The organism is Maribellus mangrovi, assembly GCF_037646455.1.
Classification (GTDB): Bacteria; Bacteroidota; Bacteroidia; order Bacteroidales; family Prolixibacteraceae; genus Draconibacterium; species Draconibacterium mangrovi_A.
The window spans coordinates 519,045-576,715 of sequence record NZ_JBBIXN010000001.1 but is presented as its reverse complement, the minus strand read 5'-3'; the positions used below and the strand labels follow the sequence as shown (position 1 = coordinate 576,715).

The 57,671-nt window shown below is 41.7% G+C and carries 42 protein-coding genes, 1 tRNA gene and 1 pseudogene (1 of these 44 only partly in view); 14 read left to right on the top strand and 30 right to left on the bottom strand.

Annotated features, from left to right (window positions below; genetic code table 11):
• From rpoB to WFY05_RS02070, 7 genes are all read left to right on the top strand, one after another.
• Positions 1 to 2,234: the 3' portion of a DNA-directed RNA polymerase subunit beta gene (rpoB, locus tag WFY05_RS02100; RefSeq protein ID WP_340111066.1), read on the top strand. The gene continues 1,576 nt to the left of window position 1, outside the view; only the last 2,234 of its 3,810 coding nucleotides appear in the window; its start codon lies beyond the left edge, outside the window; it ends in the stop codon at positions 2,232 to 2,234.
• 40 nt (positions 2,235 to 2,274) lie between these two features.
• On the top strand, positions 2,275 to 6,540 hold the full coding sequence (gene rpoC, locus WFY05_RS02095) for a DNA-directed RNA polymerase subunit beta' (protein WP_340111065.1): 4,266 nt from the start codon (positions 2,275 to 2,277) through the stop codon (positions 6,538 to 6,540).
• Between the two features lie 12 nt (positions 6,541 to 6,552).
• Positions 6,553 to 6,879: a DUF3467 domain-containing protein gene (locus WFY05_RS02090; protein WP_340111064.1), complete on the top strand. Its 327-nt coding sequence runs from the start codon at positions 6,553 to 6,555 to the stop codon at positions 6,877 to 6,879.
• A gap of 271 nt (positions 6,880 to 7,150) precedes the next feature.
• Entirely contained in the window at positions 7,151 to 8,878 is a 1,728-nt protein-coding gene (locus WFY05_RS02085; RefSeq protein ID WP_340111063.1) for a carbon starvation CstA family protein, read from the top strand.
• Positions 8,879 to 9,239: 361 nt separating this feature from the next.
• Positions 9,240 to 10,115: an electron transfer flavoprotein subunit beta/FixA family protein gene (locus tag WFY05_RS02080; RefSeq protein ID WP_340111062.1), complete on the top strand. Its 876-nt coding sequence runs from the start codon at positions 9,240 to 9,242 to the stop codon at positions 10,113 to 10,115.
• A gap of 23 nt (positions 10,116 to 10,138) precedes the next feature.
• Positions 10,139 to 11,158, top strand: coding sequence for an electron transfer flavoprotein subunit alpha/FixB family protein (locus tag WFY05_RS02075; RefSeq protein ID WP_340111061.1), 1,020 nt, complete (start codon positions 10,139 to 10,141; stop codon positions 11,156 to 11,158).
• Positions 11,159 to 11,176: 18 nt separating this feature from the next.
• Positions 11,177 to 12,889 (top strand): acyl-CoA dehydrogenase family protein, encoded by a 1,713-nt coding sequence (locus tag WFY05_RS02070; RefSeq protein ID WP_340111060.1) that lies wholly within the window; start codon positions 11,177 to 11,179, stop codon positions 12,887 to 12,889.
• A gap of 63 nt (positions 12,890 to 12,952) precedes the next feature.
• Here WFY05_RS02070 and WFY05_RS02065 read toward each other — a convergent pair whose 3' ends face one another.
• Positions 12,953 to 13,945, bottom strand: a complete 993-nt coding sequence (locus WFY05_RS02065) for an SMP-30/gluconolactonase/LRE family protein (protein WP_340111059.1) — start codon at positions 13,943 to 13,945, stop codon at positions 12,953 to 12,955.
• A 116-nt stretch (positions 13,946 to 14,061) separates the two neighbouring features.
• Complete coding sequence (locus tag WFY05_RS02060; RefSeq protein WP_340111058.1) at positions 14,062 to 15,693, bottom strand: hybrid sensor histidine kinase/response regulator transcription factor; 1,632 nt, start codon at positions 15,691 to 15,693, stop codon at positions 14,062 to 14,064.
• Between the two features lie 181 nt (positions 15,694 to 15,874).
• On the opposite strand from WFY05_RS02060, the gene WFY05_RS02055 reads away from it, so the two are divergent.
• Together WFY05_RS02055 and WFY05_RS02050 are read left to right on the top strand one after the other, a co-directional pair.
• Positions 15,875 to 16,246 (top strand): hypothetical protein, encoded by a 372-nt coding sequence (locus WFY05_RS02055; protein ID WP_340111057.1) that lies wholly within the window; start codon positions 15,875 to 15,877, stop codon positions 16,244 to 16,246.
• Positions 16,247 to 16,479: 233 nt separating this feature from the next.
• Complete coding sequence (locus tag WFY05_RS02050) at positions 16,480 to 17,010, top strand: hypothetical protein (protein WP_340111056.1); 531 nt, start codon at positions 16,480 to 16,482, stop codon at positions 17,008 to 17,010.
• Positions 17,011 to 17,052: 42 nt separating this feature from the next.
• Here the strand turns inward: WFY05_RS02050 and WFY05_RS02045 are convergent, their stop codons facing one another.
• Both WFY05_RS02045 and WFY05_RS02040 read right to left on the bottom strand, forming a co-directional pair.
• Entirely contained in the window at positions 17,053 to 17,799 is a 747-nt protein-coding gene (locus WFY05_RS02045) for an SDR family oxidoreductase (RefSeq protein ID WP_340111055.1), read from the bottom strand.
• 2 nt (positions 17,800 to 17,801) lie between these two features.
• Complete coding sequence (locus WFY05_RS02040) at positions 17,802 to 18,221, bottom strand: DUF3788 family protein (protein ID WP_340111054.1); 420 nt, start codon at positions 18,219 to 18,221, stop codon at positions 17,802 to 17,804.
• Between the two features lie 447 nt (positions 18,222 to 18,668).
• Between WFY05_RS02040 and asnB the strand changes: the two genes are divergently transcribed.
• Positions 18,669 to 20,348 carry an asparagine synthase B gene (asnB, locus tag WFY05_RS02035; RefSeq protein WP_340111053.1) on the top strand — a complete coding sequence of 560 codons (1,680 nt, stop codon included), beginning with the start codon at positions 18,669 to 18,671 and terminating at the stop codon, positions 20,346 to 20,348.
• A gap of 57 nt (positions 20,349 to 20,405) precedes the next feature.
• On the opposite strand, the gene WFY05_RS02030 is transcribed toward asnB, so the two are convergent.
• Entirely contained in the window at positions 20,406 to 20,996 is a 591-nt protein-coding gene (locus tag WFY05_RS02030) for a type 1 glutamine amidotransferase (RefSeq protein ID WP_340111052.1), read from the bottom strand.
• 4 nt (positions 20,997 to 21,000) lie between these two features.
• On the bottom strand, positions 21,001 to 21,867 hold the full coding sequence (locus WFY05_RS02025; RefSeq protein WP_340111051.1) for a patatin-like phospholipase family protein: 867 nt from the start codon (positions 21,865 to 21,867) through the stop codon (positions 21,001 to 21,003).
• A 246-nt stretch (positions 21,868 to 22,113) separates the two neighbouring features.
• On the opposite strand from WFY05_RS02025, the gene WFY05_RS02020 reads away from it, so the two are divergent.
• Positions 22,114 to 23,208, top strand: a complete 1,095-nt coding sequence (locus WFY05_RS02020) for a redoxin domain-containing protein (RefSeq protein WP_340111050.1) — start codon at positions 22,114 to 22,116, stop codon at positions 23,206 to 23,208.
• A gap of 85 nt (positions 23,209 to 23,293) precedes the next feature.
• Positions 23,294 to 24,205: a DMT family transporter gene (locus WFY05_RS02015; RefSeq protein ID WP_340111049.1), complete on the top strand. Its 912-nt coding sequence runs from the start codon at positions 23,294 to 23,296 to the stop codon at positions 24,203 to 24,205.
• A 53-nt stretch (positions 24,206 to 24,258) separates the two neighbouring features.
• Here the strand turns inward: WFY05_RS02015 and WFY05_RS02010 are convergent, their stop codons facing one another.
• Positions 24,259 to 25,572, bottom strand: a complete 1,314-nt coding sequence (locus tag WFY05_RS02010) for a S28 family serine protease (protein ID WP_340111048.1) — start codon at positions 25,570 to 25,572, stop codon at positions 24,259 to 24,261.
• A 171-nt stretch (positions 25,573 to 25,743) separates the two neighbouring features.
• On the opposite strand from WFY05_RS02010, the gene WFY05_RS02005 reads away from it, so the two are divergent.
• Positions 25,744 to 26,325 carry a peptidylprolyl isomerase gene (locus WFY05_RS02005; RefSeq protein WP_340111047.1) on the top strand — a complete coding sequence of 194 codons (582 nt, stop codon included), beginning with the start codon at positions 25,744 to 25,746 and terminating at the stop codon, positions 26,323 to 26,325.
• 75 nt (positions 26,326 to 26,400) lie between these two features.
• Here WFY05_RS02005 and WFY05_RS02000 read toward each other — a convergent pair whose 3' ends face one another.
• The 16 genes from WFY05_RS02000 to WFY05_RS01925 form a co-directional block, all read right to left on the bottom strand.
• Entirely contained in the window at positions 26,401 to 27,876 is a 1,476-nt protein-coding gene (locus WFY05_RS02000) for a RagB/SusD family nutrient uptake outer membrane protein (protein ID WP_340111046.1), read from the bottom strand.
• A 116-nt stretch (positions 27,877 to 27,992) separates the two neighbouring features.
• On the bottom strand, positions 27,993 to 31,013 hold the full coding sequence (locus WFY05_RS01995) for a SusC/RagA family TonB-linked outer membrane protein (RefSeq protein ID WP_340111045.1): 3,021 nt from the start codon (positions 31,011 to 31,013) through the stop codon (positions 27,993 to 27,995).
• Between the two features lie 442 nt (positions 31,014 to 31,455).
• Entirely contained in the window at positions 31,456 to 31,647 is a 192-nt protein-coding gene (locus WFY05_RS01990; protein ID WP_340111044.1) for a hypothetical protein, read from the bottom strand.
• A 203-nt stretch (positions 31,648 to 31,850) separates the two neighbouring features.
• A complete protein-coding gene (gene trpA / locus WFY05_RS01985; protein WP_340111043.1) occupies positions 31,851 to 32,633 on the bottom strand; it encodes a tryptophan synthase subunit alpha in 783 nt (260 codons plus the stop codon).
• A gap of 12 nt (positions 32,634 to 32,645) precedes the next feature.
• On the bottom strand, positions 32,646 to 33,827 hold the full coding sequence (gene trpB / locus WFY05_RS01980; RefSeq protein ID WP_340111042.1) for a tryptophan synthase subunit beta: 1,182 nt from the start codon (positions 33,825 to 33,827) through the stop codon (positions 32,646 to 32,648).
• A 105-nt stretch (positions 33,828 to 33,932) separates the two neighbouring features.
• Positions 33,933 to 34,559, bottom strand: coding sequence for a phosphoribosylanthranilate isomerase (locus WFY05_RS01975; protein ID WP_340111041.1), 627 nt, complete (start codon positions 34,557 to 34,559; stop codon positions 33,933 to 33,935).
• Between the two features lie 62 nt (positions 34,560 to 34,621).
• Positions 34,622 to 35,410, bottom strand: a complete 789-nt coding sequence (gene trpC / locus WFY05_RS01970) for an indole-3-glycerol phosphate synthase TrpC (protein ID WP_340111040.1) — start codon at positions 35,408 to 35,410, stop codon at positions 34,622 to 34,624.
• A 4-nt stretch (positions 35,411 to 35,414) separates the two neighbouring features.
• Positions 35,415 to 36,401 carry an anthranilate phosphoribosyltransferase gene (gene trpD / locus WFY05_RS01965; RefSeq protein ID WP_340111039.1) on the bottom strand — a complete coding sequence of 329 codons (987 nt, stop codon included), beginning with the start codon at positions 36,399 to 36,401 and terminating at the stop codon, positions 35,415 to 35,417.
• Positions 36,402 to 36,477: 76 nt separating this feature from the next.
• Entirely contained in the window at positions 36,478 to 37,062 is a 585-nt protein-coding gene (locus WFY05_RS01960; protein ID WP_340111038.1) for an anthranilate synthase component II, read from the bottom strand.
• Positions 37,063 to 37,076: 14 nt separating this feature from the next.
• A complete protein-coding gene (locus tag WFY05_RS01955) occupies positions 37,077 to 38,486 on the bottom strand; it encodes an anthranilate synthase component I family protein (RefSeq protein WP_340111037.1) in 1,410 nt (469 codons plus the stop codon).
• A gap of 395 nt (positions 38,487 to 38,881) precedes the next feature.
• Entirely contained in the window at positions 38,882 to 46,345 is a 7,464-nt protein-coding gene (gene sov, locus WFY05_RS01950) for a T9SS outer membrane translocon Sov/SprA (RefSeq protein WP_340111036.1), read from the bottom strand.
• Positions 46,346 to 46,433: 88 nt separating this feature from the next.
• Entirely contained in the window at positions 46,434 to 47,015 is a 582-nt protein-coding gene (gene ruvA / locus WFY05_RS01945) for a Holliday junction branch migration protein RuvA (protein ID WP_340111035.1), read from the bottom strand.
• Between the two features lie 11 nt (positions 47,016 to 47,026).
• On the bottom strand, positions 47,027 to 48,142 hold the full coding sequence (gene pdxA / locus WFY05_RS01940; protein ID WP_340111034.1) for a 4-hydroxythreonine-4-phosphate dehydrogenase PdxA: 1,116 nt from the start codon (positions 48,140 to 48,142) through the stop codon (positions 47,027 to 47,029).
• A 210-nt stretch (positions 48,143 to 48,352) separates the two neighbouring features.
• On the bottom strand, positions 48,353 to 49,777 hold the full coding sequence (locus WFY05_RS01935) for a leucyl aminopeptidase family protein (protein WP_340111033.1): 1,425 nt from the start codon (positions 49,775 to 49,777) through the stop codon (positions 48,353 to 48,355).
• Between the two features lie 109 nt (positions 49,778 to 49,886).
• Positions 49,887 to 50,801: a hypothetical protein gene (locus tag WFY05_RS01930; protein ID WP_340111032.1), complete on the bottom strand. Its 915-nt coding sequence runs from the start codon at positions 50,799 to 50,801 to the stop codon at positions 49,887 to 49,889.
• 141 nt (positions 50,802 to 50,942) lie between these two features.
• Complete coding sequence (locus tag WFY05_RS01925; RefSeq protein WP_340111031.1) at positions 50,943 to 51,419, bottom strand: superoxide dismutase [Ni]; 477 nt, start codon at positions 51,417 to 51,419, stop codon at positions 50,943 to 50,945.
• Positions 51,420 to 51,661: 242 nt separating this feature from the next.
• On the opposite strand from WFY05_RS01925, the gene WFY05_RS01920 reads away from it, so the two are divergent.
• Positions 51,662 to 51,738: transfer RNA gene (locus tag WFY05_RS01920), tRNA-Asn, on the top strand.
• 736 nt (positions 51,739 to 52,474) lie between these two features.
• Here the strand turns inward: WFY05_RS01920 and WFY05_RS22250 are convergent.
• The 7 genes and pseudogenes from WFY05_RS22250 to WFY05_RS22350 form a co-directional block, all read right to left on the bottom strand.
• Positions 52,475 to 53,251 (bottom strand): annotated as a pseudogene (locus tag WFY05_RS22250) (recombinase family protein); the annotation flags it as partial.
• The gene (locus WFY05_RS01915; protein ID WP_340111030.1) at positions 53,223 to 53,405 is read right to left on the bottom strand and encodes a hypothetical protein; all 183 of its coding nucleotides are present in this window, start codon (positions 53,403 to 53,405) and stop codon (positions 53,223 to 53,225) included. The gene WFY05_RS01915 and the pseudogene WFY05_RS22250, both read right to left, overlap by 29 nt.
• 145 nt (positions 53,406 to 53,550) lie before the next feature.
• Positions 53,551 to 53,976 (bottom strand): hypothetical protein, encoded by a 426-nt coding sequence (locus WFY05_RS01910; RefSeq protein ID WP_340111029.1) that lies wholly within the window; start codon positions 53,974 to 53,976, stop codon positions 53,551 to 53,553.
• 11 nt (positions 53,977 to 53,987) lie between these two features.
• Positions 53,988 to 54,644, bottom strand: coding sequence for a hypothetical protein (locus tag WFY05_RS01905; RefSeq protein WP_340111028.1), 657 nt, complete (start codon positions 54,642 to 54,644; stop codon positions 53,988 to 53,990).
• 106 nt (positions 54,645 to 54,750) lie between these two features.
• Positions 54,751 to 55,083: a hypothetical protein gene (locus WFY05_RS01900; protein ID WP_340111027.1), complete on the bottom strand. Its 333-nt coding sequence runs from the start codon at positions 55,081 to 55,083 to the stop codon at positions 54,751 to 54,753.
• Positions 55,084 to 55,086: 3 nt separating this feature from the next.
• A complete protein-coding gene (locus tag WFY05_RS01895) occupies positions 55,087 to 55,836 on the bottom strand; it encodes a hypothetical protein (RefSeq protein WP_340111026.1) in 750 nt (249 codons plus the stop codon).
• 49 nt (positions 55,837 to 55,885) lie between these two features.
• Positions 55,886 to 57,637, bottom strand: coding sequence for a DNA methyltransferase (locus WFY05_RS22350; protein ID WP_340111025.1), 1,752 nt, complete (start codon positions 57,635 to 57,637; stop codon positions 55,886 to 55,888).
• Positions 57,638 to 57,671 lie beyond the last annotated feature (34 nt).

Genomic DNA, 57,671 nt, shown 5'->3' with positions numbered 1-57,671 from the left:
AGGGACCAAACATCGGTTTGATTTCTTCGCTATGTGTGTTTGCAAAAATTAATGATCTTGGTTTTATCTCAACTCCTTATCGTAAGGTTGAAAACGGGCAGGTTGATCTTTCGGAAGCCGGTGCTGTATACTTAACAGCCGAAGAAGAAGAAGGAAAGATCATTGCTCAGGCCAACGCGCCGATCGACGAAAATGGTAGTTTCATCAACGACCGTGTTAAGGCACGTTTGGATGGTGATTACCCGGTAGTTGAACGCGAAGAGGTTGAGTTGATGGACGTAGGTCCTAACCAGATTGCTTCTGTTGCTGCATCACTTATATCTTTCCTTGAGCACGATGATGCCAACCGTGCTTTGATGGGATCGAACATGATGCGCCAGGCAGTGCCGCTTTTACGTCCTGAAGCACCTATTGTAGGTACAGGACTGGAGGGTAGAGCTGCTGCCGATTCAAACATTATGGTGAAAGCCGAGTTTGATGGCGTTATCGAGTTTGTTGATGCAAAACAAATCATTGTACGCTACGACGTTTCAGAAGATGATAGATTTGTAAGTTTCGATCCTGAAGTGGTGACTTACAATCTTCAAAAATATACAAAAACAAACCAGGGATCAACGGTTGACTTAAAACCAATCGTTGTGAAAGGTCAGCGCATCAGTAAAGGTGAGATCCTTACCGAAGGATACGCGACCGAAAAAGGCGAACTTGCATTAGGACGTAACCTGATGGTGGCATTTATGCCATGGCAGGGATACAACTACGAGGATGCGATCGTGATTTCAGAACGTATCGTTCGTGAAGATGTATTTACATCAGTTCATGTTGATGAATACAGCCTTGAGGTTCGCGATACCAAGCGTGGTGTTGAAGAATTTACTTCAGATATACCAAACGTAAGCGAGGAAGCTACCCGCAACCTTGACGAAAACGGTTTGATCCGTATTGGTGCCAACGTTAAACCTGGTGATATTCTTATTGGTAAGATTACTCCGAAAGGAGAGTCGGATCCTTCACCGGAAGAAAAACTGCTTCGTGCGATCTTCGGTGATAAAGCCGGCGATGTAAAAGACGCTTCATTAAAAGCTTCTCCATCATTGTCGGGTGTGGTTATCGATAAGAAATTGTTCTCGCGTGTAACCAAAGACAAAAAAGGTAAAGCGACTAAAACATTGCTTGATCAGATCGATGAAAAACTCGAACGCGATATTGCAGCGTTAAGGTCGAAACTCGAAGATAAATTATTCACCCTTGTAAGCGGTAAAACCTCGCAGGGCGTGAAAGATTATTATGGTACCGAGATTGTACCAAAAGGAGTGAAATTTACCTTGAAACAACTTCAGGAGATTGATTACATTTCGGTTAATCCGTCAAAATGGACAACCGATAAAGATAAGAATACACTTATCTTCCGTGTGATCAACAACTACATCATGAAGACCAAGGAAGCCGAGGCGGTTTCACGTCGTGAAAGATATAACGTAACGATCGGTGACGAACTTCCTGCAGGTATCATACAGTTGGCAAAAATTTACGTAGCTAAAAAACGTAAACTGCAAATTGGTGATAAGATGGCGGGACGTCACGGAAACAAAGGTATTGTTTCGCGTGTGGTTCGTTCAGAAGATATGCCGTTCCTGAAAGACGGTACACCGGTTGACATCGTACTTAACCCGCTTGGGGTGCCATCGAGGATGAACCTCGGACAGATTTACGAAACTGTTCTTGGTTGGGCCGGTAAAGAACTGGGGCTTAAATTTGCAACACCGATTTTCGACGGTGCAAGCCTTGATGAAATATCAGAATATACCGATAAAGCTGGTGTTCCACGATTTGGTGAAACACGCCTGATCAACGGAGAAACAGGTGAACCATTTGACCAGCCTGCAACCGTTGGTATTATTTATATGATGAAACTGGGCCACATGGTGGAAGACAAAATGCATGCCCGTTCAATTGGTCCTTACTCACTTATTACACAGCAGCCATTGGGTGGTAAAGCTCAGTTTGGTGGTCAGCGTTTTGGTGAGATGGAAGTTTGGGCACTTGAGGCATTTGGTGCTTCGCATATACTTCAGGAAATCCTTACCGTTAAGTCGGATGACGTAATGGGACGTGCAAAAGCTTACGAAACCATTGTGAAAGGTGAGCCGATGCCACAACCCGGAATTCCGGAGTCGTTGAACGTGCTGCTTCACGAATTACGCGGTCTTGGACTTAGCGTTCGTATGGAGTAGGATATTTTTAGGTTCAGTTTAACAGATTTTAATTTGAATTATGGCATTCAGAAAAGATAATAAAGCAAAAACGAGTTTCTCAAAAGTATCTATCAGCCTTTCGTCTCCTGAAGAAATTCTGGAAAGGTCGTTTGGTGAAGTACTGAAACCGGAAACCATTAACTACAGAACGTATAAACCTGAACGTGACGGTTTGTTCTGTGAGCGTATTTTCGGACCTGTAAAAGATTACGAATGTCATTGTGGTAAATACAAACGAATCCGTTATAAAGGAATCGTTTGCGACCGCTGTGGTGTTGAGGTAACCGAAAAGAAAGTTCGTCGCGAAAGAATGGGCCACATTTCGTTGGTCGTTCCTGTAGCGCACATCTGGTATTTCCGCTCGTTACCAAACAAAATTGGTTACCTGCTTGGTTTGCCAACCAAAAAACTCGACTCGATTATTTACTACGAACGTTACGTAGTAATTCAGCCGGGTGTTAAAGCCGAAGATGGTGTAAAACAACTCGATTTCCTTACCGAGGAAGAATACCTGGATATTTTGGATTCGCTTCCAAAAGAAAACCAGTTCCTCGATGATGATGATCCAAACAAGTTTATCGCGAAGATGGGTGCTGAAGCACTCTTTGAAATTCTTTCCAAACTTGAACTGGATGAATTGTCTTACACCTTAAGGCATAAAGCAAATACAGAAACTTCGCAACAACGTAAAAACGAGGCGTTAAAACGTCTTCAGGTTGTTGAAGCGTTCAGGGCAAGTAAAAACCTGAACCGTCCGGAGTGGATGATCGTTCGCGTGGTTCCTGTAATTCCTCCCGATCTGCGTCCGTTAGTGCCGCTTGATGGTGGACGTTTTGCAACTTCCGACCTGAACGACCTTTACCGCAGAGTAATCATTCGTAACAATCGTTTGAAACGACTGATTGAAATTAAAGCTCCTGAGGTAATCCTTAGAAATGAGAAACGAATGTTGCAGGAAGCTGTGGATTCGTTATTCGATAATTCGCGTAAAGCAAACGCGGTTAAAACTGAAAACAACCGTGCTTTAAAATCACTGTCGGACAGTTTGAAAGGAAAACAAGGACGTTTCCGTCAAAACCTGTTGGGTAAACGTGTCGACTATTCAGCGCGTTCGGTGATTGTGGTTGGACCAAAACTTCAGATTCATGAATGTGGTCTGCCAAAAGATATGGCTGCCGAACTGTACAAGCCTTTTATTATCCGTAAGCTGATTGAAAGAGGTATTGTAAAAACAGTAAAGTCGGCCAAGAAGATTGTTGACAGAAAAGATCCGGTTGTTTGGGAAATCCTCGAAAACGTGTTGAAAGGACACCCGGTTCTGTTGAACAGGGCGCCCACGCTGCACCGTTTGTCTATTCAGGCTTTCCAGCCGGTATTGATCGAAGGAAAAGCAATTCAGTTGCACCCGCTTGTATGTACCGGTTTTAACGCTGACTTCGACGGTGACCAGATGGCGGTTCACCTTCCTTTAGGAAATGCTGCAATTCTGGAAGCTCAGCTTTTGATGCTGGCATCGCACAACCTGCTTAACCCTGCTAACGGAGCACCTATTCAGGTACCATCGCAGGATATGGTTCTTGGTCTGTACTACATGACCAAACCACGTAAAGGAGGTCGCGGCGAAGGAATGACCTTCTATTCGGCAGAAGAGGTAGCAATTGCATATGCAGAAAAAGCGATTGACCTGCACGCCATCATAAAAGTTAAAGTTGAAGACGTTGACGAAAATGGTGAATATTTCAATCACATCATTGAAACTACTGTTGGACGGGTACTGTTCAACGAGTTTGTTCCACGTCAGGCCGGATACGTTAACCAGTTGCTGACCAAGAAATCGCTGAGAACCATTATTACCGATGTATTCAATAAGAGTGGTAATGCGGTTACAGTGAAATTCCTCGACGACATTAAGAACCTAGGTTACAATATGGCGTATCGCGGTGGATTGTCTTTCAATCTTGGCGACGTTATTATTCCTGAAGATAAAGAGGGAATTGTTACCGATGGTTATTCTGAGGTTGAAGAGGTGATCAACAACTATAACATGGGATTCATTACCAACAATGAACGTTACAACCAGGTTATTGATATCTGGACACATGCTAACGCTAAGTTGACACAATCGGTAATGAAAACTCTGAGTACCGACCGCCAGGGATTCAACTCAATTTATATGATGCTTGACTCCGGAGCTCGTGGATCTAAAGAACAGATTCGTCAGCTTTGCGGTATGAGGGGATTGATGGCAAAACCACAAAAATCAGGATCGACAGGTTCACAGATTATTGAGAACCCGATTTTGGCCAACTTTAAAGAGGGACTGTCGGTACTCGAGTACTTTATCTCGACCCACGGTGCTCGTAAAGGTTTGGCGGATACCGCGCTGAAAACTGCGGATGCTGGTTACCTGACCCGTCGTTTGGTAGACGTTGCACAGGATGTTATCATTTCTGAGGACGACTGCGGAACACTGCGTGGATTGGTTGCCGCCGATGTTAAAAACAACGAAGAAGTAGTGGCTACCTTATTTGAAAGAATTATTGGTAGAACTACAGTTCACGATATTTACCACCCGCTGAATGGTAATCTGATTATTAAATCGGGTGATGAAATTAGCGAGGAGATTGCGAAAGTCATCGAAGATTCACCAATTGAAACCGTTGAGATTCGTTCGGTATTGACCTGCGAATCGAAAGTTGGTGTTTGTGCCAAATGTTACGGTAGAAACCTTGCCACCGGTAAGAAAGTTCAGAAAGGAGAAGCTGTTGGTGTTATCGCTGCTCAGTCTATTGGTGAGCCGGGTACACAGCTTACACTTCGTACCTTCCACGTAGGTGGTATTGCAGGTAACATCTCGGCACAGTCAACTGTTGAATCGAAATACGATGGTTACTGCGAAATTGAAGAACTACGCTCAGTAGAATATAAGGATAAAGAAGGAGAAGATCGTGAAGTCGTAGTAAGTCGATTGGCTGAATTAAAGATCATCGATAAAAACACCAATATTCCACTGTCGACACACCCACTGCCATACGGTTCAAAACTGTATGTTAAGAATGGTCAGGAAATTCGCAAAGGAACTTTGATTTGTGAATGGGACCCATTTAATGGTGTAATTATTACCGAATTTGATGGTAAGATCGAGTTTGAAAACCTGATTGACGGTATTACCTACCGGGAAGAATCGGATGAACAAACCGGTTATAGCGAGAAGGTAATTATTGAAACCAAGGATAAGACCAAGAACCCGACCTTGAAGATTATGGATAAGAAGGGAGAAATGATCCGTTCTTATAACCTTCCGGTGGGTGGTCATATCGCTGTTTCAGAAGGCGATCAGGTGAAAGCCGGTACCATTCTGGTTAAAATCCCTCGTGCTGCCGGTAAAGCAGGCGATATCACGGGTGGTCTTCCGCGTGTTACCGAGTTATTCGAAGCTCGTAACCCATCTAACCCGGCTGTTGTATCTGAGGTGGATGGTGAAGTTTCACTGGGTAAAATTAAACGTGGTAACCGCGAGATTATCGTTACAACGAAAACTGACGATGTTAAGAAATACCTCGTACCCCTTTCAAAACAGATATTGGTACAGGAGAACGATTACATCAGAGCCGGTACAGGACTATCTGACGGTGCTACTACACCTTCTGATATTCTGGCCATTAAAGGACCTACTGCCGTTCAGGAATATATTTTGAACGAGGTGCAGGATGTTTACCGCATGCAGGGTGTAAAAATTAACGATAAACACTTCGAAGTTATCATCCGTCAAATGATGCGTAAAGTGGAAATCGTAGATCCGGGTGATACCCGTTTCCTTGAAAAGCAAGTGGTGGACAAAAACGAGTTCTCTTCAGAAAACGATTGGATTTACGGTAAGAAAGTAGTTGTAGACCCGGGTGACGCCGAAGGGCTGAAATCAGGTCAGATCATTTCTGCAAGACGAATGAGAGATGAAAACTCACAGTTGAGAAGAAAGGATAAGAAACTGGTAGAATCGCGTGAGGCAATTCCAGCAACATCGAGCCAGATTCTTCAGGGAATTACAAAGGCTGCGCTGCAAACACGAAGCTGGTTGTCGGCTGCATCTTTCCAGGAAACCACTAAAGTTCTTAACGAAGCCGCTATCAATGGTAAGATGGATTACCTCGACGGTTTGAAAGAGAATGTAATTTGTGGACACCTGATCCCGGCCGGTACAGGATTGAAAGAATACAAAAACCTGGTTGTAGGTTCGAAAGAAGAATACGACAGGTTGGTTGATATGAGATCATCGAATAGTTAAAGATAGAACGCAATGGAAGATAAAAAGCAAAAGTCGCAACAGATAAATATTGAATTGAACGAGGAAGTAGCCCAGGGAGTTTATTCCAATCTGGCCGTTATCACTCACTCCAGTTCTGAGTTTGTAGTGGATTTTGTCCGGATAATGCCCGGTGTTCCAAAGGCGAATGTAAAATCCAGAATTATTCTTACACCGGAACATGCGAAACGTTTGTTGATGGCTTTGCAGGATAATATTTCGAAATATGAAGCACTGCATGGTTCTATTAAAAACGTAAAACCGGGTTCCGATCCAAATTTGCCTCCAATGAATTTTGGCGGGCCAACTGCTCAGGCGTAATATCAAAACGATAATATGCAAAAGGGAATCAATAAATTGGTTCCCTTTTTGTTTGCTGATTTTTTAGCCAAAAAGAAAGCCGATTTCATAAATAAACCGGCTTATCTTTAATTTGGTTAGATTTGGTTAAAAAACCACTTCGAAGATAGCAAATATATTTCAACACACAATTCACTGTTGAAACGTGCAGCTCTCAGGTTTCTCATTAAATTTTATATCTCTATATTTATAAGAAGTTTAGAAACTGATTGTATAACTGACTATCCGGCTTATGAATAGTCTGGCGCTCGTCATATTTGCTTTTATTGGTTATTTAGTTGCCTATCACACTTACGGCAGGTTTCTTGGAAGTAAGCTTTTCAAACTTTCGGATAAACGAAAAATGCCTGCCAATGAATTCAATGACGGCGTGGATTTTGTTCCTTCAAAAAAGAACATCATATTCGGTCATCATTTTACTACTATTGCCGGTTTAGGTCCAATTGTCGGACCGGCAATCGGAATTATCTGGGGTTGGTTACCGGCGTTTTTATGGGTGTTCTTTGGTGCTATTTTTATGGGTGGCGTCCACGATTTCTCAACCATGATCATTTCCGGAAGAAACAAAGGGAAAACCATTGGAGACCTTACAGGTGACCTTATTAGTCCGGGAACTCGTTATGTATTTCAGTTTATCATGCAACTGTTGCTTCTTATAGTTCTGGCGGTGTTTGCCATGATCGTTGGGGTACTGTTCGAAAAATACCCCGAATCGATTTTTCCGGTTTGGATAGAAGTGCCCATTGCAATCTGGCTGGGCTACAACGTACGAAAGGGGAGAAGCGACCTTTTGTATTCGATAATTGCAGTGATCCTCCTTTATTTATCCATTCACATCAGTGTATATTATTTACCGCCCATTAAAGTGCCTCCCATCATGGGATCGGGTGTGGTGACCTGGGCACTGATACTTTACGTTTATGCTTTCTTTGCATCGACTATCCCAGTGCAAAAATTATTGCAGCCACGAGATTACATCAATTCGCACCAACTTTTAATAGCGATTGCTTTGCTGCTTTTGGGATTGATCGTCGCTCATCCCGAGATCAGCGCTCCGTCGGTGAATCATAAAGCTTTTCATAGTGAGAACGTACCTGCATTGATGCCGCTCTTATTTATTACGATTGCCTGCGGTGCCATTTCCGGCTTTCACTCGCTGGCCAGCACGGGTACTACCATTAAACAAGTCGATAAAGAGAGCCACACTTTGTTTATCGGCTACGGAAGTATGCTCACCGAGGGTTTCCTGGCGGTATTGGTCATTATGGCAGTGGCTGGCGGTTTAGGGATGGGAATGGAAAACGAAGGTATTTTGCTTACCGGCTCAGATGCCTTTTATACCCATTACTCGTCGTGGGCCAGTGCCTCGGGACTGGCAGCCAAATTGGACGCTTTTATTATTGGAAGTGCCAATCTGCTCGACAGTTATGGAATACCCAAAGATTTCGGTGCGGCAGTAATTGCAGTATTTATTGTAAGTTTTGCCAATACAACACTCGATTCATCCGCGCGTATTCAACGCCTGTCACTGCAAGAGATTTTTAAAGACAGATCGGGGAAAGTAATGAAGCCTTTTGATAACCGCTACTTCGCAACTTCTGTGGTTATTCTCATGGCCATTGTGCTTACTTTTCTTCAACCCGGAGCTCAGGGAGCACTTTTATTATGGCCATTATTCGGAGCCTTGAACCAGCTGGTGGCTGCATTGGCACTTGGTATTGTTGTGCTTTATTTGTTGATGAAGAAACAAAATCCGCTCTTTGCACTTATTCCAATGCTTTTTGTTTTGATCATGACGGTGTGGGCGATGTTTAACAATCTCATCATTTTTATACAGGACAAAAATTACACGCTGATAGTACTTTCTGTATTGATAATTGTTCTTACGCTGTGGTTGCTGGTGAGTGGTTTAAGTGTAGTTATTTCGCGGCAAAAACAGAAAATAAGAAGTCTGGCCTGATATCTCCGCAAGCGAGACTTCTAAACATAAAATACATCCTTAGTGTGTGTATTCAATATTTGTTACTTAAATCAAGTATAAATTAGCTTTTAAACAGATCTCCTTGAGAATTTTGGAATTTATAGTTAGATTGTTTTAAAGCCTTGGTATTAGTGCGGTTGCCGACGTTGTTATTGTTATTTTAAAGCTGGTCACAATGAAATTAACAAACATTAATTATTGGCTTCTTTGTCGGGGCTTGGTTTCTTTTTGATCGATTTTTATATTTGCTTTTCCTTCAAAAAAATTGCCGGGAAAACCTTCTGTTTTCGTGGCTATAAGTTAGAAAGAGAATAAGAAATTAAACCAAAAAATATTGTCAATGAAGACTTATAACATTATTATTTTGGCCAAGCAGGTTCCCGATACCCGAAACGTTGGTAAAGACGCCATGAAGGCAGACGGGACAATCAACAGGGCAGCGTTGCCGGCCATTTTTAATCCTGAAGACCTGAATGCGCTTGAACAGGCTTTGCGCATTAAAGATAAATTTCCCGGGACAAGCGTTCGAATCCTGACCATGGGACCAGGACGTGCTGCTGATATTATCCGCGAAGGACTTTTCCGCGGAGCCGACGGCGGAATCCTATTAACTGACCGCGCTTTTGCCGGTTCGGATACACTGGCCACTTCGTACGCACTGGCACAAACTTTGAAAAAAATTGGTGATGTGGATATGATCATTGCTGGACGTCAGGCAATTGATGGCGATACTGCACAGGTAGGACCTCAGGTGGCTGATAAACTGGGATTACCCCAAATAACATACGTAGAAGAGGTGAAGGAGTTGAAAGACAGAACCATCACTGTTAAACGTCGTCTGGAAAATGGTGTGGAAACCGTAAAATGTAAGCTTCCGTTGGTTGTGACGATAAACGGATCGGCCCCCGATTGCAGGGCACGGAACGCTAAACGTTTGATGAAATACAAACACGCCAAAACCATTACCGAACTTCAGAAAGAGAATGTGGATTACACTCACATGTACAACGAACGTCCTGATCTGAATATCCCGGAATGGACAGTGAATGATATTGAAACCGATGCATCGCAGCTCGGACTAACCGGCTCGCCAACAAAAGTAAAAACCATTGAAAACGTTGTACTGAGTGCAAAAGATTCAAAGGTGATTACAGCTCAAGATGCCGATATCGAAGCCATGATGCTTGAATTAATTGAAAGTCACACTATTGGTTAATAACTCCTAAAAATCAGAAGAATATGAACAACGTAAGTGTTTATTGCGAAATAGAAGAAGGCCATGTGGTCGACGTAAGCCTGGAGTTGCTAACCAAAGGACGAACTCTGGCAGATGAATTAGGTTGTAAACTGGAGGCCATTGTAATTGGTCACGATCTGCAGGGAATTGAAAAGCAGATCTTCCGCTATGGTGTGGATTCAGTTTTTATTGCGGATGATAAAAGGCTTTATCCGTATCAAACCTTGCCGCATACTTCGGTCATCGTTAATTTGTTCAAAGAAGAAAAGCCGCAGGTAGCCCTGATGGGAGCCTCGTCAATCGGTCGCGATCTTGGCCCGCGTGTTTCTTCAGCATTGCATAGCGGATTAACTGCCGATTGCACCAGCCTGGTAATTGGCGATCATTACGATAAAAAACAGGATAAAAAGTACGATAAACTTCTTTATCAGATCCGACCTGCTTTTGGTGGAAACATCATTGCAACCATCATTAATCCTGATTGCCGTCCGCAGATGGCAACAGTTCGCGAAGGTGTGATGAGAAGGGAAGTACTCGATCCGAAATACAAAGGAAAAGTAGTCAATCTCGATGTAGCAAAATATGTGAGCGATGAGGATTTTGTGGTTGAGATCATCGAACGTCATGTTGAAAAAAGCAAGGTGAACATTAAGGGTGCACCAATCGTGGTTGCCGGTGGTTATGGCGTCGGTTCAAAAGAGAATTTCAACCTGCTTTACGAACTGGCTGAAGTACTTGGTGGAGAAGTTGGAGCATCACGTGCGGCAGTGGATGCCGGATATGCGATTCACGACCGCCAGATCGGACAAACCGGAGTTACCGTTCGCCCAAAACTGTACATTGCCTGCGGAATTTCCGGTCAGATTCAGCACCGTGCAGGAATGGAAGAATCGGCACAGATCATTGCGATCAATACCGATCCGGATGCTCCGATCAATACCATTGCCGATTATGTGATTACCGGCGATGTGGCAGAGGTAATCCCAAAAATGATCAAGTACTATAAAAAGAACACCAAGTAGAAATTAAACACCAATAAAATGGCAAATTATTATACCGACAATAGCGAACTTAAATTTCATTTGACGCACCCGTTAATGGAGAAAATTGTTCGCCTCAAAGAACGCGAATATTCATTTACAAAAGATTTCGATTTTGCCCCGATGGATTTTGAAGATGCGGTTGACAATTACGATCGCGTGTTGGAAGTGGTGGGTGATATATGTGGCAATATTGTTGCCGAAAATGCTGAAAGTATTGATGCCGAGGGACCACAGGTTGTTGATGGACATGTAATCTATGCCAGGGGAACTCAGGAAAACATTGATGCGCTGAATAAGGCCGGATTGATGGGAATGTCGCTTCCGTATAAATACGATGGATTGAATTTCCCGATCGTTCCTTACATCATGGCAGCTGATATTGTATCGCGCGCCGATGCAGGATTTGTAAACATTTGGGGTCTGCAGGATTGTGCCGAAACCATTAACGAGTTTGCTTCGGAAGAGCAGAAAGAAAAATATTTACCACGTGTATCGGGCGGTGATACCATGGCCATGGACCTTACCGAGCCGGATGCGGGTTCCGATTTACAGGCAGTACAGCTGAAAGCCACCTGGAACGAAGAGAAACAAACCTGGTACCTGAATGGCGTTAAACGTTTTATTACCAACGGCGATGGCGAAATTTCACTGGTACTCGCACGTTCCGAGCCAGGAACAAAAGACGGACGCGGACTGTCGATGTTTATTTACGACAAGCTTAGCGGCGGTGTAACCGTTCGTCGTATCGAACACAAAATGGGAATCATCGGTTCGCCAACCTGCGAACTGGTATTCAAGGATGCTCCGGCTGAGTTGGTAGGATCGCGAAAAATGGGACTGATTAAATATGTAATGGCGCTTATGAATGGCGCCCGTTTGGGAATCGCTGCGCAATCAGTGGGTGTTAGCGAAGCAGCTTACCGCGAAGCTATGGCTTATGCCAAGGAGCGTATGCAGTTCGGGAAAGCAATCGTGCGTTTCCCTGCCGTTTACGAAATGCTGTCAATGATGAAAGCCAAACTCGATGCCTCGAGAACTTTGCTGTACGAAACATCCCGTTTTGTAGATATGTACAAAACGTACATGCACATTTCAGAAGAGCGCAAACTGGAAAGGGAAGAGCGGGATGAGATGAAAAAATACCAGCGTTTGGCCGATATTTTTACGCCGCTGGTAAAAGGTATGGCGAGCGAATACAGTAACCAGTTAGCTTACGATGCAGTTCAGATTCACGGCGGTTCAGGATTTATGAAAGACTACCCGGTTGAACGAATTTATCGCGACGCGCGAATTACTTCTATTTACGAAGGTACAACGCAGCTGCAGGTAGTTGCCGCCATCCGTGGAGTAACTACCAACGCCTACCTGAACCAGATTCGTACTTACGAAGCCGAACGTGTGTCGCCAAAACTGGAATACATGAAACGTTCACTTATTATTCTTACCGACGATTACGAAAGGGCAGTTAAAAAAGTGGTTTCAACCGACGATAATGAGTTTATCGATTTCCATGCCCGCCGTTTGGTAGAAATGGCCGGTCATATTATTATGAGTTACCTGTTGCTGTTGGATACCAACCGCGATGAACGATTTCTGAAATCGGCACAGAATTACCTGACTTTTGCAAAAGGACAGATAAAAGCGCACGCCGAATTTATTCGTTCTTCTGATTTGGCAGATTTAAGCAATTACAAGTTCGAAGTTTCTTAGTATACACAAATGAAACAAGCATTAGCTGATAAGATATGAAAGCCACCTAAATAGGTGGCTTTTTTATTTACTGACACCCACTACTTCGAACTGTACTTCAGGATAAATGCCTCCAGGAGGAGCCAGGTCGAAATGGGCATTCACGGCATAGATCCGATTCCCAAATTCTGCAATGGTAGTTGGAATACCGAAATCAGAACAGGTTATCGTTTTAATTTGTGAGCCGGTTTCAAGATCATCATCCAATTCAATTACAGCCACCTGATTTGGAAGATTCTGAACAACGTACAAGGTTTTTCCATCTAATAAAATACCATCGGCAAAAGGAAGAAGTAATCCGCCCAAATCAATGAGTACAGTTTCGCCCGTTACCGGATCAACACGATATATCTCGCCGCGATCGGTGCTGGCCAGAATTAGATATTTTCCATTAGGAGTTGCATCAATTCCGTTAGATAAAACTCCCAGATGCGGGATCATTGGATTTGGAATCATACTAAAATCACCCGTCAGATTTAATTCAGTAAACTGTGCCGGCAAACAGAGTTCTCCGTTTTTCTGCAGGGGGACTTTATAAATCACGGGGGCAAGAGAACTGGTAAAGTATGCAGCTTCTGAAGTTACTACAACATCATTTATGAAGGCCGTACCGGGAACCGCAAAATTGAATCTTTCGAGTAGCTCACCTGTTTGCGAATTGTAAACAGAACCTGCTCCCATCATTCCGTTTGCAACAAACAAATATCCTTTTCTAATGTCGAAAGACAATCCACCGGCTTGCGTTGGATAGGATGGCAGAATAAAGACATCACCTTCACCTGTTTGGACATTTCCCTTGTAAATTTGTCCGGATACAGTGGATCCAACATAAAATTCATGTGAATTCCCGATAGCAATCCCTTCGGGTTGAAATCCATCAGGTAATTGAAGTATATCAGGGAAAACATTCAAGGAAGCTGATTTTAGATCGTCAGAATTCCTTTCAGCAGGAATTAGGTTTTCTTTGCCGCAACCCAAAAGGAAGACCATGGCTAAAAGCAATACTAAATTTTTCATTTTATATAATTTTTGGAGTTTAATTACTGGAATTTAGCACCATTAGATCTGAATGGCTTGGACGATTGTTTCAAAAACTTGTATTAAAGAATACACTGTGCAGTGGAGGTAAATAATTAAGACAGGTCCTTCCGGAATCGTGCCGGTGAGACGCCAAATTCTTTAGAAAATAACCTCGTGAAGTAAGCCGGATCTTTAAAGCCAACTTCATAAGCAATTTCGGAAATATTCAGGCTGGTATTTTGAATTTTTTGTTTAGCAACCGACAACCGATAATAATTGATAAAGCGCGAGGCAGACAAACCGGTTACAGCTTTAAGTTTTCTGAAAAGTTGCGAACGCGAAACGCCAAGTTGTTCCGATAATTTGGTAGGAGTGAAATTATCCTCGGCATAATATTGTTCCATTATCCTTTTTGTTTTTAACAGAAACATCTCTTCCGGGTCTGTCGTTTTTGCAATTTTAATTTTAGAAACAAGTGCCAGTGTTTTATACTTTGCTTTTAGCGTTTCACGTATTTCAATTAGTTTCTGTAAGCGTACTAAAAGTTCGCGGGACTCAAATGGTTTAGCCATGTATGCATCAGCACCTTTTTCATAGCCGGCGATCTGTGAAGCTTTATCCGTCTTTGCAGTAAGAAGTACAATGGGGATATGACTTGTTCTAAAATCTTTTTTAATGGTAGCACATACTTCATAACCATCCTTTCCGGGCATTAGAATATCTGAAATTATAATATCCGGTATATTTTCCAATGCCATTTCAATTCCCCGGTTGCCATTTTCAGCCCTAAATGTGAGGTAGTTTTTTTCGGTAATTGTTTTAATGTATGTAGCTACATCATCATTGTCTTCAATAATCAATAAATGAGGTATTTCCTTGGTTTCTTTGTCTTCATTTGCGTCCATGACAAACTCCTGTTGGTATTCAATATCCGAATTGTCCGTCGATATTGATTCTGAATAGTCAGTAATTTGTGCATTATTTGAGATCGGTAATAGCACTGTCAACTCAGTACCTTCTCCCGGGGTGCTGGAAATAAATATATTACCATCGAGCAGTTTAACTAATTCCTTTACCACAAGCAATCCAATTCCGGAACCTTCGTGTTGATTCATCGAACCTGATTGAACCTGATAAAAACGATTAAAGATGAGCGGCAGTTCTTCGTGATCAATTCCCGGACCATTGTCTCTTACCTTTATTTTTAAGAATTGCTGATTGTTGTTTTTGAGCTCAGACAAAGGAGAGTATCCGTAACTGGTCATCGACTCCTTCGTCGACAGATTTGATAAAGAGAAAATAATCAATCCGTCTTTTGGCGTGTATTTTAACGCATTTGATATTAGATTGCTAAGTATGGATTCCATTTTTTCAGGATCAAAATCCATATTCATTTCTTTTAATTTGTTTACAAATTGAAAACGAATATTTTTTTCGTTTGCCAGGTGAATGAACGGTTCAATTACGTTGTGAATAAATGGTATTACATCGTTTTGCACATAGTTAATTGTCATTGAGTTGGCTTCCAGTTTCGATAGATCAAGCATCTGGTTAACAAGTTGAAGCAAGCGATTCCCGTTCCGCCTGATTAGTGTTATATTCTTTTTTAATCTTGCTGGGTGTATTTTTAATGAGGGATTTGTTAATCCGAGAATTACTGTCAACGGTGTTCTGAATTCGTGGGTAATGTTAGTATAAAATTTAGTTTTGATATCATCAAGCTCTTTTAAATGATCAGCTTCCATTTTTTTTGCCCGAATATTTTGCTCCAGATAATTACTTAGGGTCAGGTATAATGTGACGGATATAACCAAAAAGTGAAGCATAAAAAGTATATGATTCAGCCTCGGGGTTAACTCAGGGTGTGGTACCAGAAATGGTTGTAGAAAAGCCTCGGTAATAACTGTAATTATATAAACAATAAAGATGTATTTAATTTGGTTAGGTGTAAGAACTGATAAAGAAATAAGGGCTCCGGCAAGGCCAACAAATACTATTCCTCCTGAATACAGGATTCCACCAAAAAATAAAGTTGCAGAAAATGAGAAAATGACGAAGAAATATTGGTTAATCAGAACAAAAATTTTGAATCGATTTGGATATATAAAAACGACGATCGCGATAAATATTTCGAACACAGTGAAAATCCAAAAGGCGCTTGCAAGGACGGACTTATTGGTCAACCAGAAAAGCAATCCAAATACGAACAAGCCAGGGATGCTGGTAATAAGTGCACGAAAAAAATTTGTTTTAGCTGCAAGCTTGTCCGCTGAATCTCCGGGAAGAGAAAACTTTTGATCAATCAGACGTTCAAATTCTGCTATTTTGTTTTTGAAGTGCAAGGTATTACTGAATTGTACTGGATGTAATTGTTTTTTCAATACAATTTACAAATTTAAAAGCCCGCATTCAATATAATGAGGTGATTATCAGTAGTCATCAGTCAGATCGATAATGATTTAAGGGGAGAGGATTTATGAAGTATCTTGAAATTTTTATTTTTGTATACTACTAATAATAACATAACAAACATGAAACTAAAACTTGAGAATTTATTTATTGCCCTGTTACTTTTTGGAAATCTTACTGTGACAGCGCAAGAGGATCTGGTGGAAAATGTGTACCGATTCGATACTGGTAAAGGGAACAGGTTAAAACTCGAATTTGCGATCGCAATAATCAATCTTATTGAACAAAATAATCCAGAAGAAGTGCAAAAATATTTTACTGAAGATTATAAATATAACGAAGCTGATCTAAAGAAGAATTGTAAAATGATTTCCGATTTTTCTCCATATCAGGAATTTCTTTATCCTGCAAGTATAGTAAAAGAGAGTAAAAATGAATTGTGGTATGAACGCTCATATTATAAAATGGTGGCAAACAAGCGGAAATATTATTTTCAGATACATGTTGAATTGTCAAAGGACGATGAACAAAAAATAACTTCATTGAAGTTCAGGAAAGACAAAGATATTGTTAACAGGGAACAGGAATTCAAAGATGATCGGAAACCTGGGATGCCACCTCCTCCGCCAGCAATACCCGGTAAATTGAAGTAGAAGAAAAACCACTATTCATGCTTTAAAGTCAAAAGTTGCTTTTTACACATAAATCATCTTAGTAGTCATCCCTCCGTCGATCACAAAATTCTGTCCGGTAATAAAGTCGTTTTCATCGGCCAGTAAAAACAGGACCATGTTGGCAATGTCCTGTGATTTTCCAACACGGCCTGCGGGATGCTGAGCATGGTCTTCAGGACGGAATTTATATTGTTTTGCTACTGCATTCTTTTTTGCTGCTGATACGTCGATCCAGCCCGGACTGATGCTGTTTACTTTTATCTTGGGACCAAGACTGGCTGCCAAAGCATGCGTAAGTGCATAAATACCGCCCTTGCTGGCCGAATAAGCTTCGGTATGGGGTTGCGACTGGAATGCCCGTGTTGAAGCCATATTTATAATTCTGCCTTTTGACTTTTTTAGATGAGTAGCAGCGTATTTAGCACATAAAAATGCACCGGTAAGATTAGTCCCGATAACCTTATTCCAATCCTCAAGCGAAAGTTCCATAATGGATTTGTTGTTTGAAATCGCTGCATTATTGACCAGCCCGTAAATATTTCTAAAACGTTTAATTACCTGCTCAATTGCCTTTTTTACGGCTTGTTCATCCGAAACATCAACCCGGTAGACCGCAACAATGTCATCCGGGATTTCCTGCCTGAACTCGCTAATGGCTTCTTCATCGATTTCGAAAACCGTTACATCATAACCTTTTTCCAGTAAGTGCAACACCATGGTTTTACCAATTCCCTGTGTGCCGCCGGTAACAATAATATTTTTCTTCATAATTAATTGGCAATTTTTACTTCTATTAGCTTTTTTATGTCTTCCACCATTTTGTCGTCATAAATATCCAGGCGAATGACTCTTCCTTCAGCATAAACCCGTGAATTCAAAAGTTCTTTTTTTATAGCATCTGCAATATCCGTTACGATAATCTGGTCGGTGGCTTTTTGTCCAAAAACCATTGTCAGGCGAAAATGTCCCTTTTGAGGAGAGAGGTAAACGATGGCCCTTCGTTTATCCTTTATGCGAAAACTCCAGCCGTATCTTTTTACCGAAACATGCCACTCTTCAATGGCTTTCGGATATTTCTCAACAGCAAAATCGCGAATCTTCATCCATACCGGGAATAGGGATCCAAGGGGTGTTTTTAAATCGCTGAAATCGGGTTTTTTATCGAGATCGGTGAAGTAGCTGGATTCCATTTTTTGACTATTATATTCGTTGTTTGCTACAAGAATGAAGCCTGATAAAGTTACCGAAATTTTATTATTGGCTAATAATCAAACAATAATCAAATTTTCGCTGTGACATTTTGCTACAAAATGTGCCTAAAACGGCTGAAAATACGATTTATGGAGAAGGCCCTTAATTTTATACCCCGAGGTTTATATTAACCTTAATCTGATCATATTGACAAATATATTTGGGGGTGTATACGAAAAAAAGACTAATAATCAATTCATACCCATGCAAGGGGAGGGGGCAGTTTTGAATGTTGGTATATTAAAATGATGACATATTGCAGGTTTATGTTTTAAAATGCGAGCTAAATGTTAATCTATTGAGAAAAATGTCAGATATTGTTTTGTTGTTTTGACAAAGTGATTATTTTTGCTTCCACTTAATAACAGACAAAAAACAAAACAGATATGTGTGGAATTGTAGGTGTATTTGACTTAAAGATTAAATCGGAAGATTTGAGGCCGCAGGTTCTGAAGATGTCACGAAAACTGCGTCATCGTGGTCCCGATTGGTCGGGGATTTATTGTGGAGAAAAAGCGATTATTGCGCATGAACGACTCTCGATCGTCGATCCTGAATCGGGGGGCCAACCGTTATACAGTAAAGACCGGAAACTGATTTTAGGTGTAAATGGTGAAATATATAACCACCAGGAGATTCGAAAACAATACGATGGGAAATATGAATTTATGACCGGTTCGGATTGTGAAGTGATCCTGGCTTTATACCGCGATAAAAAGGAAAAATTTCTGGACGACATGAACGGGATTTTTGCTTTTGCACTTTACGATGAGGAGGATGATGCATATCTGATTGGACGAGATCATATCGGAATTATTCCACTCTACCAGGGATGGGACAAGTATGGAAACTATTATGTCGCATCGGAATTAAAGGCACTTGAACGATATTGTTTCAAAATTGAAGAATTCCCTCCCGGACATTATTTATACAGCAAAGAAGGTGAAATTAAGCGCTGGTATGTGCGTGAATGGACTGAATTTGATGCTGTAAAAGATAATCCGGCTGATATTGATGAATTGGCGAAATCTCTTGAAGATGCAGTTCATCGTCAGTTAATGTCGGATGTTCCTTATGGAGTGCTGCTTTCAGGCGGACTGGATTCGTCAATAACCTCAGCTCTGGCCAAAAAGTATTCGGGAAAACGTGTTGAGTCGGGTGGCGAGAAAGATGCCTGGTGGCCACAATTGCACTCATTTGTAATTGGTTTGGAAGGATCGCCCGATCTGGCTGCAGCTCGAAAAGTCGCCGATCATATTGGTACCGTTCATCACGAGATCCACTATACCATTCAGGAAGGACTGGATGCGATTAAGGATGTAATTTATCACATTGAAACTTACGATGTTACTACTGTCCGTGCGTCAACGCCCATGTACATGCTATCAAGGGTAATCAAGTCGATGGGTATAAAAATGGTACTGACAGGCGAAGGTGCCGACGAGATTTTTGGCGGTTATCTGTATTTCCATAAAGCGCCAAATGCACAGGCATTTCACGAAGAGAGCGTGCGTAAAGTAAGCCGACTGAACATGTACGACTGTTTACGTGCCAACAAATCGCTGGCATCGTGGGGAGTTGAAGGTAGAGTTCCTTTCCTGGATAAAGAGTTTGTTGATGTGGCCATGCGGTTTAATCCGGAAGCAAAAATGGCTAAGGATGGAAAAATGGAAAAACACTGTTTGCGCGAAGCATTTGCCAAATACCTGCCCGATGAGGTGGCCTGGCGTCAGAAAGAACAATTCTCTGACGGTGTTGGGTACGGCTGGATCGATACTTTGAAAAGCATTGCCAAAGAAAAAGTGAGCGATGAGATGATGGAGAATGCGAAATTCCGCTTCCCGGTGAATACACCAATGAGCAAAGAAGAGTACTTGTACCGCGAAATTTACAGCGAACATTTTCCTTCTGATGCTGCTGCGGCTTGTGTTCCTTCGGAAGCATCGATTGCTTGTAGCACCGCTGCAGCACTCGAGTGGGATGAGGCTTTCAGAAACAATGCCGATCCGTCAGGAAGAGCGGTAAATACAGTTCACGAAAAAGGAGCCAGCTTTGCCGATAAATAAACGAAGCTATAGTTGAGAAATTTATATCAATCAATTCATCAGGAAACCACTCGTTTTTTAACGGGTGGTTTTTTTATGGGATCGATCGCAGCAGATCATTACAAAATTCTGAATTAACTCGTGATTATAATATTCTGGGTGAAACTGGCAGGTATAAAGCGGTTTATCCTTGTGTTTCATCATCTGGTTTTTACAAGTTGATGAGGTAGCAAGCAATTCAAAATCATGAGGCAGGGTAATGGAATCGTTGTGCATTTGTTTTACGGTCATCGTATTTGGGAGGTCATTAAAAATTGGGTCCGGTTTGATGATGGAAATCTCAAAATCTCCCGATTCAGGTTCACGGTTGCGCAACAATTCGGAACCATACAAATGGCCCGTGACGTGATGGCCGGCACAAATTCCCAACACAGGTTTTTTATAGTCAATAATCCACCGAAAAAAAGGTGCATGATGTTCCACAATTTCATCGCCCTGCGGTGATCCGCTCAGAATAATTCCGTCGAATACCTTTAAATCCGTAGTTGGGCAATCGGCATAGTTAATGCATTCGGTATCAACATTGGCTGTTTTTACAATTTCTATTAAAGCATTTGCAAATTTGCGAATATCAGGTTCGGCATTATTTACGATAAGTAGTCTTGTCATCTCATCAGTCTTGATTATCGAGCACTTTTCGGGCAGCTAATCTTCCGGTTTCAATTACTTCTTTAGCTTTATAAAAATCGTAGGTGCCACAAATGTCGCGCGACGTTTCGATTAAAATATCCGGATTACCGTTCTCGATGGTCATTTGAGCCAGGCGAAGCATTCCGGTTGTTAAAGTATTGTCGATCAACGAAAGAAATCCCAGTTTGTGTTCTTTCTCTTTTGAACCGTTCAGGAAATCGGCAAAGGTATTTAGCCACTTTTTATATTTCGATTCTTTTTCCTCCTCTTCCTCTTTGTTCAGTTCAGGTTTCAGCACCGGAATATTCGCGTTAACGTGCACCACAACCAGTTTGTCGCCTTTGTTGCGCTCAACATGTGATATCGGAACATTATTCATAACTCCGCCGTCAACTAAAACGGCACCATCTTTCTTTACCGGGGTAAAAACAGTTGGAATAGCAATCGACGCACGGATGGCATCATACAGACTGCCACTGGTAAAAACCACTTCGCGGTGTTTAATGATATCAACTGCTGTGGCTGAATAAGGAAACGGCAGCTCTTCAATGTTAACGTCGGGTATAAATTTTTTCATTGCGTTCAGTACCTTATCACCTTTTACTAATCCTCCTGCACCCAGCGTAAAATCTACCAGTTTAAAAATTTCGAAATGATCGAGTGAGCATATCCAATCTTTGAATTCGTTAAGTTTTCCCTGGGCATAAACACCACCAACCAGTGCACCCATCGAAGTGCCGGCTATCGAGCTTATTTTATAATCGTGTTTTTCAAGTTCTTCTATTGCTCCAATGTGGGCCAATCCGCGGGCACCACCACCAGAGAGAACTAAAGCTATTTTCTGGCCCATTTATTTCGGTTTTGTTTTCAGTAAAAATACAAAGTTTAGCATTTTTAGTTCATCTTCTTTGGAATCAATCTGAATACTGCACTTAGTAATTTTTGTAAATGTTTGATTATCTTCGAGGCTTAATTATTTTGACAAAAGGAAGTTGAGTTGTGAAATGATCGCCGGGTCCCGAATCCAATTCAAAATTGACCAATAGATCATTGTGAAGGTTCAGCGTTATCAATGAAATCTTTAAATTGTAATGATATGAAAAAGTATTTTGTTCTGATTTTAGGTGTTGCGCTTTTTGCGTGTACACGACAGAGTGGGTTTAAAATTGACGTTAACCTCGAAGGTGCTGAAGGAAAAGTAGTTCTTGAAGAACGCAAAGACGGAGCATGGGTTGGTGTCGACACTGCCGATGTTGTTGATGGATCTGCAATACTGGAAGGTGAAGTTGAAGTGCCGGGTGCCTATTATTTATCGGTTTTAGGGCAGCGTGCTAAAGCACTTATTTTTGTAGAGAATGCAAAAATGTCGGTTAGCGGTAAAGCCGATTCAATAAGTTTTGCCGACGTACGTGGTTCGGTAGCTCACGATGAGTATGCTGAGTTAAGTGATAAATTGAAAAAAATAAGTGATGAGTACATGGCGCTTTACCAGCAGGCAAGAACTGCTGATGCTGAAGGCGATACCGCAAAATCAGCCGAATTAATGGCACAGGTTGAAGAAATGTATGAAAGTACAAATACGCTTCAGGAAGATTTTGTTAAAGAGCATCCGGCGTCTTATGTAACTCCGGTTATTTTGAATAACATTCAGTACGGAAAAGAAGCAGCCGAATTGGAAGAGATGGTAACTGCACTGGATCCAAAAATACAGGAAGTACCCAGCGTTGTTACTTTAAAAGAAAAAATTGAGAAACTTAAAAAAGTGGCTGTTGGACAGATCGCTCCTGATTTCACCCAGAATGACCCGGAAGGAAATCCGGTAAAATTTTCTGATGTGTATTCACAAAACGAATTGACACTTCTTGATTTCTGGGCATCGTGGTGCGGACCATGTCGTCGTGAAAATCCGAATGTAGTGGCCGTTTATGACGAGTTTCACGATAAAGGATTTACAGTGTTCGGTGTTTCGTTGGATCGCGATAAAGAAGCCTGGTTAAAAGGAATTGAAGACGATGGTCTGACATGGACTCAGGTTTCCGACCTGGCATACTGGAACAACGAGGTAGCACAAGCTTATGCAGTTAGCAGTATTCCTCACAGTATCCTGATTGGAAAAGACGGTACTATCATTGCCAAGAATAAACGTGGCGACGAGCTCCGTGAAGCAGTTCAGGAGTATTTGGCCAACTAATAAAACGGAACTTTATAAAGAAGGAACCATTCTTCCGTTTTGAGGGGAATGGTTCTTTTTTTAGTTGAAGTCAATAACGGGAAAGATGCAAAACCACTTTGGGGAAATAGCAGGGGTGCTTACAGCGGTGTTCTGGACCATTACTGCACTGGCATTTGAGTCGGCTGGTAAAAAAGTCGGATCATTGGCCGTCAACCTGATTCGGCTGGTCATTGCCTTTTTCCTTGTAGGTATTTACAGCTGGATCACACGCGGTTTCTTCTTCCCGACCGACGCTACATTGTTCAACTGGAAATGGCTGGCATTTTCCGGGTTGGTAGGTTTTGTTATTGGCGATTTGTTGTTGTTTGAATCGTACCTGTTTATAGGAGCCAGAGTAGCCATGCTGCTGATGGCGCTGGCACCGCCTTTTGCAGCTTTTATTGGCTGGCTGATGCTTGGCGAAGTGCTTACACCAATGAACTGGCTTGGTATGGCAATCACTATGAGCGGTATTGTTCTGGTGATTTTGAAACGCGAAAAATCGGAGGAAAACGGCACAATCATCAAAAAGTTGAAATCGAATTATTCGTTGCCCGGTATTCTGCTGGCTCTTGGCGGTGCCCTTGGACAGGCAGCCGGACTGGTGATCAGTAAAAAGGGGATGGGTGATTACGATGCTTTTTCAGCTACACAAATTCGTGTGCTTACCGGAATCGTCGGTTTTGCGGTCCTGTTCTTTTTTATTAAACGCTGGCCCCGCGTATGGACGGCTTTGCGCAATAAATCGGCCATGAAGCGCATTTCACTCGGTGCTTTCTTTGGGCCTTTTCTTGGGGTTTCATTTTCACTTTTAGCCGTGCAGCATACGCAAACCGGGATTGCTGCCACCTTAATGGCTATCGTGCCGGTACTCATCATCGGACCGGCCGTTGTTATTTTTCACGAAAAAGTAAACTGGAAAGAAATAGTGGGAGCCATCATCACTGTTGGTGGCGTGGCCCTGTTCTTCCTCTAAAAAAGTCAAGGGATTCAGATCCGAACGACATTAAGCATCTATCGAGAGATGGTCTATTCTTCTATCTCGATATTCACCGGCATTTCAAGCCATTCTTCCAATTTGGCTTTTACCAGTGCTTTCTGATCATCGGGTAAATTCCCGATACGCGCGTTATGACTGCCTTCCGGTTTTACAATCTTCAGAAAATTATCCTTCTTAGGTACCTCAAAGGCTGATGCCGACCAGGGATCCCATTCACCGTAAATAAACAAAATCCGGGCATCAGTCGTATCAATAAATTTTTTGACTTCACGGGCCGTTTTGGGATTGTATTTTGCTTTTATATCCTTCGGAATATAAATCTTTTTTAACCAGCCTTCAGCACTTTTTATGTGCAGGTAATCTTTAAACGGTTCAGTGTCGTATCCATAATAGCCCAGCTCACGGGCTGCCTGAACATAGAAAGAAAGAAAAATTTCGATCCCTTCATCCGACAAGTACATGGGTGTTGATACCCTGACCAGGTGCTTAAAAATAACCTCATTTCCGGCATCCAGAGCGGGGATCGCATCAACAGGAGTACCGTACTGCCAGAAACCGTAAGAATACTCCAGCACAACATAGTCAAGCAGTTCCTCGGGATCTAAGCGGGGATGGAAGTTTTTCTCCTTGCAAAAGTCTTGTAACATTGGCACAAATTCTGTCCGATTTTTCAGACCGTAAAGCTGAAAATCGCGTACTTTTTTCCGGCCTTCCGGAGTTCCGGTGGTGTTGGCAATAAAAGGCTCGTGGCGGCCATCTTCTACACCGAAATTCAGTGGCGCCACATAAGGTATTGAAACATCCACATCGTTCGGGTAAAGCCAGCGGTGGTAAACAACAGTCTGCCCCCCTTTGCTTATTCCGGTGGTGATCCATTTTCCCTCGTAATATTTTCTCATCATTTGAATGACTTCATGATGATCGGCAGCAGCATTTCTAACGGTCAGGTAGTCCCAGTTAAGGGGATCGGGCATCGATTCTCCAAAGTAACGATGATCCATACAAATCTGGTTGGCTTCTAAAATAGGACTCAATTCGTTGATGTACCTCTGACGTTCGGCATAACCTCCATTGTAGCCCTCGGTAATAAAAACAACGGGTTGGTCCACACTCTTGTTACTGATAATAACACGTTGCAGGAAAGTACCTTTTTTTGGGTGTTTATGGTCCAGCGGCTGCTCCACCATAATCTTGTATTTCTCGGTAAAAAAGTCGTTTGTTTCAAGTTCCTCAATGCTTTTTACCTGGGGTTGTTTTTCCAGGAACTGTAATAGCGTTGACGGTTGTGCCAAAGCAAATGACGACAGAAGCACCAGTAGCAAAAGTGCCTGAATTCTTTTCATGTAGATTGTATTCATAACAGCAGCAATAAGATATGTTTAACTTTCGTGATCAGATAACGAATCAACCGCCGGTTGACGGATAATTCAAGCGTAAATTTAAACCCAGATAATGTTTGTTAATCGCTTTTCTTACTTTTGATTGCAAGTAAAACATATTATTCAAATTAAAAAATGAAGAAAGTAATATTGTTAACGGGGCTACTTATTGTTTTTGTTAAATTAAGTTTTGCCACCGGGTTGCCCAAAGTAAAACTGCAAACCGACTTTGGCGACATCATTGTGGAAATAGATACGGTTCATGCGCCGATTACCGCTCATAATTTTTTGAAGCATCTGGCAGAAGGAACTTATGAAAATGCAGTATTTTATCGAACCGTGCGCATGGATAACCAGCCTAATAACGAGGTTAAAATTGAAGTGATCCAGGGTGGGATTTTCGACGATCAGTTGATTGATCTGATTCCACCGATTTTGCATGAGACCACAAAAATGACGGGTATCAATCACAAAAATGGAACTTTTTCGATGGCCCGGTACACACCGGGAACGGCAACCACTGAGTTTTTTATTTGTGTAGGCGACCAACCTGAACTGGATTTTGGCGGTAAGCGCAATCCGGATGGTCAGGGATTTGCAGCATTTGGGCAGGTGATTAAAGGAATGGATGTGGTAAAAAAGATCCAACGACAAAAGGATAAGGATCAATATTTGATTAATAAAGTTGAGGTGTCCATTAAACTTATAAAAGACTGATTCAGGACTGTTAAAAATGCATAGAAGTGAAAAAGAGCAACCTTTAGGCTGCTCTTTTTGCGCATCAGACTCAAATTAATACCCTGGATTCTGAACCATATTCGGATTTACATCCATTTCATTGTCCGGAATCGGGTAAATAAAAAGTTCATTCGGAAAACTTACGGATTGAGCCGCCCAGTAATCGTCGCCTCGTTCCAAATCCTTCCCTTTTCGCAAAATATCAAACAATCGATGCCCTTCGAAACACAGTTCGCGACGTCGTTCGTTTTCGATTTTTGTTGCATCAATTTCGGTAAAAACCGATGCATCCCGATTTGTGCGAATTGCATTGAGGTCATCGAGCGGAGCAGCCCCGATGCTTGTTCCGGCTTCGAAGTTAGCTTCTGCTCGTATCAGGTACATTTCTGATAAACGAATAATCTTAGTATTGTCGAGACCGGCGGTACCATCCCTGCCCGGATATTTGTTGGTATAAACCAAACCATCCACTTCGTAGAACATCAGTTCTCCGTCCGGAGGTCCGGCATCGGGTTCACCCTGTTTCACAACTCCACGTACATCGCCTTCCTCAAACAGATCGAGCAAGGCAGATGAGGCAACCATATCACCATAACCCCGGGTGTCGTACATATAACCCAGTGCTGTGGTTCCCAGGTAAGTTGATTTGGTAAGTGCCAGTTCAAAAATCGATTCCGAAGTATTTTCTTTCCCCCAACTTGGAATATAAGCATCGGCACTCAATAGTTCATAATTCCCACTCTCGATTACCGAGGTTGCATCATTGGCAGCACCGGCCCAGTCTTCTTTGTACAATTTTACGCGTGCCCGAAGTGCCAGGGCTGTGTTCCCGTTAATGAAATTGGGATTAGAAGCCTGTGGCATAAGTTGCACGGCAGCATCGAGATCGGCCAAAACCTGATCGTAAACTTCCTTCACAGTTTTGCGCTCAGGAAACAAACTGAACGGATCGTCAGTCGGGCTGGTCAGAACGGGTACACCGAGGTGTCCGCCATTGCCATCGGCTGTGCCGGCAGCTATGCTTCCTGCCGATGAAGGCAGGTTATAAGGTTGTGCAAACTGTCGGGCCATATCAAATAAAACCATGGCTCTGATGGTCAAAGCTTCACCTTTTAGCTGGTCACGTTCGGCTTGCGTGCCATCTTCCACATTATCAATGGCCGACAATATGATGTTGGCCTGATTCAGCACTTTTAGCATGATTCCCCAGGCATATTGCGGATCGCCGCTGCCGTCGGTAAGCGTATACTTATACTGGGCTGTCATCCGGTTACTGTTCTCAATTTTCAGGTTGGTATCATCGGCTCGTATATCGGCCGACAATATGAAGTTCTTACCCAGATAATCGAGATCGGTTAAATGATTATATAACCCGGTAAGGGCAATTTTCAGGTTGGAATACGAGCTGGTTATGTTCTCGGTTGGAGTGGCATAATACGGATCCTTCTCCAGAAAATCGTCGCAAGCTGCAAACAAAAGGAAAACGGGCAGTATCGCCACCATTATTTTTCTAGTTATTGAATTTTTCATCTCTTTCGTTATTAAAGTTTTTAATGCTAAGCTTTGAAACTTTTCCAATTCGTTTTCAGGACAATTGCCCTGATCTTGAATTTTATTGCGTTTCGTTGTATCGCTTCTATTCATGATTAAAATCCAATTGTTAATCCAAATGTTATGGTCTTTAACGGAGGATAGAACCAATCTTCAATTCCGTTAATCTGTACTTCCGGATCTTTTCCGGGATACTTTGTCCAGGTCGCCAGGTTCTGGCCCTGAGCAAACAGTTTTACGTCTTCCAGACCACTGCCGTTTAGCCAGCTTTTAGGAAGGTTGTAGGCTACTTTCAGGTTTTTCAAACGCAGGTAGTCGGCATCGTGCAGGTAGCGCGAAGAAGTAACATCGGCGTTGTTATTGCCGCCGTACATAATTTGCGGAACATCGGTAACATCGCCCGGTTCCTGCCAGCGCTCGAGTTGTTTTGCACTTTGATTTACTGAAAGCACATAACCTCCGTCACTTTCCATCACGAACGCCCAATTGTCGTAAATGCTGTGTCCTACGGCGAAGGTGAACAAGGCCGATAACTCAAATCCTTTGTAAGAAAACAAGTTGGTTATACCACCTTCGAAATCAGGTGAGGCAGTTCCAACAATTTGCTTTTCGGCTTCAGTGAAATCGGAAACCAGTTCGCCGGCTTCGTTGTACCATTGCGGTGTTCCGTCATCCGAATTTACGCCGGCCCATTTGCGCAGGTAGAAAGTCTGGAAATCTTCACCTACACGACGAAGTTTTGTTCCCTGTACCAGGTCTTTGTCATCGGGCAAACTAATGATCTCATTTTTGTTAAACGCAATGTTGAGTTCAGTTACCCATTTAAATTCGCCGGTTAAGTTATCAGAACGGAGGGAAAGCTCAAATCCACGGTTTTCCATATCACCAAGGTTTTTTGTGGCCGTGTACGTCTGGTTCACACGTTCTTCGTACAAACCTGTAGCTGCTGAAACCGGTACATCGAATAAGAAGTCTGAATTTCGTTTGATGTAATATTCAATGGTTGTACTCAAACGATTGAAGAGGGTAAAATCGGTCGCCACATTAAATACTTTTGATTTTTCCCAGGTAAGTTCCGGGTTGGCATACTGAATGAACGAAGCTCCCGAAGTGCCTCCGTAAACATATCCGTTATATGAAAACAGGCCTTGCGAGCTGTAATCACCAACTTCGGCGTTACCGGTAACACCGTAGCTAATTCTAAATTTCAGGTTATCAATCCAGTCTACTTCCTGCATAAAGTTTTCTTCTGAAATACGCCAGCTGGCAGCAGCCGACCAGAAATTACCGTATTTATTTTCGGTACCAAAACGCGAGTGACCATCACGACGAAAACTTCCACTCAAATAATACCTGTGTGCATAATTGTAATTTACTTGCGAAAGGTAAGAGATCATGCTCCATTCGGTTAGGTTCGAGAAAACAGAGGTAGGTTCGGCTGCTGCAGCCATCGCTCTGAATTTTGGTGTTTCGGGCAGTCCTTCTCCTCGGGCAATTAAACCGTTCGAATTGTTTTTAATGGCCTCGAATCCCAATAGGGCATCCACATTGTGATGCGTGTCGAATGTATGTTTGTACGACAGGATATTGGAGCTGGTCCAGTTTTCAACGGTCGATCGTCCTTCCTGTAGACGACCGCCAACTGTGCGTCCATCACCAAAAGCACCATTCTGGTATTTTTCCTCTTTCAGATTATACAGTTCGGCGTTAAAGGTGGTTTTAAACGTTAAATCGTGCGTGAAAGAATATTGCGCATAGGCCTGACCAATAAAATAAGTTTCGTTCTGTGCATTCCTGTCCCACTCGGCAATACCAACAGGGTTGAAATTGTTAAGCATTCCCAGGTCATTGTTATTGTAACTGCCATCTTCGTTGTAAACAGGGCGGTTTGGCAGCATTAAATCTGCAGCAAGAATTGGACTGGCAAATGCTGAGGATCCATTATTCGCATTCTTATTGGAATACGACATGGAGAAATTTGCACCGATTTTGATTTTGTCGGTGGCATTATGATCGAGGTTGATGCGCGAGGCATAACGCTCGTAGTCTGTTGCCAGCACATGTCCGTTCTGTTTAAAATACGATCCCGAAACAAAAAACTGGGTTCGGGCATCGCCACCGCGTGCACTTAGTTCCACGTTATAGGTCATGGCATCTTTTGGCTTCCGATACACCACATCGTACCAATCTGTTTCATAATCGGTTTGCACATAAGAGTCGGCATCTTCCTGCGACCATCCCAGGCCATTAACCAAAGCCTCGGCTGCCATTATCTCGTACTCACTTTTATTGAGCACCTTGTAGTTGTCGGTTGTTTTTTGCGAATAACCGGTTTGTGCGCTCAAAGTAAACTTGGTACGGCCTTCTTTTCCTCGTTTGGTTGTAATCAGGATTACGCCATTTGCAGCGCGGGCACCATACAGTGCTGAAGCGGCGGCATCTTTCAATACCGAAATGCTTTCTATATCGTTTGGATTGATATTGGCAAGCGGATTGGTAGCTTCTGCACTCGACAAATCGCCGGCGGCAAAGAACGACACATTCTCGGTACCAATAATCGGTACTCCATCGATAACATAAAGTGGTTCGTTATTTCCCGACATGGAACCGATACCACGAATTCGCACCTGGGTACGTCCTCCTGGTTGCCCCGAAGCACTTGTAGCTACAACACCGGCCACGTTTCCCTGTAAGGCTTTGTCGAGGCTGGCAATCGGAATCTGTTCAATCTTTTCATCGCCCCGCATCGAGCTTACAGCTCCGGTAACAGTTCCTTTGGCTTGCGTACCATAAGCTACCACCATAACCTCGTCAACACCAATTATATCCGGCTCCATAGCCATATTATAAACTGTAGCACCGGTTAATGGTACTTCTACGCTTTTCATTCCCATGAACGAAAAGATCAGCACCTCATTTTCAGGAACAGTTAGTTCATATGTTCCGTCGATACTGGTAGTTGTTCCGGTCGTAGTTCCTTTAACAACTACCGATACTCCCGGAAGTGGTGCACCATCTTCCGATGATGTTACGGTTCCGGTTACCCGCATGGTTTGGGCCGATACACTCAACACCCCAAAACAACATGCCACCATAAAAAATAGTAGTTTTTTCATAGATGAAATTTTAAGTTTATACTCATGCTTGTTACCCTTCGAATTTTCTAAAAGAAAAACTCCCGCCGGGGAAACGGGAGTTTAAATATCCGCCAGCCGGCAGGATATTTCACCTTTTACATTTGCGTTGCTGTTTAACTATTTCTATGTAAAAAAGCGGAGTCTTGTTTATTTCTGTTCCCCGTTCTCCCCGTAAATTGTTTTCTGGAAATCTGCGTTTAAAGAATTCCTGATCAATAGTTTTTATTCAAACATAAGATGGAAATAAATACCTTGAAAAATTTTTCAGCGAACGACAGAAAAAATTATACAACTTGTCTGCTGTAAGGGATTTTAGCGGATTTTTAAGGATTTGGTGGATTGGTAGATTATTGAATGTCGTTTGTCGACAATATTGAGAAGTTGACATAAAAAAAGCGGGACTTAGCCCGCTTCTATTTTTTTAAGCCGCGATGTCGCCAAAAGCTTCGGCCAGTACATCAGGGTATTTGTTTTTAAAGTTGGCATTACACCAGGTATATAACTCGCCAATTTGATCGGGTTCAACCCAGTTAATGCACTTGTTCAGTTCTTTTCTGAACAGGTCCTTACTAAAACTTACTTTAGGAAGAATAATTTTAGCATACTCTAACATGGCTCTTTATTTTTTGTGATTGTTGCTATTAAGATAACTTTCCTTTCGCGTTTTCAGTATGCTGTAAAATATGCTTTAACACTATTTAATAGTTGTTTTCAATGTCTTTTTTGATTAACAATTTGTACCTGAACAGATTACCGAAAAAAACACTGATTACCTGTTTAGAAACATAGTTGCGCGGTAAACAAATACCTCTTTTTTTAATTGGATTGACGGATACTTTTTACAAAGTTTGAAATGTCATTTTTAACAGACTCTGAATCAGAAATAACACTTACAAATGCACTTCCGATAATAGCTCCATTGGCGTAATTACAGGCATTTTTAAATGTAGCATGATCAGAAATTCCGAACCCGATCAACCGAGGATTTTTTAACTGCATTTTTTTAATCCGATCAAAATAATCAAGGTGAAAGTCTTCCACTTTTTTACCGGCTCCTGTGGTTGATGCCGAAGAAACCATGTAGATAAAACCACCGCTTATTTCATCAATTTGCCGAATCCTCTTCTCAGAGGTTTGTGGCGTGATTAGTAACACATTGTGCAGCTTGTATTTATCGAAGAAGTTTTTGTAATGACTTTCGAATTCATCGAGTGGAAGATCGGGCAGAATGGTGCCGTCGATTCCGACTTCGGCACACTTGGCACAAAAACGCTCAATGCCATACTGATAAACCGGATTGATGTAGCCCATAAGAATTAGCGGGATCTTCACCGATTTGCGGATATCTTTTAGTTGTTCAAACAGCAGATTTAAATTCATACCATTCTTGAGCGCGCTTTCACTGCTTTTTTGAATGGTCGGACCGTCGGCAGTAGGATCGGAAAAAGGAATGCCGATTTCGATGAGATCGACGCCATTGTTTTCCAATTCACGGATGATTTCCACGGTATCATTTAATTTTGGAAACCCGGCTGTAAAATAGACCGAAAGTATATTTTGCTTTTTTGTTTCGAAAAGTTGATTGATTCTGTTCTTCATTTTTCCTGTAGTTTAATATCCAAAATAATTAAGGTACGTTTCCATATCCTTATTACCGCTTCCCGAAAGATTAATAACATTTACATCATCGGGTTTCATTTTTATCTTATCGAGTGCTGCCAGTGCATGTGCCGATTCCAGTGCGGGAATAATTCCTTCCTTTTGGGTGAGCAGTAAAACCGATTGCAACACCTCTTCATCGGTAGCCGCCAAAAATTTTGCCCGACCCGTTTTATGCAGATGGGCATGCATTGGCCCGATTCCGGGATAATCCAATCCGGCCGAGATGGAATACGGTTCTGAGATTTGGCCGTCGGAACTTTGCATTAACATGGTTTTTGCAGCATGTAACACACCGGTCGATCCCACGGTTAAAGTTGCTGCTGTTTCTTCCGTGTCGATGCCCTTACCGGCTGCCTCCACACCGATCAATTCCACCTGTTCGTCGTCGAGGAAATGGTAAAATGCTCCGGCAGCATTGCTGCCTCCACCAACACAGGCCAGTATCCGTGTTGGTAATTCCGATCCGGTTTGTTCCAATAGTTGGCTCTTCATTTCTTTGCTGATCACCGACTGAAACCGGGCAACCATATCGGGGTAGGGATGAGGCCCAACTACCGAACCGATGATGTAGTGCGTGTCTTCCGGGTTATTGATCCAGTCGCGCATGGCTTCATTGGTGGCGTCCTTTAAAGTTTTGTTGCCGCTGTGCACAGGAATAACTTCGGCACCCAGCATCTTCATCTTTTTAACGTTTGGTGCCTGACGCGAAACATCGAGCGCTCCCATATAAACTACGCATTTAATGCCTTTTAGTGCACAAACGGTAGCCGTTGCAACGCCATGCTGACCGGCTCCTGTTTCGGCAATAATCCTGTCTTTTTCCAGTTTTTCGGCCAGTAATATTTGCCCTATGGTATTGTTCAGTTTATGCGAACCGGTGTGGTTCAGGTCTTCACGTTTCAGAAAAATTTTTGTTCCGTAATGTTCCGACAAACGGTTGGCATAGTACAAAGGCGACGGACGTCCGACATAATCTTTTAACAGTTTGTCGAATTCATTCTTAAATGCATCCGACCCGATGATCTCGAGGTAACGTTGCTTCAACTCCTTGATGTTGGTGTACATCATTTCCGGAATCCATGCACCGCCAAATTCCCCGTAATAGCCATTTTTATCAACTTGGTATTTCATAGTATTTCTATTATTCTGGTTAATTCATCCTCCCTATCACTTCTTAAAGCTCTGTCCCCCTGGGGGGACAGTCGAATCCCGATGAGTCGGGATGAGATGGGGGGATTAGTAATTAAGTTCACCTATAAACTTTGTCAGTTTTTCAATGTTTTTTAGTCCCGGTTTATCTTCAAAACCGCTGTTCAGGTCAACACCCGTTAATTTTGCATGATCAACTTTTTTAATCTCAGAAATATCATCAGGGCTGATACCGCCACTTAAAAAGAAGGGTCTGTGCCCGGTGTATTTTTGGAGGATCTGCCAATCGAATTTTTTACCCGAACCACCATGTAGCTTTGTTTTTGTATCGAAAAGAAAATAATCGACCACTTTTTCGTAGGCCAGCGTCGAATCGAAATTAAATGCTTCGTCAACCGAAAATGCTTTTATGATTTTCAAGCCCTGTTTTTTTAGCATCCCGCAGGTTTTCGGATTTTCTTTTCCGTGAAGCTGAACAAATTCAAATCCGAAATTTTTTGTCAACCCCAGTATTTCAAAAGCATTTTCATCGACAAATACGGCCACTTTTGATTTCGAGGCATCAAAAAGACCGGCTTCGGGATTTTCACCTACAAATCGTTTAGAAGGTGCGTAGAAAATATATCCAAGCAGATCCACATCCAGCTGTTCAACCTGATCACGATTGGTGGTATACTTCATTCCGCAAACCTTTATTTTCAATTTTCTTTCCATCAAATTTCTCTTTCTATTCTTCGATTCAAATATCCCTTTGCAGGGATAACAGATGATTTCAATTACTTATGCAGTTGCTGAATAAACTTTTTGCAGGCTTTTCCCGGATTCTTCGTTTTCATAAAAGTTTCACCAATCAGGAATCCTCTAAAACCATGGCTTCTCAGGTATTTAATTTCGTCGGCACCAGCAATTCCGCTTTCCGATATTTTCACAAATTTTTCGGGAATAAGTTTGCTCAGTTCCACCGACGTTTCAATATTCACCTCAAAGGTTTTCAGGTTGCGGTTGTTTACACCAACAATGTCTACAAATTCGTTAACGATATTCAGTTCCTCTTCGTTGTGAATTTCCATCAATACCTCAAGTCCGAGTTCCTGAGCAGCCTGCGCCAGTTCGCTTGCCTGGTTTTTACTTAAACAAGCGGCGATCAATAAAATAACATCGGCACCGTAAGCTTTGGCTTCCACCATCTGGTAAGGATCGATCATAAAATCTTTACGGAGAATCGGGATATCCGGATTGTGTTCGCGTGCGATAACAAGGTTCGATTGTGAGCCTCCAAAGAAGCTTCTTTCGGTAAGTACGGAAAGACCGGCAGCACCCGCTTTTCTGTATGCTTCGGTTACTTTATCAACTTTAGCCGATAGGTTGATGTCTCCTTTTGACGGCGAACGTTGCTTAAACTCGGCGATGATTCCGGATGAACCGTCTTTTAGCAAATTGGCACGAAGTGAGTTGCATTCCCTGAAAAAATCAGGAATGTCCTGTAATACCTCAATGTCGATGAGTTCTTTTTGGTGTTTGATTTCGAGCTTTTTTGCCTCGATTATTTTATCCAGGATGTTCATAATATTATTGAATAACAGATTTCAAACTTTGCAAGGCTTTACCTTCGTTGAGCGATTCGCGGGCCATTGCCACGCAGTCGCTTAATTCCTTCTGGGGATAAACCACCTGAAGTGCCAGCCCGGCGTTGGCCAAAACCACATTTGTTTGCTCTTCCGTTCCCTTTCCTTCCAGCACACTCATAAAAATCTTTGCTGCATCTTCCACCGAGTCGCCACCGTATAATTTTTCAGCCTGAACCGGTTTCAAATTGAAATCTTCGGCAGTGAGAAATTTTTCTGTTCCCTTCAATCCAATTCTGGTTTCGGATGTCAAAGAAATTTCATCGTAACCGTCGGTGCTGTTCACTACTGCAAAATTAATATCCATCGTTTCATAAACGTTCTTGTAATGCTTAAAATTTTCGGAATTATTAACGCCAAGTAACTGGTATTTTGGTGATGACGGATTGATCATCGGTCCAAGAATGTTAAAGAAAGTGGGGACTTTCAACGCCCTTCTAACAGGAGCAATATGTTTAAATGCCGGATGAAAAAGTGGGGCATGCAAAAAACAGAACCCACCTTTTTCGAGGTCCGTTTTGAGTTTATCGACATCGTTGCTGAATTTGTATCCGAGGTACTCCAGTACGTTTGAAGAACCGCTGTTTGAACTGGCTGCATAATTTCCGTGTTTGGTGATATTCACACCGGCACCGGCCACTACAAAACAAGCCAGTGTTGAAATGTTAAAGGTGTTTTTTCCATCGCCGCCGGTACCAACAATGTCCATCCCATTAAATTCCGAGAGATCGATTTTTGTACTCAGTTCGAACATGGCATCACGGAACCCGGCCAATTCCTGTGAATCGATGGGCCGCATTCTGAATACCGTCAGAAAGGAGGCAAACTCGGCTTCGGAATGCTGACCTTTCCCAACTTCCAGCAAGCTGTTTTTAGCTTGTTCACGAGTAAGTTTGTTTCCTTCGAATAAATATTGTAGTATTTCTTTCATAATTAAGTATTTAGTAATGAGCTTTGAGTAGTGAGAACTATTAATTATTGAGTTGTGCGAGTTGTCTCATTACTCTCTACTTTGCACTGTTACCTGAATTTAACCAGTTTTCAATCATCTTTTCTCCCAGCGGAGTCAGCACCGATTCGGGGTGGAATTGCACTCCCTGCACGTCGTATTCTCTGTGTTTCATCGACATGATCATTCCATCGTTGTCGTAGCTGGTAACCTCGAAACAATCGGGCAGATTTTCTGATTTAACGATCCACGAGTGATAGCGGCCAACATCGAACGTGTCGGGTAAGGAATCAAAAAGCAACGATTTCGTTTCGGTGAGTTTTACAGGCGTTGCAATGCCGTGCAAAACGCGGTTCATGTTGTGCAGTTCGCCACCAAAAGCTTCGCCAATGGCCTGATGTCCAAGGCAAACCCCCAGCATGCTTTTTTTAGGACCGTACTCTTTTATGATCTCTAAAAGTAATCCGGCTTCTTTGGGAATTCCCGGTCCGGGTGAAAGCACAATCTTGTCGTATTTTTCGATCTCCTCAAGAGAAATCTCATCGTTGCGGAACACATCAACCTGCTGGCCCGAGATCTTTTTAATGGCATGAACCAGATTGTAGGTAAACGAGTCGTAATTATCAATAACTAATATCTTCATGTTTTTTCGATTTACTAATTGATTTCTTTGGCCATTTCGATCGCTTTTTTCAAAGCTGCCAGTTTGTTGTTCACTTCCTGCAATTCACTTTCTTCCTGCGAGTCGGCTACAATTCCTGCACCGGCCTGGTAGAACAATTTGTTGTTCTTGCTTAAAAACGAACGAATCATTATGGCATGATTAACGGTTCTGTCGAATCCTAGATAGCCGATACATCCACCGTAGTATCCGCGGTTTTGGTTCTCGTACTTATCAATCAGTTCCATAGCCTTATACTTTGGCGCTCCCGATAAAGTTCCTGCAGGAAAGGTTTCTCCCAGTACTTTTATGAGGTTGGTGTTGTCGGTAATTTCGCCCGAAACCTGTGAAACCAAATGAATAACATGTGAGAAGAACTGGACTTCGCGGTAAGTTTCCACCACCACATTTTCGGCATTCCGGCTGAGGTCGTTTCGTGCCAGGTCAACCAGCATCACATGTTCGGCATTTTCTTTTGGATCCTTACTCAGTTGCTCAGCCAGTACGCGATCCTGATCATCGTTACCGGTCCGTTTAAACGTTCCGGCAATCGGATGAATATAGGCTTTATTTTCCTTGATGCGGATCTCAGCTTCCGGGCTTGACCCGAAAATGCGATAGCTGCCATAATCGAAGTAAAATAAATAAGGCGATGGATTAATGGAACGCAGTGCGCGGTACACATTAAATTCATCGCCTTTAAATTCTTGCGAAAACTGCCGGCTGAGAACGATCTGAAAGACATCGCCACGGTAGCAGTGCTCTTTTCCTTTCGATACCATGTATTTGTATTCGTCGTCATTAATGTTTGATTCCTCCGATCCGGTGGACTCGAACTTGGCGGTTGCAAAATTCAGGTTGATCAGCAAATGGTGGATATAATCAATTTGCGATTCTTCACCTTCTATCAGATTTTCCACCATATGAATCTGGTTTTTATGGTGATCGATGGCTACCACATATTTATAGAAGCAGTATTTTGTTTCCGGTATTTGGTACTCTTCTTTTTTGGGTGAAGAAAACCGAATGTTTTCGAAATGCTGGATCGCATCGAAGTTCAGGTAGCCGAATAATCCGTTTGCCGGAAGTTCGATCTCACTTGAATCCACGTCGAAATTTTTATAAAAAGCATCCAGTTCGTCGTGTAAAATCCGTTCTTTCGATAAGTCGAAATTTTCTTTTTCACGGCCCGGAAGTTCTTTGGTAACGTGGCCTTCTTTTACGGTAAAACTGGCCACCGGGCTAAATGCAATAAACGAATACGCGTTTTCGTGCCCGTGGTAATCCGAACTTTCCAGCAGAATGGATTTCGGATAAAGTGTTCGCAGCCGGAGGTAAATACTTACCGGAGTAACGGTGTCGGCGAGTATTTTTCTGACTACAGGTTTAAATGTTATTCTTTCCATTATTGTATTTTTTAATTTTTGGATAAAAAAAAACGGCTCACCGTGATTTCGATGAGCCGTTTTCATTTTTGCCAATGACGTTTCTCTTTTCACGATTGTTGTAAAAAGTTGCTACGCCACCACCAAATATTATTTGTTAAATTCATCATTCGTTTTATAAAAAAACCCGCTCTTAACAGGAGCAGGCCTTCGGTTTAAATATTTTTTAAAAAATACCAATATGGCTCTTTAACTCCTAACTTACGTAAGAAGACCCCACCACGGAAGCCATATTGTATTTATATTTTTCATTCTTTTTCTAAATTTCTTCTGCAAGAAAATTCATTTTTTTGACAAATCAAAATATTCTTTGCGTTTGGTGGCAATTCTTGGAACAGCATAAGATTTCATTAACACTAATTTGCGAGGGTAAACCGGAAACTTATACCAAAGTTGGCGTTTGTTGTCCGGTAAGAAGTTGAGGTAAACGGACTGTTCAAGATACGATCGTAGAATACCCTCATTTCAAATTTGTCGCTGAGCCGGTAATCGGCATAAGTTTTTATGGTGAAATTCCCCTGACCCGCTGTAATTTGGTTGTCGTCGCTATCCAACTGGCGCAACATGGTTTTGCTTTTTCGGTACGAAATATCGGCACGGATATTTAAATCGTTGGAATAAGCCTGTTGCGAGTTTTTTGTTTTGATGATGAGGTCCATGTGTGTAAATCGGTACCCCATTCCAAAAATAAATTCGCTGGTCAGCACCTCTGTCAACTGGTTGTTGGCAAACGACAGGTTGAGGTTACGTGCCCGTTTAACTTCAGCCCGTGTGGTCAGGTCGCTGTGCCACATAATGTCCATATTTATTAATGGATTGAATGCTTCAACAATACTTACCGAATTAAAGTCGTAGGCCGGTACAAAGTTGTCGGCTAAATCCTGAACGTAGCTGAAACCGTCGCTGCCTTCCATGTAATTCAGGTTGGTGGCAAATGAACCTACCGTGTAACTCGAGCGGTAGGTATGCTGGAAGTTTAATGAACGCATCACCTTATTCAGCCCCGGAATTTTTGACACCATTCCTTCATAACGAATGCTCCAGTTGGGGCGAATGAACTTGGCCGAAGGAAAGAGATCGAGCGAAACTTTGTTCGGATCCTTATCCTGGTACGCTGCCAGGAATGCCGGTACCAGTACCTCAACTGAGTTGGGGCCGTATCCTTCGGGGTATCCCGGATAATTTGGATGCGATTGCGAAGGATCATAATTTCCGCCGGCGGCACGCTGGGCAGCTAATCGGTGTGCAATAATTTTCCGGTACGATTTCATGTTCTCGAAAGCTTCTGAACTCACCACTTCTTCCTTACCGATGGCGAAAAAGGCGGTTTTCCAGGTAAGAGTTGATATGCTGAAGTTACCTGTTTCGGTGAAACTGTTAGCTACGAAATTACCTGATCCATCGTAATTGTAAAATTCGCTGATGTTTTTCGATATGTTTCTTTCGCCGGTAAGATCAATCCGAAGGTCGGGGAGAGGTTCCCATAAAACCCTAAGGTTAAGACGTTCGGTATTTCGGAATAAAAACGGTTGATTCAAAGTAGAGTCGATGGTCAACCAACCTTTATCAGCGGCTTTTTGTGCAAAGTTACGATCCTGCCAACCGAACATAAATGGTACGCCAGGTGCAAAACTCGATTGTACATTGGGAACCGACCAATCCGGATCGCCCGAGTAATTCCCTGCTCCAAATAAAGATGGTTCGGGCAGGTAGCCTGGTAACACGGTACTTCCGTTTTTACTGTACATGACCGAAGCTGTGCGAATACCAATAACCATACGTGTAGTTAAATCCAATACATCTTTTAAGAATGGTTGATCGCCGCGTTTACCGCTTACGGTTATCATGGCCTGATTCACATCTTCATTTGCCGTAAATTCAATGTTGTTGGCGTCGATTATATTAAGCTTCCCGGGAATCGGTTTGCCTTCAACACCTGTAACCAGAACTTTTATCTTTTTCGTATTCAGTTTATGCTGGACTTTTTGTGGTGTACCTGCTTTAAACTGAATGTTGGCACTGTATGTTTCTTCCTGTTTGCGTTCAAGCGGCTGGTTATTCTGCTCGTTTCGCCGGCTTGAGTTGCGGTTCATGCTGCCTCGTCCTCTTCCTGTTCGTCTGAATTTCTGATTGACTTCGCGGAAATAAGGCACTTTGTTGAAGAGTGTTTGCAGGTTGGCATTTCCTGTCAGCGACATATTGCCAGAGTTGCTTATCACATTACCAATGTTGATGTCTTCGTCGGTCATTGGACCGGCTACCCAGTCGTATGTGCCGGAGTAGCGGATGTTGGCACTCAGAAAATTAAGTGCTTTAAATGAACGAATCGGTACCTGGTAATTCAGGTTAAAAGTATGTCCATAAATTGTAGGTCTACCAAGATTCATGAGATTGGTAAGTATCGAATCGCGTTTCCATTCGTAATCATCGTCTCTACGGTTAATTCGTCCTTCGGGTTCATCGATACGCGAGGTGGCGCGCGACGAGAAGTCGAATTTAAGCGAGCGTGTCAGGTCGTAGCGAATATCGAGGTAGCGGTTCCAAAGAAAATCTTTTTCAAAATTGGTTGGTAAGATCAGGTTCGGATTGGTAATGTTACGAGATTGAGTTTCGTGATACCTTCTGAACAGATCGGTGCGATACGATATCTGAGTGGGTAAGGGATAAAAGTTGAAATCGCCAATGAGTTTCAAAGGACCTTTCTGAAGAAGCGATACTTTTTTAAAGGGTTCGATCAATTTCGAACGGCTGCTGTAGTTGTACGAGAACATTGCACGGTGTGTCTTGTCCACGTTGTATTCAGTAGTTACGTTGCGTTTCGAGATTTCGTTGTAAGAATAAGTTACCGCAAAGTTTTGGGGATCCCACAAATGTGTTTTCTCTTTCTGGCGTTGCGGCTCCACTTTTACGTTAGTAAAGTTGATGCTTTTGCGTTCAACCACATCCTGTGTTAAGTTTCGTAATGAATCTTTTTCATGCCGGGTGTCCAGGTGATCCAACGATTTCTCCATTTCAATGTCAGGTTCCAGCGGATTGTATTTTGGCTTGATGGTACTTTTCGAATAACCGTAATACATTGGAATGCGTACACCTGCTTTTTCGGGGAAGAAACGACCCCAGTCGATCGATGTTGAAACATCAAGTTCGTCGAGGTCTTCAAGCTGGCGACTGTTCGTATTCTGGTCGATGCTACCAAAACCTGCGGTTCTTTTTCGGCCGGCAACCGTAACGCTTCCCAAGTCGGCCAGGCGTGCCGAAACACGGGCATTGGCTGCCCAACCACCTTCTTTATCGAAATCGGTGAGCCGAAGTTCGTTGGCCCACACTTCCACCGATTTTGGTCCGGTATTCACCTGGCCACGTCGGTTGCGAACACCCATCATAAATACTTCAACGTTACCGAGGTTCGGACTACCTTTTATTTTCACCCTGTTCTTCCCGCTGTTTCTATCCGGATCCGATTTCTCGTAAATATCGTTGATCTTTACGTTTGATCCGCCTTCGCGAACAGCATCATTCCGGTCGAGTTTCAGGTTAGTGAATACATCCAGTGGTATATCTATCAGGTTCTCTTCAGGCCAGACAATCATGCGGTCGGCTTCGCTATCGCCAATGTATCTTCCTTCAGGCGTTAACTTTAACGGAATTTCGTATTCGTAGTAGTTGTTGTTGTAGTCTGATCCCATTCGGATGAAGAAAGAAAGTTCATCATCTCGCAGAGGCGAACCTTCAATTTCTTCGGCATGTACAAACATTTTAAGTTTATTGTACCTGCGGAAATCCATGTAAAGCGATTTGTAGGCCGCTTTAGCATCGCCTTGCTCCAGTTCGGTGGCTTTTAAAACGATGGATTGCTCGTTCAATTGGCGCAGCTGCGGATTGGCCGGATCGATCACTCGTGAAATACCTGGAGGAAGAATGTAATTGACCGGTTCGCGGCTTCCGTTCTCTTCGATACTTACCGCAGAAATTTCGAAATCGGCATTAACCGAAGGCGCTGAAACACGATCGGAAAGGTCGCCGGTATAACGACGCCAGTCGGCACGAACAAGATCGAGAGTAGCCAGACGCATTACTACCGGATCGGAGAAATCGCGCATGAACATACGCATAAAACGAATCGATTTAAAATCATTGATGTTACCTACTACCTGATCGGGATTGGTTACCGGAATCTTGAACTGGTACCAGTTGACCTCGCCGATCGACCCATTTTTCAATTCTACTTTCGCGTTTTTGATATCGGTAATGTAGTTTTCGCCGAGTACCATGTCTTCGCGACGAATACTTACTTTGTACTGGAAATAACGTTCGTATTCATTCAGCGTATTATCGCCGTTAATATCTTCGATGTCGGGAATCGTTGTTGCCGAAGTGGGGTAGCTTTCCGGCGACATTTCAGCAGTTGGCGAGTTTCCATCGGGGCCATTATACTTTTTGTAACGTTCCAGAATACCGAGTTCCTGATCGTCGTAATCCGATCCACGGTAATAGTGAAAGTTATCCGACGAGGGGTCGGTACTTGCAGTCTGGTAGGCATCGTCGTTCACTCTTAATCGCAGTTCTTCGAGGTACTGCTGAAACTGCGATTGCTCGTCGGTATCATTCAAACCGTCAAAACCGATGTCCTGATATTGTCTTGAAGTCAGGTTGTTATCAAAAGCATTGACCAAAGATTGTTGGGTTGAAACACGTCCCCAGATTGTGGTATCGACGTTTATAATTTCTTCCGTTGTTGGCAAACCATTCTCAAAAGCTTTTCTCGAGTCTTTTAACAGGTCTTCCGAAATTTCACCAAGGTTGAAGTATAGATCACCACCCTGATTTTCCTGTAATGTGTCGTTCACAAAAGGGTCCATCATCCAGAATTCGATGTACTCGATGTTGGCATTTTCGAAATCGCTGGTCTGGATTTCACGCATGATACCACCCCAGCGCGTTTCGGGTGCGCGCAAACTACCGTCGGCATTTACACCTGCAGAAGCGTTGCTGTTTCCTGCATCGTAGTTGTACGGTCCACGCTCCGACGGGTAAAAAGCCAGGTCGAAGGTTTGTATATTAGTCGGTTCACCCGTTGTAAATTCTTTCTCCGGGAAAAGTTCCTGTTCGAACACTTCACGAACAAGATGATTCGATTGCATATCCCGGTCGTTTTTGATGTGGTTCGGAGTTAAGGAATTGTTTCTCAAAAAGAGCGGGTCGATATTATAGAAGGCAAGTTTTGCACGGTTGATACCATATTCCAAAGTGTTGGTCATGTTGGCTTCCGGGAAAAGGTCGTTCTGGTATTGCGGAGTACTTGCCAGCATCCACGACTGACGGGCGCGCATGTCGATGGCAGTTTTTGTTGCTTCAAAGTCATCGATATAGGCTGAACCGTCAATGGCTTTTGCACTTCCGGGAACCAGTTTGGCATATTCTGCTTCAAAATTAATGGATGAAGTTGCATTGGTGGAATAAAAGGGTAACGCATCCAGTGCTTTGGTAATCAGCATGCTTTCGGTGTTGTAGCGGGTGTCGAATCCATACATCAGGTTCGAAATCGGATCTTCGCCATAATCCACTTTCTCGGTAAGCGGCCGCTCGTGCATATAAAGCATTGTAGCACCCACGTTAAAATTATCGGAGAATGCGTAATTGGCGTAAGTTCCCATCAGCGTTTTACGTTGCATGGTGAACAGGTCCTCTGTTTCTGTGGATATCTGGATGGGTGTACCTGCCTCCAAAAGTGCCTGGTTGATGATCTTAACCCGACCAAGTGTATAGTCGACGGTATAATCCACATTTTCGGTAAGCACTTGTCCTCCTGCAGTAACTTTTACCGAACCTTGCGCAAGGTTTAAACCACCCAGCATAATTTCGGAACTCGATGAGCCTTTGTAACTACCCATAAGTTTAAACTTGTTGTGTTCGGCATCTTGTTCTGCCTTTACCTGGGTAGAGTCGTAGAGCGACTGATACACATATTTATCGATGAAACCTTGATCCATTATGGAATCGGTCAGATGGCTACCAAAAGGTTCCACCACCGGAAAGATGATTCGTCCGGTGTTCGAATTCACCGTAATGCCTTCCACATAATCGAAAATACCATCTTTTGTGGGATCTAGCTGTTTGTTGAGCATATCCAGGCGCATTACCTCCAGAAGAATATGTCCTTCGATTCTCGTTTCGGGCAGGTAGTTGATATATGTACCTGTCGAGTCGTTTTGATATACTATATTCAACTCAAAATCTTCCTGGGATAACTGATAAGCATTCAGGTTATAAATGTTTTTCATCATCAGTTTCCAGGTTGGTTTCCCGGGCGAAAGATTGGTGCCTTTCAACAGTTTCAAAAACAGTGTTTGTGGTGCATCGATACCATCAGTAGAGAATTCACCCACCTGGAAAGTCTGGCCGTTTATCGTAAAATTGTAGGCCACGGCTAACACTTCGTCCGTGTTCAATGCCGAATTCAGTGAGATGTAACCGAGTGTGGTATTTACGTTGTACTCTGAAGGACTGAGTTTTCGAGCCTGTTCAATTTTTTCAAAATCGGTTCCTCCCACAAAATCCTGCCCGAACTGCGACATCACTCCGGTAATGTTTTCAGCAAGACGAACATCAGAATAAGTAGTATTCATTTCGCTGTACAGACCGTTGGCCTGGTTGTTCGGGTAAATGTTTTGCGGATAAGGGAGTCCCGGTGTAGCCTGGAATTGCGGAATATTGTTGTAAATGTTCGGGTCGTGCTCCGCCAGATCCTGGAAAGCCAAAATGTTACGCGATTCTGTAAAATCGTTCGACTTGTTGGTTACCCAAACTTCGATCTTATTAATGGTGATCGGTGAGCGTGGGACAGCGGTACTTTTTAACCATTCGTTGTAATGATCGCGGAAATATTGTGCCAGGAAAAAGTGCCGGTTGGCATCGTAGTTCGAAGCAGAAATTTCGAAGGTTGCTACCTGTGCACCTCCTTCGGTTTCCACTGTTTTCGATTCACCTTTACTTTGCGAGAAAATAGTGGTTACATTCAGTTTCCCGAACTGCATTTCGGTTTTTACCCCAAACAGGTTAGATGCCCCCGAAATCAGTGAACCGTTCAATGGCAGCGAAACATTACCGGCCTCTATCCGTTTGATAATCTCATCCTCCTCGCCGGTGTATTCCAGGTTCATTTTATTTTCGTAATCGAAAGTCGCCTCGGTGTTGTAGTTCACCCGCATGTTCATTTTTGTTCCGATCTGACCGGTCACATTCATCTGAATTTTTTCGTCGAAATCGAAAGTCGGAACTTTTCGCAAACGTTCCGGAATGGATGGGTTATCGGTTTTATTTACCTGGTAACCAAAACTCACCTCAACATAACCCTGTGGCTGAATATTGATGGTATTTCCACCAAAAATGCGGTTAAAGGCTTCGCTTCCGATTGTTAGCTGCGGCAGCAAACCACCGCGACGGTCCTGATCTTCCAATTGAGTTCGCGTTTTCCAGTAGTCTTGAATCGAACGGTCGAAGTCATAATCGATGTAGTCGTCGAGCGACATACTTTGAGGCAGGCGGTAATTCAGGTTACCGATCTTTTCGTAAAACACATATTGTCCGGTAATCGGATCGTATTCCACCTCGTACCTAATATTGCTGGGTTTATTAAGAAACAACTTCATGGAATCCTGTTCGGGATATCCAAAAGCCGGTTGATCTTTAAACGGGTAGGGGAGGTTGCCGGTCGTGTCAATCTCGGGAACATCCTGCGCCAAAACCATGTTAGGAATCGCGAGGGACATTACGGCGAATAAAATGAAGTATATTTTTACTAACCTTCGGTTCAGTTTCATAAAAAATCAATTACTACGTAAAAGGCGACCATTTTTACGGGTAATTTCTGTGCTTTCATTCTCGACAGATTTGGTACGGTCTTCCCGGTTACAGCCTTTTTAATGCTTGTTTAATCACACTTTCTACAGTTGAGTCGGGTTGTTCGCCAAGAATTTTGGAAACTACCTTTTCCGCGTCCTTTTTTGCAAACCCCAGCATGACTAATGCAGATAACGCTTCAATCTGTATTGTATTGTCTGTTGCCGGCAAAATATGACCACTTTCAGATAATTTTCCGAGCTTGTCTTTTAAATCGATGATAATACGTTGTGCGGTTTTTGCCCCGATGCCTTTTACAGCCTTTAAAACAGCAACATTTTCGGTGGTTACTGCAGTGCGAATTTCGTCGGCTGTTAAGGAGGAAAGCATCATAATTGCCGTACTTGCTCCAACGCCGTTTACCGAGATCAGGTTTCTGAACAATTCACGCTCTTTGCTATCGGCAAAACCATAGAGCGTATGTGCATCTTCGCGTACAATCTGGTGAAGGTACAAGCGTGTATCTTTCTTCCCGCTAAGTTGGCTGTATGAATTCAATGAAATATGAATGAAATAGCCTATTCCGCCCGCTTCAATAATAATGTTGGCCGGACTGATATCCGCTATATTGCCCCGGATATATTCGTACATGTCAATCCCTTTTATAAGTTATCTTCTTCCTCGCTTGCTTCAATATCAACGCTTTCATCCACCTGGTTGGGGTTGATTTCGTATTTCCTCAGTGGATTTTTTGAAATTTCGTCGTATATCTGTCGGTTTTTGTAGATATCGATGGCCAGGTAAAGCGCCTGTCTGAACGACTCGGGTGAAGCTTTATCTTCTCCCGCCAGCGAGTAGGCAGTACCATGTGCAGGCGAGGTTCGTATTACCGGAAGACCCGCAGTGTAGTTCACACCCCGATCGAACGAAGCCAGCTTAAAAGGAATCAGTCCCTGGTCGTGATACATGGCCAGAATTGCATCAAACTTACGGTAATCTTCCGATCCGAAAAAGCCATCGGCGGGGTAAGGACCAAGTGCGATAATTCCTTCTTTTTTAGCCTCAATTACAGCAGGAAGTATTATTTCCTTGTCTTCCTTACCAATTAATCCGTTATCCCCGGCATGCGGATTCAATCCAAAAACTGCAATTCTCGGTCGCGTGATTGAAAAATCCTGTTGCAGCGATTTATTAATGATCCTGATCTTTGAAAGAATGGCCTCTTTGGTCAGGCTTTGTGCCACTTCCGAAATAGGAATGTGTGTGGTAACCACCCCAACTTTCATGGTTTCACTCACCATTAGCATGGCGTAATCCTTTGTATTGAATTTTTCGGCCAGAAACTCGGTATGCCCCGGGAACTTAAAATTCTCGCCCTGAATATTGTCTTTATTAATGGGAGCCGTGATCAAAGCATCGATATAACCTTTTTCGAGGTCCTGAGTAGCTTTTTCAAGTGCATTGTACGAAGACAAGCCTGCTTCTTCGGTCGATTTTCCAAGCTCAACACGAACTTGTTCATCGACACAATTTATAATGTTTGCTTTTTTATGAAAGGCTTCCTTGGTGCTTCGGATATGGTTGAAGCTGACATCGTTAATATTTAGCGCCTTTCGGTGGTAGGCAGCCACTTTGGGCGATCCGTAAACAATAGGTGTACACATTTCCAATATTCTTGGATCGCGAAGAGTTTTTAAGATTACTTCGTAACCTATGCCGTTAATATCGCCGTGTGAAATTCCGATTATTATGTTGTCGTGTTTACTATGCTGTCTCATTATGTTGCAATTACACTTTTTGTTTTGTTCGTTTTACGGTATTTCGCGAGCTCTGCACGAATTCGACCAGATACCGGTTTTAAAATCATCCCTTTTTTGGCAAGCGCTGCAAAGTTAATTTTTTAATTGAAAGATTCATAGCCGGGAGGACCGTATAAGCAAATAACAGGTCACTGTATTTTAAGTTGTTAAAAACGAAAATAGCCGTGATTAGCAGTAGGTATCTTTCAAAAAGTTGTACATAAGCCTTACCCCAAAACCAGTTCCTCCAGCCGGCAGATAATGACTGGCTTTTTTGTAGAACGGAGTTCCTGCCGAGTCGATATGCACCCACTTGTAATCAGTAAAATGTTCCAGGAATTTCCCGGCTATGCTCGATTGTGCCTCACGCGTACCAAGGTTGTTCAGATCGGCAATATTCGATTTGAGCGCTTCGCCATATTCTTCCCAGATAGGAACTTCAATCAATCGCTCGTAGGTTTTTAGCCCGGTTCTTTTTAAGGAAGCAATAGTTTCTTCGCTATTACCCATTACCACTGCTGCGTGCGTGCCGGCAATAATATCGGCTGAACCTGTTAAAGTGGCGTAGTCGATCACGAGTTCCGGATTGTATTTTTTTGCATAACTCAGCGCATCGGCCAGAATAAGCCGGCCTTCGGCATCAGTATTTTTTATCTCAACCGTTGTTCCATCGAACATGGTGATCACATCGCCCGGGACATAAGCATTCCCATCGGGGCGGTTGTCTGTTGCCGGAATCAAAGCAACTACATGAATGGGCAATTTGTTTTTGGCAATGGCATATAGTGTGCTGATCATCACGGCGGCACCGGCCATGTCGGTTTTCATGAAATCCATGGAGTTGGGGGTTGGCTTCAAACTTAGCCCGCCTGTATCGTAAACAATACCCTTACCAACCAGCACAACAGGTTTTTTATTGGTGGCGTTGTCGGGTTTCCACTCCAGGAGATTAAAAGTTGGCGGATCGATACTGCCTTTATTAACGGCTAGTAATCCGCCCATTTTCAGCGACTCGATTTTTTGCTTATTAAAAACTTCAACATCAAAACCGGCTTCCGTTCCAAGTTTCTCCATTTCTTTCGAAAACTGAGGCGCAGTTAAAAACGACAACGGTTCGTTTACCAGGTCGCGTGCGGCAAAAATGGCGCGTATTACATTAATGAGTTCAGCAATTTTGTCTTCGCCGATGGAATTTTCCGGTACAAAAATCTCTTCAATAAAAAATTCTTCCTTTTCCTTTTTGTATTTGTCGAAGGTATAGTTACTGAGCAAAAGACCTTCAAGCAAAGCCGTCATTAAATTCGGGGAACACAAGTTTTTGAGCATCACTTTTCGCGAATCGATTTCTTTTAAAGCCGCAAATAATTTTGCTCCACTTTTACGCGCGGTTTCAAGTTGCAGGTAGCTTTCCTCGTTTTTATTTATTTTCCCGACAAATAATAATGTTGGCAACCGATAGATTACCACATCCGTTTTTTTCTCGAGTACAGTTTCAAGGTAACTGCGTTCTGAATTGTTAATTACATGTTCGTATGCCTGCTCCGTCTTTTCAGTCAACACCATAACCGAGGTATTGTCCGGCAGGGCTTTTATGATTTTCATTATTGGAATCATAGTAGAAATTTTTGCTAAAATAAAGATTCTTAAGAATTCTGTAATTCTAATAAAATGGAAACCTAATTCGCGGAACAGGAATTCCTAAAAAGTATGATTTTTACCAGTGCTATTTTGTCGCTTCAATGTGTGCGATAACTTCCTGCAAGTCCAGAACGTCAAATCCATGAATAAGATACTGAACAATAAAATCGTACACTACAGGATTTTTATTTGTTAGTGAAAGAACCACATCCACGGCTTTTTTATATGCCGCGGTACGTTGTTGTTGCGTGTAAGATTTATCGTTGAACAAAACCAGGTAATCAAAAACTTTGTCGGTGAGTGCTTGTGAGTACATTAGGCTCTCGTCGCTAAAATCGGTATGATTGAAAAAATTAGCTTTTAAGGCTTCTTTGCGTTCTTCGGGCGATAAAAAGCCGTCTTTTAAAGGGACACGTTTTGCTCCGATCAGTTTCGACGCATACAAATCAGCGTGCAGCTGCATGGCCTGAACGATGCGCAGATCCCATTCCATCTGGAGCTGATTAAATTCGTTGGAAAGACTAATGGCTTTGGCAGTGTCGTTATCCAGCCAGTAATGGTTCACTTCCTGTTCCATCAGCGAAATGGCTTTCTCGTATTCGCTTTGGCGTTGCATAAAATCGTAATAAAAGCTGTTTTCTTCCGAACGGATCACCTGTAGGACTTCAACCGGAACCTTAAAATCAGTCCTTAGATTAATATCCTCATTGTTATAAATAAAATCGAGTTGTTGAGGTCCTTCATTCATTACCCGTGCATAACCGGTCTTGCCCAATATCATTCGGTAAACTCCGGTATGTGCATCGTCCGGAAGATCAAAGCGTACAACTCCATTTGTAGCTTGCACACTGTCAATTTTAAAAAAGTTATCACCTTTAATCCAGCCAAGTACAATGGGATTTTCGGGTTGATTTTGAATTTGAAGTTCAATATGATGTGATTGAGCTTTCACTTCAAAAACGCACAGGCAGATCAACACAAAGGAAAAGAGAGCTTTCATAAACAAACTCATTTTGGTGATTTGGTAAATCCAAATTTAGCGATTAGTGTGTGTTTGTCAATATTTAATAAGTTAAATGTAATTCTTCGAACAAAAAAGAGGAGCATTTTGTGCTCCTCCTAAAATTTATAATGCAATATATTAATGTTCGTCGCCAAAATAAGCGTGCTCAAATGCATGAACTTTCTCACGTAAGGTATCGATAATAGATAAGTCGGTACTTTGTTTACTCTTCATGGCAAAAACAGCAATGTGATGGAGCAATTCGAGTTGCTTCGTGTATTTCAGGTAGGCTGCATCGTCATCGGCCGATACTATTTTAATGCGTTGATGAAGAAAATACTGGCTTACAATCTCCTGAATTTTCTTGGCATGTTCCTCTTTATTCATCACCCAGCGCACCAATTGGTTGTAATCAGGTGAATCCTGATCTGATAAGGTGTTGATCTTGTTCATCGATTTTTCGATGGTTTCTATGTCTTCGTAAATCAGTGCGATTCTAACCGAGTCACCATAAATCCCGCAGGGAATTTCGCAGTGTGCTTTTGCTTTAAAACCTGTAATTGTCAGAACACTCATGATCATGAGTAAAGAAAAGAGTTTATTCATTTTTTTCATCGTTATTAATTTTTTATGATTATGTAAACTGTTTTTTGAAGTCGTTCAAAACATTAATTTGAGTCGGTTTTCTGTGAGTATAACAAGACAGCATTCATATAGTTTTCGTTCGCCGATAAAATGTGCCTTTTTAGAGTAAATAAGAATGCAAGATTTTTTTGAAAAAAGTTTTGACTTTTCAGAAAAGCTATTACTTTTGCATCGCTTTTGAAAAGCAACGGTTCTCATAAGGGAATTAATCTTCCCCAGTAGCTCAGTTGGTTAGAGCGGCGGACTGTTAATCCGTAGGTCGTTGGTTCAAGTCCAACCTGGGGAGCCACACAGGACAAGAGGTCATTTTCGACCTCTTTTTTTGTGCCCGAATTTTTGAAAACCTTGCTGGCATTGAGAAGTACTTGTATCGGTAAGGTGAATTCGTAGGTTGCAACTTTTCCTTTCTCCAAAACGAGTTTTTCAGAAAAGATGCAACCTAAAATCTTCTTCTTGGTCTTTCCATCCGCTTTTTTGTAATACTCAACAAGGTTCTCTAACATCGGAACCTCTTTATTTATAAAGGTTTTGAAAGGTGATGTCGTTTGTTTCAGATTCTTTAATTTGAGTTCAAGTCCTATTAGGGTCTTTTCGGTTCTTTCTTTCATCGGATGGAAGTCATTCGGGAAAATTTCACCATCCATTAACTGGTCTTGAAGGTTTGTAATACGTTGTTTTATCTTATCAATTTCCTTTTCAGTTCTTGTGATCTCATCCAATCTTATGTAGTCGTTCTTTTCGAATAACTTCTTCAACATCGACTTGTATAACACCACCGTTTGAGCTGAAACTTTTATATTTGATAGAATGTCTTCAATACTCTCGTGTACATCTTCGATTCTGTGACGCTGACCACATTCTTTGGATTTTACACACAAGTAATAATGGTGAAGTTCTCCCAATCTTCCTCTGGCTCCGTAAGCAGTAATTGATGTTCCATGGACAGGACATGTCATGAACCCTTTTAAGGGGTATATGTCGGTTTTATCCTCATGAAACTTCATATTCCGTACTCTACCCTCAAGAACTTCATTGGCTCGGTAAAACGTCTCCGGATCAACTATGGCAGGGTGAAGTCCTTCTACAACTTGTTCTGGTTCATCCAAGTGTTGTTTTACCCTTATTTTCCCTGTATATACTGGATTTCGTAACGTATTTAAAAAAACTTGTTTACTTATTTTTACACCCTTATCGTTTACCCATCTTCTAACTTCATCTGCGGAATAGGAACCAGTTGCCATCCTCTCAAATGCTTGTTTGATAATTGGTGCTTCTTTACTTGGTCTCAAAGTAGATTTATTATTTTCATCTCTATGATTGACAAAGCCTTTTGGTGCGCATGCAGTCCAGCACCCCTCAATCTGCGCTCTATGCATCCCATCTTTCGTCCTTATCGAGTTTTTTTTGTTTTCAACCTGAGGCAGTGTAAGATATACACTCAAAAGAATATCATTATCTACGTTTGACAAATCTAATGGTTGTTCAATAGTGTCAATCTTAACACCAAGTTCATTCAAATAATCAATGGTTGCCAAAGACTGTCTTAAATCCCGTGAAAAACGATCCCAACGCAAACAAAGAATAATGTCAACTTGTCCTTTGTGCGATTTGATATAACTTATAATCTTCTTCCATTCTGGTCGATCGAATGTTTTTGCAGAATAGTCTTCAGTATATATATCTACAATATTGTAATTGTTAACACTACAAAATTGTTTCAACATTTTTTCCTGATAATTTAGACTAAAACCCCTATCAGCTTGGTCATCAGTACTAACCCGCTTGTAACAAATCACGTTCATTTTCTAATTTTTTTATTTTAATGTTTTCTTTATATTCTTCGTATTCTATAGTTGCCAACTGAATTAGCAAATCCCTTATCATCTTAACCTCGTCCTTGGAAAACTTAACCGTCCCCCCGTTTAAAATTTTTGTACATTCTTTTTCGTTTATCATGGCTTGTATGCTTTTATAATTTATTCAATTTTTATAGGTGGTGTCTTGGTTTTGAGAGCGGATTTAGCAAAAAATTAAGCTTCCAGTTATGCAGTTAGACAGTTCACATTTAAGGCGCTTACTAGTCCTCAGTCAGTCCTTGTCCTCATTTCTTCCAATCATTTCGAAGGAAATATTCCGATTTAATTTTCCCATTTATGTACCTATTTACCTTTATCTCTGTTTTGTCATCATAAATCATGATATCGTTAATATATTGTCGCAGAAAGTCAGAATCATTGGATTCTTGTAAAACTCCAAACTCATATTGACCCTTTGATATCCTTGTTATACAAATACCATAAGGATATTTTATATCAGTTTTCTCGATTAGTACATTCTCTGGTGAAATACCTTTGGATGTATCCTTTAGAATATAGTATCCATTTTCATCTTGTTTCCATTTAAGAGTGAAGTTGCACCCACAATCAAGGCACATAACAAATCCTTCACCAGTTCTTTCATCAACATCTTCCCAAAGTTTTAGTGATTTACATCTTAAGCATTTTATTTTTTCTTTTTCTGATTTCATGACTTTGTATGTTAATTTGTTTTTTGTTTGTTTATTTTGTCGAGTTGATTCATCATAACTTGGTATTCGATTTCAGCTTCAATGCATTCTCTTTCAGACTGGTCATTAGTTGTCATAAAACATTCAGGGCACAGTTTTTCACCCCCAATGACCCAGTTAACATCTTCCATTTGATTTTCACAATAGGAACAGGAAGCACAATTCTGGATTCCATATTCTTGTCTATATTCCCATAAGTCATCATTATCAGATAGCAGGCCATGTCTAAGTTTAATTACTATGAACCGACCTTGCCAATATCTCTTTATGATCACCTCTGAAATGTCACTTTCGAGTCGTACTTTTTCAATGTATCTTCTAAACTTATTGTATTCTTCGATATCTTTTAACGACCCCTGGGCTGAAACATACCCAGCCTTTTTAATAAGATATGAACCATATGGATTTTTTAATTCATATATATCTGGAATGAAATTATCCAATGATCTACCCTTTTCTTTATCTTTCAGGATTAAGTTACCTTCTTCATCTCGTTTCAATTTTAAAACATATCTGTATCCACAGTCTGGACAACCTGCATATTCTTCTAATGTTCTGGAATTAGTTTCCATCAAACAATTCGGTGAGTTACATACCGGACAATCTTTGTATTGTTCCAATGTTGCCATAATTTTATTTTTTAATTTCTAATAAATATTTAGATTTTACCCGACCCTCAGACTTCACCGGTTTAGTTAGGTCATGAAGGTCGGTGGTAATAAACACCAAACATGTTTAAAGATTATCCCAAACTAAATCGGACAACTGGTCTACCATACCATTATAATTCTCGTCAATATAGTTCTCAAGTTCTTCTTCATCCACTTCATCCATAATCTCTAGTGGACATATCTCATCCAAGATTTCTTCAATTCTATCTGTGAGAGAACACATTACTTCATCCTTCATTTGTTCAAACCTTTCTTCCATTGTTTCCCAATACTCATTTGTTTTTTCTTTGATTGAGTTAAGATGTTCGTTAATTCTGGAGTCAATAATTTGAATGTTTATGTTTAACTGAGAGTTTTTAGGATTACTCTCCGAACCATTTTGTTTAATTGTTTTCATGACTTATTTTTTAATAATTTTATTACCTAATGAATCCCAATGTTTTCGACAAAACCGATCAAGTTTCTTTTCAAATTCCGTAGTGTCTAACACTTCATTGGTATATATTCTTTTTAAGTTCTTTTTCAACTTGATATTGGGAACAAACATCATTAATCCCCCAACCAGTTCCCTTATCTTTTGGTTATCAGGTTCTGGTAGTTTATGGTTTCCACTATCAGCTCCTATATTTACTTGGATGGGATTACATAATTTCACCAACTCAAGTAGCTCTTCCGTATCAAAATCCAATACTGGTTCAATTGTTAAGTATTTGGGTAAATCAATAGAAAACATTCCTTTAGCACGAATTTCAGGACTTGGACTTTTTCCCATGATATTCTTATAGATCCGGTTGGTTTCGATAGTCGTACACACAACTGATTTTTCAGGTAATTCAAAATCTTTTAGACGAACGGGATTCTTGGTTTGGAATAAATACTGATTATCGAACATTTTACAGTAATCCAAAGTGTTCTGAATCCATTCATCTGGGATTCCTGTTGAGAACAAATCATTGCTACTTCCAACAAAGATGAAATTCCCTTCTCCCAAATCAGTTTTTAACTCTTTGTCATCAAATCTGACATCGTTCAAATGTCCCCATCGTTTCATATAACAATAGGAGCAATCGTGATAACATTTTCCTTTTACGGTATTCCATGTATGTGTCACAAATTCATACATGTTACCTTTTGAACTATTAATTCCCATCGTATTTAATTTTAATGGTGGAAAATCCACCTGATTTATAATTCATTTCCTATGCTGCTGGTAACATTTTAATTTCATTATCACCAGAGTTAACAGTAATATCTTCAATCATTTTTTCGGTCATTTGAAGTCGTCTTTGGGACTGTTTGAAGTAGTTTTCTTCCTTTTCTATACCGATGTAGTCACGTCCAAGAAGAAGACTTGAAACCATTGTATTTCCAACACCACCCCAAATATCCACAACCAAATCACCCGGTTTAGTAGATTCTAAGATTAAGGTTGATGTCAGATATATTGGACTGGTCGATGTATGTCTTTTCTCATCGACTTGACGGAAGAAGTCTTCCGGATTTGCTACATTCCCCCGAATAACATCTTGACAGGTTTGTTCATCCAAGGTATCACGTACTTTTTTTAGATGAGACTGGTAGTAAAGTGTTCCGCGAGTAGTGTTTCCTTTGTTATCGGTATTGGTACATCCTTGACTAAATCCTCTTTCACGTTCATCTAATTCCAAAAATAGGTCAGGATTGAAATAACATAGTTCAGGATTAGGACTGAACCTGTAAATCATCTCAAAACCATTGGTCATATTTTTCACATTGTATGAACGGGGTTGAGGATTGATTTTATTCCATGAATAACGTCCAACCAATTCAAATCCTCTAAGTTTCATCTCCACAACAAAGTGTTCCGGTATAAGAGAGAATGATCCGTGATCATTTCTGGAATCATTTATTATGACATAAATACTACCTGTCGGATCTAGGTATTCCTTATATCTTGAATAAGTCTCAGAAAGATAAACACCATACTCCTGACCAGTCATGTTATGACCGGTTTCGTTTTCGGGATCATCTCCATTTAATCTTAGGTTTCCATATGGTGGTGACCCCACGAGGCATTTTATTAATTTACTAAAAGGTTCAAGTGGTTTGAATTTTCTATTATCACAATTATAAAGTTGTACGTGTTTTGATTTGTAGTTTTCGTCAATCTCAGGGACTTCAACTTTCCTTTTATTGTGATCATCTACTCTCTGAATGGTCTTTCCATATTGATCTAAACTTTTATTGAATTCATTAAAATTCTTATCTCTACGTAGGTAAGATTCCATCAATTCAAATTCAAAGTCATCATCGATATCAAGATTAAGTAAAGAGTAGTTCAACCTTTCAAAATCAAAATTTTTGTTACATAGTTTTCTGAATGATTGTTCCGAATTGAATTTCTCAGGAAATTTCTCAACAATTTTTTTAAGTTTCTTCCCTTGATTAATTGATAACTCCTTTCCAAAAACACTTTCAAGGATACAATCACCTTCACCTTTGAAAAACTCATATAACATTACAAGGTCTTTTACCCGGTGTTTACTTATTCCAAGTTCCTTCCCAATTTTTGAGTATCTATTGCCCGGTACTCCCCTATGTTGTGGATAATAACCGAGATAATAGATAAATTCCATCATTAACTCATAACCAGACTTAATCCGTTGTTTGTTTGAATCAATAATCAAACTTTGGATCTCCTTTTCATCCTCAAGATCAAATACTGTAATTTGAGTAGTCTCATGTCCAAGTTGTTCTAAGGATTTAACACGACTCCAACCTACCAGAACGAAGTATCTGTCATGGTCACCGGGAATGCGAATTCCAATAATTGGATTAATCGGTTTATTCCCTGTTCTTTTGATGGATTCATTCAGAAAAGAACCATCGTTGTCGTCATACATCCTCTCGTGAAAAGGATGTCGAAACAGTGTACTTATATGTACTTCTTTGGTGAAACTTGTTGTTTTCATTTTATCTAATTTTTGTTTCTATACAGTTTAATTT

What these genes read in the sequence shown, in the direction of transcription:
- rpoC (WP_340111065.1), top strand. Translation starts at nt 2,275, where the DNA reads ATGGCATTCAGAAAAGATAATAAAGCAAAAACGAGTTTCTCAAAAGTA.
- WFY05_RS02090 (WP_340111064.1), top strand. Translation starts at nt 6,553, where the DNA reads ATGGAAGATAAAAAGCAAAAGTCGCAACAGATAAATATTGAATTGAAC.
- WFY05_RS02085 (WP_340111063.1), top strand. Translation starts at nt 7,151, where the DNA reads ATGAATAGTCTGGCGCTCGTCATATTTGCTTTTATTGGTTATTTAGTT.
- WFY05_RS02080 (WP_340111062.1), top strand. Translation starts at nt 9,240, where the DNA reads ATGAAGACTTATAACATTATTATTTTGGCCAAGCAGGTTCCCGATACC.
- WFY05_RS02075 (WP_340111061.1), top strand. Translation starts at nt 10,139, where the DNA reads ATGAACAACGTAAGTGTTTATTGCGAAATAGAAGAAGGCCATGTGGTC.
- WFY05_RS02070 (WP_340111060.1), top strand. Translation starts at nt 11,177, where the DNA reads ATGGCAAATTATTATACCGACAATAGCGAACTTAAATTTCATTTGACG.
- WFY05_RS02065 (WP_340111059.1), bottom strand. Translation starts at nt 13,945, where the DNA reads ATGAAAAATTTAGTATTGCTTTTAGCCATGGTCTTCCTTTTGGGTTGC.
- WFY05_RS02060 (WP_340111058.1), bottom strand. Translation starts at nt 15,693, where the DNA reads ATGGAAGCTGATCATTTAAAAGAGCTTGATGATATCAAAACTAAATTT.
- WFY05_RS02055 (WP_340111057.1), top strand. Translation starts at nt 15,875, where the DNA reads ATGTATTTAATTTGGTTAGGTGTAAGAACTGATAAAGAAATAAGGGCT.
- WFY05_RS02050 (WP_340111056.1), top strand. Translation starts at nt 16,480, where the DNA reads ATGAAACTAAAACTTGAGAATTTATTTATTGCCCTGTTACTTTTTGGA.
- WFY05_RS02045 (WP_340111055.1), bottom strand. Translation starts at nt 17,799, where the DNA reads ATGAAGAAAAATATTATTGTTACCGGCGGCACACAGGGAATTGGTAAA.
- WFY05_RS02040 (WP_340111054.1), bottom strand. Translation starts at nt 18,221, where the DNA reads ATGGAATCCAGCTACTTCACCGATCTCGATAAAAAACCCGATTTCAGC.
- asnB (WP_340111053.1), top strand. Translation starts at nt 18,669, where the DNA reads ATGTGTGGAATTGTAGGTGTATTTGACTTAAAGATTAAATCGGAAGAT.
- WFY05_RS02030 (WP_340111052.1), bottom strand. Translation starts at nt 20,996, where the DNA reads ATGACAAGACTACTTATCGTAAATAATGCCGAACCTGATATTCGCAAA.
- WFY05_RS02025 (WP_340111051.1), bottom strand. Translation starts at nt 21,867, where the DNA reads ATGGGCCAGAAAATAGCTTTAGTTCTCTCTGGTGGTGGTGCCCGCGGA.
- WFY05_RS02020 (WP_340111050.1), top strand. Translation starts at nt 22,114, where the DNA reads ATGAAAAAGTATTTTGTTCTGATTTTAGGTGTTGCGCTTTTTGCGTGT.
- WFY05_RS02015 (WP_340111049.1), top strand. Translation starts at nt 23,294, where the DNA reads ATGCAAAACCACTTTGGGGAAATAGCAGGGGTGCTTACAGCGGTGTTC.
- WFY05_RS02010 (WP_340111048.1), bottom strand. Translation starts at nt 25,572, where the DNA reads ATGAAAAGAATTCAGGCACTTTTGCTACTGGTGCTTCTGTCGTCATTT.
- WFY05_RS02005 (WP_340111047.1), top strand. Translation starts at nt 25,744, where the DNA reads ATGAAGAAAGTAATATTGTTAACGGGGCTACTTATTGTTTTTGTTAAA.
- WFY05_RS02000 (WP_340111046.1), bottom strand. Translation starts at nt 27,876, where the DNA reads ATGAAAAATTCAATAACTAGAAAAATAATGGTGGCGATACTGCCCGTT.
- WFY05_RS01995 (WP_340111045.1), bottom strand. Translation starts at nt 31,013, where the DNA reads ATGAAAAAACTACTATTTTTTATGGTGGCATGTTGTTTTGGGGTGTTG.
- WFY05_RS01990 (WP_340111044.1), bottom strand. Translation starts at nt 31,647, where the DNA reads ATGTTAGAGTATGCTAAAATTATTCTTCCTAAAGTAAGTTTTAGTAAG.
- trpA (WP_340111043.1), bottom strand. Translation starts at nt 32,633, where the DNA reads ATGAAGAACAGAATCAATCAACTTTTCGAAACAAAAAAGCAAAATATA.
- trpB (WP_340111042.1), bottom strand. Translation starts at nt 33,827, where the DNA reads ATGAAATACCAAGTTGATAAAAATGGCTATTACGGGGAATTTGGCGGT.
- WFY05_RS01975 (WP_340111041.1), bottom strand. Translation starts at nt 34,559, where the DNA reads ATGGAAAGAAAATTGAAAATAAAGGTTTGCGGAATGAAGTATACCACC.
- trpC (WP_340111040.1), bottom strand. Translation starts at nt 35,410, where the DNA reads ATGAACATCCTGGATAAAATAATCGAGGCAAAAAAGCTCGAAATCAAA.
- trpD (WP_340111039.1), bottom strand. Translation starts at nt 36,401, where the DNA reads ATGAAAGAAATACTACAATATTTATTCGAAGGAAACAAACTTACTCGT.
- WFY05_RS01960 (WP_340111038.1), bottom strand. Translation starts at nt 37,062, where the DNA reads ATGAAGATATTAGTTATTGATAATTACGACTCGTTTACCTACAATCTG.
- WFY05_RS01955 (WP_340111037.1), bottom strand. Translation starts at nt 38,486, where the DNA reads ATGGAAAGAATAACATTTAAACCTGTAGTCAGAAAAATACTCGCCGAC.
- sov (WP_340111036.1), bottom strand. Translation starts at nt 46,345, where the DNA reads ATGAAACTGAACCGAAGGTTAGTAAAAATATACTTCATTTTATTCGCC.
- ruvA (WP_340111035.1), bottom strand. Translation starts at nt 47,015, where the DNA reads ATGTACGAATATATCCGGGGCAATATAGCGGATATCAGTCCGGCCAAC.
- pdxA (WP_340111034.1), bottom strand. Translation starts at nt 48,142, where the DNA reads ATGAGACAGCATAGTAAACACGACAACATAATAATCGGAATTTCACAC.
- WFY05_RS01935 (WP_340111033.1), bottom strand. Translation starts at nt 49,777, where the DNA reads ATGATTCCAATAATGAAAATCATAAAAGCCCTGCCGGACAATACCTCG.
- WFY05_RS01930 (WP_340111032.1), bottom strand. Translation starts at nt 50,801, where the DNA reads ATGAAAGCTCTCTTTTCCTTTGTGTTGATCTGCCTGTGCGTTTTTGAA.
- WFY05_RS01925 (WP_340111031.1), bottom strand. Translation starts at nt 51,419, where the DNA reads ATGAAAAAAATGAATAAACTCTTTTCTTTACTCATGATCATGAGTGTT.
- WFY05_RS01915 (WP_340111030.1), bottom strand. Translation starts at nt 53,405, where the DNA reads ATGATAAACGAAAAAGAATGTACAAAAATTTTAAACGGGGGGACGGTT.
- WFY05_RS01910 (WP_340111029.1), bottom strand. Translation starts at nt 53,976, where the DNA reads ATGAAATCAGAAAAAGAAAAAATAAAATGCTTAAGATGTAAATCACTA.
- WFY05_RS01905 (WP_340111028.1), bottom strand. Translation starts at nt 54,644, where the DNA reads ATGGCAACATTGGAACAATACAAAGATTGTCCGGTATGTAACTCACCG.
- WFY05_RS01900 (WP_340111027.1), bottom strand. Translation starts at nt 55,083, where the DNA reads ATGAAAACAATTAAACAAAATGGTTCGGAGAGTAATCCTAAAAACTCT.
- WFY05_RS01895 (WP_340111026.1), bottom strand. Translation starts at nt 55,836, where the DNA reads ATGGGAATTAATAGTTCAAAAGGTAACATGTATGAATTTGTGACACAT.
- WFY05_RS22350 (WP_340111025.1), bottom strand. Translation starts at nt 57,637, where the DNA reads ATGAAAACAACAAGTTTCACCAAAGAAGTACATATAAGTACACTGTTT.